General features: G+C 67.1%; 47 protein-coding genes (2 of these 47 running past the window's edge). 24 read left to right on the top strand and 23 right to left on the bottom strand.

Translation table 11 applies throughout. The features are described from left to right. Nucleotides 1–601, top strand: partial view of a glycosyltransferase gene (locus ACAG21_RS18765; RefSeq protein WP_370497756.1) — the 3' portion only. Its footprint begins 314 nt before the window's first position; 601 of the gene's 915 nt are visible here — the last part of the coding sequence; its start codon lies beyond the left edge, outside the window; it ends in the stop codon at nt 599–601. After that, the gene (locus tag ACAG21_RS18760; protein ID WP_342930850.1) at nt 598–1,428 is read left to right on the top strand and encodes an ABC transporter permease; all 831 of its coding nucleotides are present in this window, start codon (nt 598–600) and stop codon (nt 1,426–1,428) included. Before ACAG21_RS18765 ends, ACAG21_RS18760 begins: the two co-directional genes overlap by 4 nt. Here the strand turns inward: ACAG21_RS18760 and ACAG21_RS18755 are convergent. After that, nucleotides 1,425–2,147, bottom strand: a complete 723-nt coding sequence (locus tag ACAG21_RS18755) for a C39 family peptidase (protein WP_370497755.1) — start codon at nt 2,145–2,147, stop codon at nt 1,425–1,427. The genes ACAG21_RS18760 and ACAG21_RS18755 overlap by 4 nt on opposite strands. 303 nt (nt 2,148–2,450) lie before the next feature. Between ACAG21_RS18755 and ACAG21_RS18750 the strand changes: the two genes are divergently transcribed. The 8 genes from ACAG21_RS18750 (at nt 2,451) to ACAG21_RS18715 (ending at nt 12,474) form a co-directional block, all read left to right on the top strand. Further along, complete coding sequence (locus ACAG21_RS18750; protein WP_370497754.1) at nt 2,451–2,675, top strand: hypothetical protein; 225 nt, start codon at nt 2,451–2,453, stop codon at nt 2,673–2,675. A gap of 46 nt (nt 2,676–2,721) precedes the next feature. After that, nucleotides 2,722–3,846 carry an SPFH domain-containing protein gene (locus tag ACAG21_RS18745; RefSeq protein WP_370497753.1) on the top strand — a complete coding sequence of 375 codons (1,125 nt, stop codon included), beginning with the start codon at nt 2,722–2,724 and terminating at the stop codon, nt 3,844–3,846. Between the two features lie 189 nt (nt 3,847–4,035). After that, nucleotides 4,036–4,515: a GreA/GreB family elongation factor gene (locus tag ACAG21_RS18740; RefSeq protein ID WP_370497752.1), complete on the top strand. Its 480-nt coding sequence runs from the start codon at nt 4,036–4,038 to the stop codon at nt 4,513–4,515. 96 nt (nt 4,516–4,611) lie between these two features. Further along, nucleotides 4,612–4,977, top strand: coding sequence for a GtrA family protein (locus tag ACAG21_RS18735; RefSeq protein WP_370497831.1), 366 nt, complete (start codon nt 4,612–4,614; stop codon nt 4,975–4,977). Nucleotides 4,978–5,009: 32 nt separating this feature from the next. Next, entirely contained in the window at nt 5,010–6,401 is a 1,392-nt protein-coding gene (locus tag ACAG21_RS18730) for an FAD-binding protein (RefSeq protein ID WP_370497751.1), read from the top strand. Then, a complete protein-coding gene (locus ACAG21_RS18725; protein WP_370497750.1) occupies nt 6,402–7,166 on the top strand; it encodes a decaprenylphospho-beta-D-erythro-pentofuranosid-2-ulose 2-reductase in 765 nt (254 codons plus the stop codon). Between the two features lie 2 nt (nt 7,167–7,168). Continuing rightward, the gene (locus ACAG21_RS18720; RefSeq protein WP_370497749.1) at nt 7,169–9,199 is read left to right on the top strand and encodes a galactan 5-O-arabinofuranosyltransferase; all 2,031 of its coding nucleotides are present in this window, start codon (nt 7,169–7,171) and stop codon (nt 9,197–9,199) included. Beyond that, entirely contained in the window at nt 9,199–12,474 is a 3,276-nt protein-coding gene (locus tag ACAG21_RS18715) for an arabinosyltransferase domain-containing protein (protein WP_370497748.1), read from the top strand. The genes ACAG21_RS18720 and ACAG21_RS18715 overlap by 1 nt, the downstream gene beginning before the upstream one ends. On the opposite strand, the gene ACAG21_RS18710 is transcribed toward ACAG21_RS18715, so the two are convergent. Both ACAG21_RS18710 and ACAG21_RS18705 read right to left on the bottom strand, forming a co-directional pair. Then, nucleotides 12,475–12,825, bottom strand: a complete 351-nt coding sequence (locus ACAG21_RS18710; RefSeq protein WP_370497747.1) for a hypothetical protein — start codon at nt 12,823–12,825, stop codon at nt 12,475–12,477. Between the two features lie 42 nt (nt 12,826–12,867). Continuing rightward, a complete protein-coding gene (locus ACAG21_RS18705) occupies nt 12,868–13,092 on the bottom strand; it encodes a hypothetical protein (RefSeq protein WP_370497746.1) in 225 nt (74 codons plus the stop codon). 198 nt (nt 13,093–13,290) lie between these two features. On the opposite strand from ACAG21_RS18705, the gene ACAG21_RS18700 reads away from it, so the two are divergent. Genes ACAG21_RS18700 through ACAG21_RS18690 form a run of 3 tightly spaced genes read left to right on the top strand, consistent with a single transcriptional unit; the run spans nt 13,291 to nt 14,719 of the window. Continuing rightward, nucleotides 13,291–13,614: an ArsR/SmtB family transcription factor gene (locus ACAG21_RS18700; protein WP_370497830.1), complete on the top strand. Its 324-nt coding sequence runs from the start codon at nt 13,291–13,293 to the stop codon at nt 13,612–13,614. Then, entirely contained in the window at nt 13,611–14,096 is a 486-nt protein-coding gene (locus ACAG21_RS18695; RefSeq protein ID WP_370497745.1) for an SRPBCC family protein, read from the top strand. The genes ACAG21_RS18700 and ACAG21_RS18695 overlap by 4 nt, the downstream gene beginning before the upstream one ends. Then, nucleotides 14,093–14,719 carry a maleylpyruvate isomerase family mycothiol-dependent enzyme gene (locus ACAG21_RS18690; RefSeq protein ID WP_370497744.1) on the top strand — a complete coding sequence of 209 codons (627 nt, stop codon included), beginning with the start codon at nt 14,093–14,095 and terminating at the stop codon, nt 14,717–14,719. Before ACAG21_RS18695 ends, ACAG21_RS18690 begins: the two co-directional genes overlap by 4 nt. A gap of 3 nt (nt 14,720–14,722) precedes the next feature. On the opposite strand, the gene ACAG21_RS18685 is transcribed toward ACAG21_RS18690, so the two are convergent. Then, entirely contained in the window at nt 14,723–15,856 is a 1,134-nt protein-coding gene (locus ACAG21_RS18685; RefSeq protein ID WP_370497743.1) for a BTAD domain-containing putative transcriptional regulator, read from the bottom strand. A gap of 146 nt (nt 15,857–16,002) precedes the next feature. Between ACAG21_RS18685 and ACAG21_RS18680 the strand changes: the two genes are divergently transcribed. The 3 genes from ACAG21_RS18680 to ACAG21_RS18670 all read left to right on the top strand — a co-directional run bounded on the left by ACAG21_RS18680 (nt 16,003) and on the right by ACAG21_RS18670 (nt 23,246). After that, nucleotides 16,003–19,314, top strand: a complete 3,312-nt coding sequence (locus ACAG21_RS18680; RefSeq protein WP_370497742.1) for an arabinosyltransferase domain-containing protein — start codon at nt 16,003–16,005, stop codon at nt 19,312–19,314. Further along, a complete protein-coding gene (locus tag ACAG21_RS18675) occupies nt 19,311–22,547 on the top strand; it encodes an arabinosyltransferase domain-containing protein (RefSeq protein ID WP_370497741.1) in 3,237 nt (1,078 codons plus the stop codon). Before ACAG21_RS18680 ends, ACAG21_RS18675 begins: the two co-directional genes overlap by 4 nt. Before the next feature lie 192 nt (nt 22,548–22,739). Beyond that, nucleotides 22,740–23,246, top strand: a complete 507-nt coding sequence (locus ACAG21_RS18670; protein ID WP_370497740.1) for a hypothetical protein — start codon at nt 22,740–22,742, stop codon at nt 23,244–23,246. 24 nt (nt 23,247–23,270) lie between these two features. On the opposite strand, the gene ACAG21_RS18665 is transcribed toward ACAG21_RS18670, so the two are convergent. Beyond that, entirely contained in the window at nt 23,271–23,537 is a 267-nt protein-coding gene (locus ACAG21_RS18665; RefSeq protein ID WP_370497739.1) for a DUF1918 domain-containing protein, read from the bottom strand. Nucleotides 23,538–23,717: 180 nt separating this feature from the next. Between ACAG21_RS18665 and ACAG21_RS18660 the strand changes: the two genes are divergently transcribed. From ACAG21_RS18660 to ACAG21_RS18650, 3 genes are all read left to right on the top strand, one after another. Beyond that, nucleotides 23,718–24,185, top strand: coding sequence for a hypothetical protein (locus ACAG21_RS18660; RefSeq protein WP_370497738.1), 468 nt, complete (start codon nt 23,718–23,720; stop codon nt 24,183–24,185). A gap of 60 nt (nt 24,186–24,245) precedes the next feature. Beyond that, nucleotides 24,246–24,644, top strand: a complete 399-nt coding sequence (locus tag ACAG21_RS18655) for an FHA domain-containing protein (protein ID WP_370497829.1) — start codon at nt 24,246–24,248, stop codon at nt 24,642–24,644. 72 nt (nt 24,645–24,716) lie between these two features. Beyond that, the gene (locus tag ACAG21_RS18650) at nt 24,717–26,510 is read left to right on the top strand and encodes an acyl-CoA dehydrogenase family protein (protein ID WP_370497737.1); all 1,794 of its coding nucleotides are present in this window, start codon (nt 24,717–24,719) and stop codon (nt 26,508–26,510) included. Nucleotides 26,511–26,586: 76 nt separating this feature from the next. Here ACAG21_RS18650 and ACAG21_RS18645 read toward each other — a convergent pair whose 3' ends face one another. The 11 genes from ACAG21_RS18645 to glf form a co-directional block, all read right to left on the bottom strand. Next, nucleotides 26,587–28,167, bottom strand: coding sequence for an acyl-CoA carboxylase subunit beta (locus tag ACAG21_RS18645; RefSeq protein WP_370497736.1), 1,581 nt, complete (start codon nt 28,165–28,167; stop codon nt 26,587–26,589). Beyond that, nucleotides 28,167–33,422 carry a polyketide synthase Pks13 gene (gene pks13 / locus ACAG21_RS18640; RefSeq protein ID WP_370497828.1) on the bottom strand — a complete coding sequence of 1,752 codons (5,256 nt, stop codon included), beginning with the start codon at nt 33,420–33,422 and terminating at the stop codon, nt 28,167–28,169. Before pks13 ends, ACAG21_RS18645 begins: the two co-directional genes overlap by 1 nt. 116 nt (nt 33,423–33,538) lie before the next feature. Then, the gene (gene fadD32, locus ACAG21_RS18635; protein WP_370497735.1) at nt 33,539–35,437 is read right to left on the bottom strand and encodes a long-chain-fatty-acid--AMP ligase FadD32; all 1,899 of its coding nucleotides are present in this window, start codon (nt 35,435–35,437) and stop codon (nt 33,539–33,541) included. Between the two features lie 314 nt (nt 35,438–35,751). After that, nucleotides 35,752–36,768: a cutinase family protein gene (locus ACAG21_RS18630; protein ID WP_370497734.1), complete on the bottom strand. Its 1,017-nt coding sequence runs from the start codon at nt 36,766–36,768 to the stop codon at nt 35,752–35,754. A gap of 130 nt (nt 36,769–36,898) precedes the next feature. Next, nucleotides 36,899–37,804, bottom strand: a complete 906-nt coding sequence (locus ACAG21_RS18625; RefSeq protein ID WP_370497733.1) for an esterase family protein — start codon at nt 37,802–37,804, stop codon at nt 36,899–36,901. A 150-nt stretch (nt 37,805–37,954) separates the two neighbouring features. After that, nucleotides 37,955–38,995, bottom strand: a complete 1,041-nt coding sequence (gene ag85A, locus ACAG21_RS18620) for a diacylglycerol acyltransferase/mycolyltransferase Ag85A (protein WP_370497732.1) — start codon at nt 38,993–38,995, stop codon at nt 37,955–37,957. 324 nt (nt 38,996–39,319) lie between these two features. Continuing rightward, on the bottom strand, nt 39,320–41,317 hold the full coding sequence (gene aftB, locus ACAG21_RS18615) for a terminal beta-(1->2)-arabinofuranosyltransferase (RefSeq protein WP_370497731.1): 1,998 nt from the start codon (nt 41,315–41,317) through the stop codon (nt 39,320–39,322). After that, entirely contained in the window at nt 41,304–42,215 is a 912-nt protein-coding gene (locus tag ACAG21_RS18610; protein ID WP_370497827.1) for a decaprenyl-phosphate phosphoribosyltransferase, read from the bottom strand. Before ACAG21_RS18610 ends, aftB begins: the two co-directional genes overlap by 14 nt. Before the next feature lie 26 nt (nt 42,216–42,241). Further along, on the bottom strand, nt 42,242–42,760 hold the full coding sequence (locus ACAG21_RS18605; protein WP_370497730.1) for a phosphatase PAP2 family protein: 519 nt from the start codon (nt 42,758–42,760) through the stop codon (nt 42,242–42,244). Next, nucleotides 42,753–44,639 carry a glycosyltransferase gene (locus ACAG21_RS18600; protein ID WP_370497729.1) on the bottom strand — a complete coding sequence of 629 codons (1,887 nt, stop codon included), beginning with the start codon at nt 44,637–44,639 and terminating at the stop codon, nt 42,753–42,755. The genes ACAG21_RS18605 and ACAG21_RS18600 overlap by 8 nt, the downstream gene beginning before the upstream one ends. Next, a complete protein-coding gene (glf, locus tag ACAG21_RS18595; protein WP_370497728.1) occupies nt 44,636–45,835 on the bottom strand; it encodes a UDP-galactopyranose mutase in 1,200 nt (399 codons plus the stop codon). Before glf ends, ACAG21_RS18600 begins: the two co-directional genes overlap by 4 nt. A gap of 252 nt (nt 45,836–46,087) precedes the next feature. Here glf and ACAG21_RS18590 point away from each other — a divergent pair, with 252 nt between their 5' ends. The 3 genes from ACAG21_RS18590 (at nt 46,088) to ACAG21_RS18580 (ending at nt 50,858) form a co-directional block, all read left to right on the top strand. Further along, nucleotides 46,088–47,095, top strand: a complete 1,008-nt coding sequence (locus tag ACAG21_RS18590; protein ID WP_370497727.1) for a PirG — start codon at nt 46,088–46,090, stop codon at nt 47,093–47,095. Between the two features lie 146 nt (nt 47,096–47,241). Further along, nucleotides 47,242–48,897, top strand: coding sequence for an N-acetylmuramoyl-L-alanine amidase (locus ACAG21_RS18585; protein ID WP_370497826.1), 1,656 nt, complete (start codon nt 47,242–47,244; stop codon nt 48,895–48,897). Between the two features lie 35 nt (nt 48,898–48,932). Beyond that, the gene (locus tag ACAG21_RS18580) at nt 48,933–50,858 is read left to right on the top strand and encodes an alanine racemase (protein ID WP_370497726.1); all 1,926 of its coding nucleotides are present in this window, start codon (nt 48,933–48,935) and stop codon (nt 50,856–50,858) included. A gap of 11 nt (nt 50,859–50,869) precedes the next feature. On the opposite strand, the gene ACAG21_RS18575 is transcribed toward ACAG21_RS18580, so the two are convergent. From ACAG21_RS18575 to ACAG21_RS18545, 7 genes are all read right to left on the bottom strand, one after another. Further along, entirely contained in the window at nt 50,870–51,337 is a 468-nt protein-coding gene (locus ACAG21_RS18575; protein ID WP_370497725.1) for a DUF350 domain-containing protein, read from the bottom strand. A gap of 32 nt (nt 51,338–51,369) precedes the next feature. Next, nucleotides 51,370–52,536 carry a glutathionylspermidine synthase family protein gene (locus tag ACAG21_RS18570; protein WP_370497724.1) on the bottom strand — a complete coding sequence of 389 codons (1,167 nt, stop codon included), beginning with the start codon at nt 52,534–52,536 and terminating at the stop codon, nt 51,370–51,372. Continuing rightward, nucleotides 52,533–53,225 (bottom strand): hypothetical protein, encoded by a 693-nt coding sequence (locus ACAG21_RS18565; RefSeq protein WP_370497723.1) that lies wholly within the window; start codon nt 53,223–53,225, stop codon nt 52,533–52,535. The genes ACAG21_RS18570 and ACAG21_RS18565 overlap by 4 nt, the downstream gene beginning before the upstream one ends. A 100-nt stretch (nt 53,226–53,325) precedes the next feature. Beyond that, entirely contained in the window at nt 53,326–54,153 is an 828-nt protein-coding gene (locus ACAG21_RS18560) for an HAD family hydrolase (protein ID WP_370497722.1), read from the bottom strand. Nucleotides 54,154–54,198: 45 nt separating this feature from the next. Then, on the bottom strand, nt 54,199–54,984 hold the full coding sequence (locus tag ACAG21_RS18555; protein WP_370497721.1) for a lysophospholipid acyltransferase family protein: 786 nt from the start codon (nt 54,982–54,984) through the stop codon (nt 54,199–54,201). A gap of 21 nt (nt 54,985–55,005) precedes the next feature. Continuing rightward, nucleotides 55,006–55,755: a lysophospholipid acyltransferase family protein gene (locus ACAG21_RS18550; protein WP_370497720.1), complete on the bottom strand. Its 750-nt coding sequence runs from the start codon at nt 55,753–55,755 to the stop codon at nt 55,006–55,008. 6 nt (nt 55,756–55,761) lie between these two features. Further along, the gene (locus tag ACAG21_RS18545; RefSeq protein ID WP_342930813.1) at nt 55,762–56,529 is read right to left on the bottom strand and encodes a 1-acyl-sn-glycerol-3-phosphate acyltransferase; all 768 of its coding nucleotides are present in this window, start codon (nt 56,527–56,529) and stop codon (nt 55,762–55,764) included. 60 nt (nt 56,530–56,589) lie between these two features. On the opposite strand from ACAG21_RS18545, the gene ACAG21_RS18540 reads away from it, so the two are divergent. Next, on the top strand, nt 56,590–57,315 hold the full coding sequence (locus ACAG21_RS18540) for a phosphotransferase (protein WP_370497719.1): 726 nt from the start codon (nt 56,590–56,592) through the stop codon (nt 57,313–57,315). A 79-nt stretch (nt 57,316–57,394) separates the two neighbouring features. After that, on the top strand, nt 57,395–57,671 hold the start of the coding sequence (locus ACAG21_RS18535) for a Rieske 2Fe-2S domain-containing protein (RefSeq protein WP_370497718.1). It continues 1,274 nt past the right edge of the window; the window shows 277 of its 1,551 coding nt (coding positions 1–277); the start codon lies at nt 57,395–57,397; its stop codon lies beyond the right edge, outside the window.

The raw sequence follows: 57,671 nt of genomic DNA, 5'->3' as shown, positions 1-57,671 counted from the left end.
CACACTATTGGCCTGCGCCCATAAGCACGGCCTGGCCGAGGTGTCGCCGATGGTGTGCAACGCCGACGACCCGGAGCGGCTGGCGTTCCCGTTGCGCCGCGGCCTGGTATGGCGCAGACGCGCAAGCGAATTGCGTACCGAAGCGGGACAGGACCTGCTGCCGGGGATCGCGTCGCTGTTCAACGGTGCGTTGTTCCGCGCGTCCACCCTGGACGCGGTCGGCGTCCCGGACATGCGGCTGTTCATCCGCGGCGACGAGGTGGAACTGCACCGTCGGCTGGTGCGGTCCGGTCTGGCGTTCGGAACCTGCCTGGACACCATCTATCTGCACCCCTGCGGATCCGACGAGTTCCGGCCGATCCTGGGCGGGCGCATGCACACCCAGTACCCCGACAACCCGATGAAGCGGTTCTACACCTACCGCAACCGCGGCTACCTGATGGCGCAGCCCGGTCTGCGCAAGCTGCTGCTGCAGGAATGGCTGCGTTTCGGCTGGTTCTTCCTGATATCCCGGCGCGATCCCAAGGGGCTGCTGGAGTGGATTCGGTTGCGCCGCTTGGGACGTCGTGAGCAGTTCAGCAGGCCTGGAGGAACCCCGTGACATTCATCGACGCCGCCGCACAGTCGCGGACCTTTACCCGAGCCAGAAACGACCTGGTCGACGGATTTCGCCGTCGTGAGCTGTGGCTGCACCTGGGCTGGCAGGACATCAAGCAGCGTTACCGGCGCTCGGTGCTGGGCCCGTTCTGGATCACGATCGCCACCGGGACGACGGCCGTCGCGATGGGCGGGCTGTATTCGAAGCTGTTCCACCTCGAACTGGCCAAGCATCTGCCGTATGTGACTCTGGGCCTGATCATTTGGAACCTGATCAACGCCGCCATCCTGGAAGGCGCCGACGTGTTCGTCGCCAACGAGGGTCTGATCAAGCAGTTGCCGACGCCGTTGAGCGTGCACGTCTACCGGCTGGTGTGGCGACAGATGATCCTGTTCGGCCACAACATCGTCATCTATGTCGTCGTCGCGATGATCTATCCCAAACCGTGGTCGTGGGCCGACCTGTCGGTGATTCCGGCGCTGGCGCTGATCGTGCTCAATTGCATCTGGGTGTCGCTGTGCTTCGGCATCCTGGCGACGCGCTACCGCGATATCGGTCCGCTGCTGTTTTCGATCGTGCAGCTGCTGTTCTTCATGACCCCGATCATCTGGAACGACGACACCTTGCGACAGCAGGGCGCGGGCAGCTGGGCCAAGATCGTCGAACTCAACCCGCTGCTGCACTATCTCGACATCGTGCGGGCGCCGTTGCTGGGCGCCCACCAGGAGATGCGGCACTGGGCGGTGGTGCTGGTGCTGACCGTCGTCGGCTGGCTGCTGGCGGCGTTCGCGATGCGGCAATACCGCGCCCGGGTGCCGTACTGGGTCTAGTGGGCGGCGTCGGTGACGATCATCTCGTCATCGCTGGTGGCCCAGGCCTTGGTGAAGAGGTCAAGGGACACCGTCTCGTTCGCGCCATCATCGGCACCGCTGTCGTTCATGTGCACCTGGGAGTTGACGACGTCGATCCCGGTGACCACGACCGCGTGGTCGGAGGTGGGCTGGCCGTTGCGGTCCTTGGCATCCACCGGCTGGCCCCAGATCATCTCGCCGTTCACCTCGACGATCACCTTGCGACCGCTGGCCAGGTACTGCTTGAGGGCGGCCATGCCGCTGGCCAGACCCGTCGTGGGCGCGTCGCTGGTGTTGGTCAACTTGGCGGTGACGCCGTAGTGCGCCAGCAGTAATGGAAGGTCTTCCGGGCTGGTGCCCTGGCCGCTGTTCGGGTCGTTGGTGTTCTTCGGCACGGTGTAGATCGACCCCGGGTGGCTCTGGCTCGGCAGCTTCTGGGCCAGCGCGATGATCTCCTGCTCCGAGACCGGATGGCCGGTCACCTCGCCGATCACGTCGGCGGTGGCCATCAACGCGCAGTCGTCGTAGGTCTGCGGCTTCCAGAACGCGGCGGCCGCGATCGGGTCGCCGTACATCCCGCCGGTGCTGACGTCGTCGGCGTGCGCCAACCCCGTCGCGAAGGCGAGGCTCGCAAAGATGGCGAGGATCGCGAGACCGGCGGTCCGAATGGCCTTTCCGGCCAGCTTGGCGGTGGTCATGATGGGCTCCTTTGCTCATCTGCGCCTGGCGATTGAGGTGCGTGAGGAAAGGCTCGGTCGTCGCCCTCTATGAATCCTTGGAACAGGGCGGCGCCAAGGATTCGTTGAGAATCCGCCAAGACCCGCGCCAGACCCTGTGCTGACAGGAAAAGCCCTGGAAAACAGCCGATTTGGCGGGGGCCGGGGCACCGAGAAAGGTCTGGAATGCACTCGAATCGACAGTGCGGTGCCGGCGTCTATCCTTGCGGCAAACGTGGGAGAAACTCGACGCTGGAACCCGTCGATGGAGGAATATATGCGATCGTGAGCGACGCCTTGGCAATCGGTTGCGTGGGAAAGCTGGTCGTGGCCACGCGCGGCGATCGCGGTCCGGGCGAGGTGTTGGTGACCGTGCGGGGGTCGAAGGAGACGTTCCTGGCCTGGTCCGACGATCCACTACCGAAGGGCAGCAGGGTCCTGGTGGTCGAAATCCGGGGCGGGCGGACCGTGGTGGTGGAACCCTGGCATGACGTGGCCGACTCGAACTAAGCGTGAAATCCCTTGCTAGACAACATCAACCGTAAGGAGTTCAAGAATGCTCGGTTATCGGGTGCCCGCGCCGGACGAGGCGATGCTGATCTCGGGCGGCAAAGCCAAGGGCGACGCCCCCTTCAGGGTGGTGACCGGCCACGGTGCCTTCGTCCTTCCGTTCTTCCGCAAGGCACGCTTTCTGACCCTGGCCATGTGTGAGTCCGAAGTCGCCGAAAAGTGTGTCACCCAGCAGGGCATCACCCTCAACGTCCGGGCGGTGATCGCCTTCAAAGTCGGCAACGACACCGAGAGCGTCATCAGCGCCGCGCAGCGATTCCTGTCCGAGCAGGACCAGATGTCGGTGCTCACCGGCCGGATCTTCGCCGGGCACCTGCGCTCGATCATCGGCTCGATGACCGTCGAGCAGATCATCCGCGAGCGTCAGAAGCTGGCCACCGAGGTGCTCGACGGCTCCAAGGAGGAAATGGCCCGCATCGGCCTCACTGTCGACGCGCTGCAAATCCAATCCATCGACGACGACGGCCTGGGCTACATCAACGCAATGTCGGCGCCACACAACGCGGCCATCCAGCAGCAGGCACAGATCGCTCAGGCGCAGGCGAACCAGGCGGCCGCCGAAGCCGAGCAGGAGTCCCAGCGCAAACAGGCGGAGTTTGCCCGCCAAACCGCGATCGTCAAGGCGCAGTACAAGGCCGAGGTCGACAAGGCCCAAGCCGAAGCCGCGCAGGCCGGGCCGCTGGCCGAGGCCGAGGCGCAGCGCGAGGTGCTGCAGATGCGGACCGAACTGGCCCAGCGCGCCGCCGAGTTGCGCCAGCAGGAGCTGGTCGCCGAGGTGGTCAAGCCCGCCGAGGCCGAAGCCGAACGCGTGCGGATCCTGGCCGTCGCCGACGCGGAGAAGATGAAGATCCAGGCCGAGGCGGCGGCATCCAACAACCGCGTCGCGCTGGACCAGGCGCTGATCCAGCAGCTTCCGCAGATCGTCGAGAAGGCAGCGATCGGCCTGTCCAACTCCAACCTCACGGTGCTCAACGGCGCCGACGGCCTCAGCCAGGTGGCCGCCGGGCTGGTGTCACAGGGCATGGCCATCTACGAAGCGCTGCGCGGCGAGGTCGTCGAATATGACGCCAAGGAAAGTTCGCTGGTTCCCAACGGGGAATCGCACGAGTAATACACTCCCGGCGGCGCACGAACGCTGCCCTCCGGCCACGGTGCACGCGTGTATAACCGATGACAACCGCTTGCCGGATATCGGTGGCGGCCGGGTTGGTGTGGTGCAACACTGAAGCACCACAAATTCACCACCAGGCAAATTAGCGCGCCTCGTGACAGAGACGGGCACCGCGGAAGGTCGACGGACGTGAGTAAAAAAGTCCAATCAGTGGCGGATGCGGCGCGGGAGAACCTCGCCGCGGAGCTGGACCGGCTGCGGCAGCGACGCGACGCGCTCGAGGCCGAGGTCAAGGACGACCGCGGGATGATCGGCGATCACGGCGACGCGGCCGAGGCCATCCAGCGAGCCGAGGAACTGGTGGTCCTCGGAGACCGGATCAACGAGCTGGACCGGCGGCTGCGGACCGGGCCGTCGCACTCCGACGAGGACGAGGCGCTGCCCGGCGGCACCGAACTGACCCTGAAGTTCGCCGACGGCGAGGTCGTCACGATGCACGTCATCTCGATCGTCGAGGAGACCCCCGTCGGTCGCGAGGCCGAGACGTTGACGTCGCACAGTCCGTTGGCGCTGGCCCTGGTGGGACACAAGGCGGGCGACAAGGTCACCTACTCCACCCCGCAGGGTGAAAGCCAGGTCGAACTGATCTCGGTGAAGCTACCCAAGTAGCTTCCGCTGGGGCGCGCACGGCCCCGATAAACTCCCCCAATGCTTTCCCCGGAGCCGGGTACCGCGCCGGCGCGCCTGAGTCTGACCACCCAGATCGTGCGCTTCGTGGCGACGGGCGGGCTGGCTGCCGTCGTCGACTTCAGTCTCTACATGCTGCTGTGGAAAGTCCTGGGCCTGCAGGTCGACCTGTCCAAGGCGACCAGCTTCGTGGTCGGCACCATCACCGCCTACCTGATCAATCGCCGGTGGACCTTCCAGGCGGAGCCGAGCACCGCGCGGTTCGTCGCGGTCATGGTTCTCTACGGCGTCACCTTCGCGGTCCAGGTCGGGCTCAACCACCTGTGCCTGGTGTTGATGCACTACAGAGGGTGGGCGGCCGTGGTCGCATTCGTGATCGCGCAGGGTACTGCCACGGTGATCAACTTCATCGTGCAGCGAGTCGTAATCTTCCGCATGCACTGAGCCGTCCCGCGCAAGCGGTACCCTCTTTGACGATGTTGAGCGCCGATTTCCCGACCACCCCCACCCGGCTGATGGGCTTTGGCCGCACCGCGCCGTCGGTGGCGCACGTGCTGTCGACGCCGGATCCGGAGGTGATCGCCAAGGCGGTGGCCCGGGTGGCCGACGCCGGTGGCCTCAACGGGAGGGGCGTGATCGCGCGCGGGCTGGGTCGCTCCTACGGCGACAACGCGCAAAACGGCGGCGGCCTGGTGATCGACATGACGGTGCTCAACCGCATCCACTCGATCAGCGCCGACACCCGATTGGTCGACGTCGACGCCGGCGTCAGCCTGGACCAGCTGATGAAGGCGGCGCTGCCGTTCGGGCTGTGGGTCCCGGTGTTGCCGGGAACCCGTCAAGTCACCATCGGCGGCGCGATCGCGTCGGACATCCACGGCAAGAACCATCACAGCGCGGGCAGCTTCGGCAGCCATGTGCGGTCGATGGACCTGCTGATGGCCGACGGCTCGGTGCACACGATCACCCCCGAGGGCCCCGAGTCCGAATTGTTCTGGGCGACGGTCGGGGGCAACGGCCTGACCGGGATCGTGTTGCGCGCCACGATCGCGATGACCCCGACCGAGACGGCGTACTTCATCGCCGACGGCGTGGCCACCAAGGACCTCGACGAGACGGTCGCCGTGCACGTCGACGGCAGCGAAAGTCGCTATACCTACTCCAGCGCCTGGTTCGATTTGATCAGCCCGCCACCCAAACTCGGCAGGGCCTCAATCAGCCGGGGCAGCCTCGCCAAGCTGGATCAGCTACCGAAGAAGCTTGCCAAGAACCCGCTGAAATTCGATGCACCACAACTGTTGACGGTGCCGAACCTGTTCCCGGTCAGCGCCATGAACAAGCTGTCGTTCATGGCGATCGGCGAGACGTATTACCGCCTGGGCGGTAACTACACCGGCAAGATCCAGAATCTGTCGCAGTTCTACCACATGCTTGACCTGGTCAGCGGCTGGAACAACGCTTACGGGCCAACGGGTTTCGCCCAGCATCAGTTCCTGGTGCCACCGGATGCTCTCGACGAATTCAAAGCCATCATCCGCTGGATCCAGACCCAGGGCCATTACTCGGCGCTCAACGTGTTCAAGCTCTTCGGCCCGGGCAACCGCGCGCCGCTGAGTTTCCCGATGGCCGGCTGGAACGTCGCGATGGACTTCCCCAACAAGCCCGGGATCAACGAGTTCCTCAACGAACTTGACCGCCGGGTACTCGAATTCGGCGGACGGGTCTACACAGCCAAGGACTCGCGCACCACCGCCGAAACCTTCCACGCCATGTATCCGCGCATCGACGAGTGGATCGCCGTACGCCGCAAGGCCGACCCGCTGCGGGTCTTCGCCTCCGACATGGCCCGACGTTTGGAGCTGCTCTAGATGGTGCTTGACGCTGTGGGAAACCCGCAGACAATCCTGTTGCTGGGCGGCACCTCCGAGATCGGCCTCGCGATCTGCGCGCGCTACCTGAAGAACGCGCACGCGCGAATCCTGTTGGCCGCCATGCCCGGTGACCCAGGGCGTGATGACGCCGTCGCGCAGATGAAAGCCGCCGGTGCGCGCTCAGTGGAGCTGATCGACTTCGAGGCCACGGACCCCGAAAGCCACCCCAAGATGATCGACGCGGCGTTTGCCGGCGGCGACGTCGATGTGGCCATCGTCGCGTTCGGCATCCTGGGCGACGCCGAGGAGCTGTGGCAGAACCAGCACAAGGCCGTGCTTGCCGCCGAGATCAATTACACGGCAGCGGTTTCGGTGGGTGTGCTGCTGGGCGAGAAGATGCGCGCTCAGGGCTTCGGTCAGATCATCGCGATGAGTTCGGCCGCCGGCGAGCGGGTGCGGCGCTCCAACTTCGTCTACGGCTCCACCAAGGCCGGCCTGGACGGTTTCTACCTGGGTCTCGGGGAAGCGTTGCGCGAGTACGGAGTTCACGTTCTGGTGATCCGCCCCGGCCAGGTACGTACCCGAATGAGCGCGCACGTCAAGGAAGCGCCGCTGACCGTCGACAAGGAGTACGTCGCCAACCTCGCGGTCACCGCAGCCGCAAAAGGTAAGGAATTGGTTTGGGCGCCAGCAGCATTCAAGTACGTGATGATGGTGTTGCGACATATCCCGCGGCCCATCTTCCGCAAGCTGCCCATCTGATCATGCGCAACGCGCTGGCCAGCCTCGGCCAGATGTTGGCGGCGGTGCTGGTGGCAGCCGCCGTCTCGGTGGTCTCGCTGATCGCCATCGGGCGGGTCCAGTGGCCGGCTTTCCCCTCGTCGAACCAGCTGCACGCGCTGACCACCGTCGGCCAGGTCGGTTGCCTGATCGGATTGCTCGGCGCCGGCTGGCTGTGGCGGCGGGAAGGCCGGTGGCGTTGGGTCGCCCAGCTTTGCGGGCTGGTGTTTGTGTCGGCGTTTTCCGTCGTGACGCTGGGCATGCCGCTGGGGGCGACCAAGCTGTATCTGTTCGGCATCTCCGTCGACCAGCAGTTCCGCACCGAATACCTGACGCGCCTGGCCGATAGCCCCGCCCTGCACGACATGACCTATCTCGGGCTGCCGTCGTTCTACCCGCCGGGCTGGTTCTGGATCGGCGGGCGCGCGGCGGCGCTGACCGGGATGCCGGCGTGGGAGTTGTTCAAGCCGTGGGCGATCACCTCGATCACCATCGCGATCGCTGTCGCGCTGGTGCTGTGGTGGCGGCTGATCCGGTTCGAGTACGCGCTGATCGTCACCACCGCGACCGCGGCGGTCACGCTGGCCTACAGCTCCCCGGAGCCCTACGCGGCGATGATCACCGTGCTGCTGCCGCCGGTGCTGGTGTTGGCGTGGTCGGGCCTGCGCGCCGGTGAGCGCTCTGATGTGGCCGAGCGCCCGGCTGAGGGGGCGCCCGAGGCCGACGGTCACGCCAGCGTGGCGCCCGAGGCCGACGGTCACGCCAGCGTGACGCTCGGCGAGGTAACGGAGCCCAAAGACGCAACCGCTCGCAATGGCTGGGCCGCGGTCGTCGGCGCCGGACTCTTCCTCGGCTTCACCGCGACCTGGTACTCGCTGCTGTTCGGCTACACCGCGTTCACGATGGCGCTGATGACGCTGGTGCTGGCCGTCGCACGCTGGCGCACCGCCGGCTGGAAAGCCGCGCTCGACCCGCTGCGCCGCATTGCCGTCGTTGCGGCCATCGCCGCCGCCATCGCGGCGAGCACCTGGCTGCCGTTCCTGATCAAGGCGGCGAGCAATCCGGTCAGCAACAGCGGCAGCGCATTCCACTACCTCCCGGCCGACGGCGCCGAGCTGACCTTCCCGATGCTGCAGTTCTCGCTGCTGGGAGCGATCTGCATGCTCGGCACGCTGTGGCTGGTCGTGCGCACGCGAGCGTCAACCCGTGCGGGCGCGCTGACGATCGGCGTGCTGGCCATCTACCTGTGGTCGCTGCTGTCGATGCTGACCACACTGGCGCGCACCACGCTGCTGTCATTCCGGTTACAGCCGACGTTGAGCGTGCTGCTGGTCGCCGCCGGAGTGTTCGGCTTCATCGAGGCCACGCTTGCCCTCAAAGAACGCGGCGGGGCCTGGGAAAAAGCAACCGTCCCGGTGGCCGGTGCGATCGGGATGACCGCCGCCATCGCCTTCAGCCAGGACATTCCCGACGTGCTGCGCCCGGACCTGACCATCGCCTACACCGACACCGACGGCCATGGCCAGCGCGGCGACCGGCGCCCGCCGGGCGCCGAGAAGTTCTACTCCACCATCGATGCCGCCATCGTGGGAGTCACCGGCAAGCCGCGGGATCAGACCGTGGTGCTGACCGCCGACTACAGCTTCCTGTCCTACTACCCCTATTGGGGCTTTCAGGGGTTGACGTCGCACTACGCCAATCCTTTGGCGCAATTCGACTTGCGGGCCGCTCAGATCAAGAAGTGGTCCACTCTGAAGAGCCCCGACGAGTTCCTGCACGCGCTGGACACCTCGCCGTGGCCACCGCCGACGGTGTTTCTGATGCGCCGGGGCGCGAACAACACCTACACGTTGCGGCTGGCCGAGGACGTTTACCCCAACCAGCCCAACGTGCGTCGCTACACCGTCGACCTGCGGGCCGCCCTGTTCGACGACCCGCGATTCGCCGTGCAAAGCGTCGGCCCGTTTGTGCTGGCCATCCGCCGGCCGCTGGCCCAACCGGCGGCAGGCCGCTGATGGCGACCGAGACCGCACGCGACTTGGCCGAAGAACTACCATCTAGGTCCGTGAAGGGAGCGGGAGCACGACACCGGACCGCTCGCATCGTGGCCGTCGTCGCCGGTCTGCTCGGAGCACTGCTGGCGATCGCCACACCGCTGCTGCCGGTCAACCAAACCACCGCCCAGCTCAACTGGCCGCAGAACGGCACCTTCCAAAGCGTCGAAGCGCCGCTGATCGGTTATGTCGCCACCGAGCTGAACATCTCCGTCCCGTGCCAGGCCGCCGCCGGGCTGACCGGACCGCAGAGCGCCGGCAAGACCGTGCTGTTGTCGACGGTGCCCAAGCAGGCTCCGAAGGCCATCGACCGCGGGATGCTGATCCAGCGCGCCAACGACGAGCTGGTGCTGATCGTCCGTAACGTCCCGGTCGTCGTCGCGCCGCTGAGTCAGGTCCTCAGCCCGGCCTGCCAGCGCCTGACCTTCACCGCGCACGCCGACCGGGTCACCGCCGAATTCGTCGGCCTGAGCTACGGACCCAACGCCGAACACCCCGGCTCCCCGCTGCGCGGCGAGAAGAGCGGCTACGACTTCCGGCCGCAGATCGTCGGCGTCTTCACCGACCTGTCCGGGCCGGCGCCGCCGGGCCTGAGCTTCTCGGCGACCGTCGACACCCGCTACAGCAGCAGCCCGACGCCGCTGAAGATGGCCGCAATGATCCTGGGCGTCGTGCTGACCGCCGTCGCGCTGATCGCACTGCACGTGCTCGACACCGCCGACGGCACCCGGCACCGCCGTTTCCTGCCGTCGCGGTGGTGGTCGATCGGCGGGCTCGACGCGCTCGTCATCGCCGTGCTGGTGTGGTGGCACTTCGTCGGCGCCAACACCTCCGACGACGGCTACATCCTGACCATGGCCCGGGTGTCCGAGCATGCCGGCTACATGGCCAACTACTACCGCTGGCTGGGCACGCCCGAGGCGCCGTTCGGGTGGTACTACGACCTGCTGGCGATCTGGGCGCACGTCAGCACCAGCAGCATCTGGATGCGGCTGCCCACCCTGGCGATGGCCTTGACTTGTTGGTGGGCGATCAGCCGTGAGGTCATCCCGCGGCTGGGCCACGCCGTGAAGACCAACCGCGCGGCGGCGTGGACGGCCGCGGGGCTGTTCCTGGCGACGTGGTTGCCGCTCGACAACGGACTGCGGCCCGAGCCGATCATCGCCCTGGGCATCCTGCTCACCTGGTGTTCGGTCGAGCGGGCGGTGGCGACCAACCGGCTGCTGCCGGTGGCGGTCGCCTGCATCATCGGCGCGCTGACCCTGTTCTCCGGACCGACCGGCATTGCGTCCATCGGCGCCCTGCTGGTCGCGGTCGGGCCGTTGCGCACCATCATCCACCGCAGATCCCGACAGTTCGGGGTGCTGCCGCTGATGGCGCCCATCGCGGCGGCGGCCACCGTTACGGTGATCCTGATCTTCCGTGACCAGACCCTGGCCGGCGAGCTGCAGGCGACCGCGCTCAAACGTGCGCTCGGGCCGAGCCTGAGCTGGTTCGACGAACACATCCGTTACGAGCGGCTGTTCATGGCCAGCCCCGACGGATCGGTCGCCCGACGCTTCGCGGTGCTCGCGGTGCTGCTCGCGCTGGGCATCACGGTCGCGATGTCGTTGCGCAAGGGCCGAATTCCGGGCACCGCGGCCGGACCGAGCCGCCGCATCGTCGGCATCACGATCATCTCGTTCCTGGCGATGATGTTCACCCCGACCAAGTGGACACACCACTTCGGTGTGTTCGCCGGGCTGGCCGGCTCGCTGGGCGCATTGGCCGCCGTCGCGGTCACCAGTGTGGCGATGCGCTCACGCCGCAACCGCACCGTGTTCTCCGCGACCGTGCTGTTCCTGGTCGCGATGTCGTTCGCCAGCGTCAACGGCTGGTGGTATGTCTCCAATTTCGGTGTGCCATGGTCGAATGCGTTCCCGGCATGGCACTACGCGTTCGCGACCGTCCTGCTCGCGCTGACACTGCTGGTGCTGTTGCTGGCGGCGTGGTTGCACTTCGCGTCTCTCGACGGGCCATCCAGTGGGCCGCCGAAGACCCGTAACAGGGCGCGAATGTCCGCAATCATCCAGTCCCCGTTGGCAATTGCGGCATGGGCACTGGTCACGTTCGAGGTGGTCTCACTGACGCTGGCGATGATCGGGCAATACCCCGCCTGGTCGGTGGGCCGGTCCAATCTGGAGGCACTGACCGGCAAGTCGTGCGGCCTGGCCGAGGACGTCATGGTGGAGCAGGACCCCAACGCCGGCACGCTGTCGCCGATGTCGGGCCCGGTGGGCGACGCGCTGGGCTCCGGACTGTCAGAAGCCTTCACGCCCAACGGTATTCCCGCCGACGTCTCGGCCGACCCGGTGATGGAGCGCCCGGGCGACCGCAGCTTCGTCAACGAAGACGGTAAGACGACCACCAGTGAGGCCGGCACCGAGGGCGGTACCAGCGCCGCCCCCGGAGTCAACGGCTCACGCGCCCAGCTGCCCTACAACCTCGATCCGGCCCACACTCCGGTGTTGGGCAGCTGGCGGCCCGGCATCCAGGTGCCCGCCATGCTGCGCTCCGGGTGGTACCGGTTGCCGCCGCGCGACAAGGCCGGACCGCTGCTGGTGGTCTCGGCGGCCGGTCGGTTCGATCCCCGTGAGGTGCAGGTGCAGTGGGCAACCGACGACCAGGCGGCCAGCGGACACCCGGGCGGGTCGTTTCAGTTCTTCGATGTCGGCGCCTCGCCCGCCTGGCGCAATCTGCGGATGCCGATGTCATGGATTCCCGACAACGCGACCCAGGTCCGCTTGATCGCCAACGACGAAGACCTGGCTCCGCAGCACTGGATCGCGGTCACCCCGCCGCGGATTCCCCAGCTGCACACGCTGCAGCAGGTGGTGGGTTCGGCGGACCCGGTGTTCCTGGACTGGCTGGTGGGTTTGGCGTTCCCGTGCCAGCGGCCGTTCGGCCATCAAAACGGTGTCGACGAGACACCCAAGTGGCGGATTCTGCCGGATCGGTTTGGCGCCGAGGCCAATTCGCCGGTGATGGACAACAACGGCGGTGGTCCATTGGGTGTCACCGAGTTACTGGTGAAGGCGACCACGATTTCCACCTACCTGAAGGACGACTGGTCGCGCGACTGGGGTTCGCTGCAGCGTCTGACGCCGTACTACTCCAATGCCCAGCCCGCCCGTCTGCAGTTGGGCACGGCGACGCGCAGTGGCCTGTGGGATCCGGCTCCGCTTCGCCGGGGCTAGTTACAGCCCCGGCAGGCAGTTGATGAAGGGGATGCACGGCGGCGACGGCGGCCGCGGCGGCGGGAACCCTTCGATGATGGTCGAGTTGGTCACCGGGCTGTTCTTGTCGAAATACCAAGGGTGACACACGTTTCGGTCCCAGTCGGGCATGTTCTTCATGATCGGTGAGCCCGGGCACCATTGATAGGTGCAGCTGTTCGTTGGGGTTGGGACGGTGCCACCGTCCTGACACACCATCGGGGCGGGCTGAGCCTGGCCGATTCCCGCGGCCAAGCCCAACCCGGCGACGGCGAAGCCGCCCGACAGCACCGCCCCGGCGAGTACTCGTTTCATGGTGAAGTTCATGTTCATGTTCGCCAGTGCATCCGGTCAAGACCGCTACCGATCCCACATTCAGCGATGGCCGGGCGCGGGGCCCTCGGCGATTTGGCCGCCGGAAAGCTGGTGGTATTGGTGGCAGACAGTCATGTCCCAGGTGAGCCCTGGGGAAGCGGGCATCGCGTCCCCGGGGCACCAGTAGTGGGGCCCATCGGCGGTCGCGAACACGGCCAAGCCCAACCCCGCAGCCGACACACCGCCCGCCACCACCGCCCCGGCAATAATCCGCGTCCAGCTCATGATCGATTCCTTTGCCCTTCTGTCGCCGTCGGCCTGGGCGACTCTTTCTGGTTTGTGTGCCGACGCCGGTAGTCTCACGCGCCGCGCTTGCGGTGCATTTGCGAGATCCTTGCGAAATTCATGCGCCGCTGACCAGGGCATTCGAGCATCTGTGGGCATTGCCGCCCGACATCGGTAAGCGTAGGCTTACGGTTCGTGATGACTTACCAAGCCAGCGGTGACGCGTGGGTCGCCCTGGCGGACCGCACGCGACGGGCCATCATGGAGCGCCTTTCGCATGGCCCGGCGGCCGTCGGCGAACTCGCCCAGGACCTACCCGTCAGCCGACCGGCGGTCTCACAGCACCTCAAGGTGCTCAAACGCGCCGGGCTGGTGTGCGACCAGGCGGCGGGGACCCGGCGCGTCTACCAGCTCGACCCGACCGGTCTGGAGGCGTTGCGCGCCGAGCTGGACCGGTTCTGGACACAAGCCCTGGCCAACTACGCGGCCAAGTTCACCGAGATCGAAGGAGAAGCGTCATGACGCGGGGGGGAAGTCCGGAAATTCAGCACCAGGTCATCGTCAATGCGCCGATCGAGCGTGCGTTCGCCGTCTTCACCGAGCAGTTCGGTGACTTCAAACCGCGTGAGCACAACCTGCTCGCGGTTCCGATCGCCGAAACGGTATTCGAAACCCACGCGGGCGGCCACATTTACGACCGTGGCGTCGACGGCAGCGAGTGCCGATGGGCGCGGGTGCTGGCCTACGAACCCCCACACCGGTTGTTGTTCACCTGGGACATCAGTGCGTCCTGGCAACCAGAACCCGACAAGTCACGAACCAGCGAAGTCGAGGTGCGCTTCACCGCGGAGTCCGAAACGCGCACGCGTGTCGAGCTGGAGCACCGCCACCTCGACCGGCACGGCCCCGGCTGGCAGTCCGTCGCCGACGGAGTCGACGGCGAGGCCGGGTGGCCGTTGTACCTGCGCCGCTACGTCGGCCTCACCGCCGGAGTACGGGAATGACCGCCAGGTCCATGATGAGCATGGCCCACGACGAGCGGGCCGACCTTGCGGATTTCCTGGCCACGTTGTCGCCGCAGGACTGGGAGACGCCGAGCCTATGCTCCAAGTGGACCGTTAAAGACGTCGTCGCCCACGTGATCAGCTATGAGGAGCTCGGCAAGTTAGGGCTGTTGAAGCGTTTCGCGAAGGGCTGGGTGGTCCGGGCCAATCAGGTTGGGGTCGACGAATTCGCCTCATTGAGCGCCGAGCAATTGCTCACACTTCTGCGCAACCACCTCCAACCACGGGGACTGACAGCGGGTTTCGGCGGCATGATCGCCCTCGTCGACGGCACGATCCATCACCAGGACATCCGCCGGTCGCTGGGTCGGCCGCGCAGCGTGCCGGCCGAACGGCTCGAGCGGGTGCTCGCCGTGGTGCCCGGCAATCCACGCCTGGGCGCCGGCCGCCGGATCAGGGGTCTGCAACTGCGGGCCACCGACGTCGACTGGACACACGGCACCGGGCCGGAAGTCACCGGCCCGGGCGAAGCGCTACTGATGGCGATGACCGGGCGCCGCACCGCGCTGGCCGATCTCAGCGGCCCGGGCTGCTCGACGCTGGCCGCGAGGCTGGGAGAATAGCGGCTATTCCGAACGTATTTCGACCGTGAACTCTCGGCTGCCGATCTTGATGTGATCGCCGTCGCCCAGGACAACGCTGCCGCGGACGCGCTTGCCCTGCACCTCGACGCCGTTGGTGGAGCGCAGATCGGTGATCACGAAACCTGTTCCGCTGTCGGTGATCACGGCGTGATAGCGGCTGACGTCGTCGTCGTCGAGGACGATGTCGTTGTCCATGAAACGTCCGATCCGGGTGGTCGCGTCGTTGAGCCGGTACTGGCTTCCGGCCTTGTCGCGCAACGACACAACGACGGATCCGTCGGCCGGAATCGCGGCTGACTCGACGACGGGCGCGTCGACGCTGACCTTCAGGGTGGTCAGGGCCGCCCGGGTGCGCGGCGGCGGTTCCTGGCGCAGGATGCGCTCATGCAGCTCGGTGACCGTCGGCCCGGGGTCGATGCCGAGCCCCTCGGCCAGCGCCGTCTTCAGTCGCCGATACGCGCCGAGGGCGTCGGATTGCCGCTCGGTCATGTAGTAGGCGGTCATCAATTGCGCCCACAGTGGTTCCCGGTAAGGATGTTCGGCGGTGATCGCCTCGAGCTCACCGATGACGGATTCCGCGCGCCCGCAGGCGATTTCTGCCTGGGCGCGCGCGGTGTGGACGGCGACCTTCTCCTCGATCAGCGCGGTGGCGAACGCGTCGACGAAGGCGAACTCGCGCAAGTCGTCGAGCACTGGCCCGCGCCATTGGCTCAGCGCGGCGGACAGGTGGCTGCTGGCGTCCTCGAACCTGCCCCCGGCGGCGGCCTGGGTGCCCGCCGCCTTTTCGGTGCTGAAGCGGCCGAGGTCGCAGTCGGCGTCGGCGATGCTGAGCTGGTAGCCGGGCGGGACGCTCGCCAGCGTCTGCTCGGCCCCCGCGGTACGCAGCAGCCGCCGCAGGTTGGAGACATGGGATTGGATGCTGATCCGGGCGGCCGGCACCGGGTCCTCGTCCCAGACCGCGCCGATCAGCGAGTCGACGGACACCGGCCGGTTGCGGTTGATCACCAACATCGCCAGGACGGCGCGCTGCTTCGGTGCGCCCAGATTCAGCCGGGTGTCGTTGGCGGTCACTTGCAAGGGACCCAACACACCGAACCGGAGACCTGCGGCCGTCATCGCATCAAATGGTTTCAGACCTGGCCGGAGAAAGGTATGAATCTTCGAACGTGCCCGGCAGGTCGCGGGGCTTCGCGGCGCTACCGGCCCGTCGCGCGGCCCCGCATCCTCAACCGACAAAGGCGCGTCGCTTACCATCGGACCCCGTGCCCCACGACGAGCGACCGCAGCCGATCCTGCGCTTAGTCGCCGTCGCTGCCGGGCTCGCGGGCCTGCTGTTGTGCCTCGTGGTGCCGTTACTCCCGGTCAAGCAGACCACCGCGACCATCCTGTGGCCGCAGGGCACGGTCGACGGACACATCACCCAGGTCACCTCGCCCCTGGTATCGGGCGCGCCGCGGGCCCTCGACATCTCCATTCCCTGCCCGGCGATAGCCACCCTGCCGGCCAGCGGCGGGTTGGTGGTCTCGACATTGCCGACCGGCGGCGTGGACCCGGGCAAGAACGGCCTGTTCGTCCGGGCCGACAAAGACGTAGTCGTCGTCGCGTTCCGCGACACCGTGGCCGCGGTGGCCAAGCGCTCGGCAATCGGCGCCTGCAGCGTGCTGCACGTCTGGACCGACGCGGGCGCGGCGAGGGCGGACTTCGTCGGCATCCCCGGCGCCGCCGGCGTCCTGCCCGCCGAAAAGAAGCCGCAGGTCGGCGGCATCTTCACCGATCTGAAGGTCCCGCCGCAACCGGGGCTGTCAGCCCGGGTCGACATCGACACCCGCTTCATCACGGCGCCGACGGCGCTCAAGAAGCTGGTGATGGCCGCCGGAGTGCTGGCGGTCCTGGTCGCGATCGTCGCGCTGGCGATGCTGGATCGCCACAGCCGCGGCGGCAACCTGGTCAACTGGCGCTCCCCGGTGGCGTGGCTGTCCCGGTACCGCCCACCTGAGCAACGGGCCAATTGGTGGCGGATCGGCTGGGCCACGTGGCTCAGCGACGTGGGCGTGATCGCGACGCTGCTGTTGTGGCACGTCATCGGCGCCACCTCGTCCGACGACGGCTACAACCTGACCATCGCGCGGGTAGCCCCGAAGGCCGGCTACGTGGCCAACTACTACCGCTACTTCGGCACCACCGAGGCGCCGTTCGACTGGTATCTGTCCGTGCTGTCCAAGCTGGCGGCGGTCAGCACCGCCGGGGTGTGGATGCGGCTGCCCGCCACGCTGGCCGGGATCGCCTGCTGGCTGGTGATCAGCCATTGGGGGCTGCGCCGGCTGGGGCCCGGCAAGGGCGGGCTGGGATCCAACACGGTGGCGGTGCTCACCGGCGGCGTGGTGTTCTTGGCCGCGTGGCTGCCGTTCAACAACGGCCTGCGCCCCGAGCCGCTGATCGCGCTCGGCGTGATCGTCACCTGGATGCTGGTGGAGCGTGCGATCGCGCTGCAGCGGCTGGCTCCCGCCGCGGTAGCCATCGTGGTCGCACTGCTCACCGTGACGTTAGCGCCGCAGGGCCTGATCGCCGTCGCGGCGCTGCTGACCGGGGCGCGGGCCATCGCGACGATCATCCGGCGCCGGCGGCCGACCGACGGGCTGCTGGCGCCGCTGGCCGTGCTGGCGGCGTCGCTGTCGTTGATCCTGGTGGTGGTGTTCCGCAGCCAGACGCTGGCGACGGTCGCCGAGTCGGCCCGCATTAAGTACAAGGTCGGCCCGACGATCGCGTGGTACCAGGACTGGCTGCGCTACTACTTCCTCACGGTCGAGTCCAACCCGGACGGGTCGATGGCACGGCGCTTCGCGGTGCTGGTGCTGCTGCTCTGCCTGTTCGGCATGCTGGTGGTGCTGCTGCGTCGCGGCCGGGTCCAGGGGCTGGCCAGCGGGCCGGCCTGGCGGCTGATCGGCACCACCGCGCTGGGCCTGCTGCTGCTGACCTTCACGCCGACCAAGTGGGCGGTGCAGTTCGGCGCGTTCGCCAGTTTGGCCGGCGCGCTCGGGGCGGTCACAGCGTTCGCCTTCTCCCGGATCGGCCTGCACAGCCGCCGCAACCTGACGCTGTACGTGACCGCGCTGCTGTTCCTGCTGGCCTGGGCGACCTCGGGCATCAACGGCTGGTTCTACGTCGGCAACTACGGGGTGCCGTGGTTCGACATCCAGCCAGTCGTCGCCAGCCACCCGGTGACGTCGATGTTCCTGGCGATGTCGATCGCGACCGGACTGCTGGCCGCCTGGCTGCACTTCCGGATGGACTACACAGGGCAGACCGAGATCAAGGAGAGTCGGCGCAACCGCGTGCTGGCCGCCACTCCCCTGTTGATCGTCGCGACGATCATGGTGCTCGGCGAGGTGGGCTCGCTGGCCAAGGGCGCGGTCTTCCGCTACCCGCTCTACACCACCGCCAAGGCCAACCTGGCCGCGCTGCGCTCCGGGCTCTCGAACACCAGCTGCGCGATGGCCGACGACGTGCTGACCGAACCTGACCCCAATGTTGGTCTGCTGCAACCGCTTCCGGGTCAAACGTTCGGACCCGACGGGCCACTCGGCGGCATCAATCCGGTCGGGTTCAAACCCGACGGCGTCGGTGACGACCTGAGGTCGTACCCCGTGGTGACCAAACCGGGCGTGGTGAATTCCGACGCGTCACCCAACAAGCCCAACGCCGCCATGACTGACTCCGCGGGCACCGCCGGCGGGAAGGGGCCCATCGGCATCAACGGGTCCAATGTGGCGCTACCGTTCGGCCTCGACCCCGCCCGCACACCGGTGATGGGCAGCTACGGCGAGAATTCGCTGTCGGCGACCGCCACCTCGTCCTGGTATCAGTTACCGCCGCGCACGCCGGAGCGGCCGCTGGTGGTGGTCTCGGCCGCGGGCGCCATCTGGTCGTACAAAGAGGACGGCACCTTCACCTACGGGCAGTCGCTGAAGCTGCAGTGGGGCCTTACGCGTCCCGACGGAACCACCCAACCGCTGGGTGAGGTGCAGCCGATCGACATCGGACCGGAGCCGGCATGGCGCAATCTGCGGTTCCCGCTGACCTGGGCGCCGCCGGAGGCCAACGTCGCGCGCATCGTCGCCTACGACCCGAACCTCAGTGAGGATCAGTGGTTCGCCTTCACGCCGCCGCGGGTCCCGGTGCTGCAGACCTTGCAGCAGATGATGGGGTCGCAAACCCCGGTGCTGATGGACATCGCCACCGCGGCGAACTTCCCGTGCCAGCGACCGTTCGCCGAACACCTTGGCGTTGCCGAACTTCCGGGGTACCGCATCCTTCCCGACCACAAACAGACGGCGGCGTCGTCGAACGGATGGGAGGCCGGCGAGGCCGGTGGCCCGTTCCTGTTCACCCAGACGATGTTGCGGACGTCGACGATCGCGACCTACCTGCGCGGGGACTGGTATCGCGACTGGGGCTCGGTCGAGCAGTATTACCCACTGGTGCCCAGTGATCTGGCGCCTAACGCCGTCGTCGAACAGGGTGTGATGACCGTGAACGGCTGGAGCCGGCAGGGACCGATTCGGGCACTACCGTGAGCGTCATCGAACATCAGGCACCAGCGGCCGGTCGAACCCGCGACGACGTCCGCGTCACCCGATGGGTGGCCACGATCACCGGACTGATCGGCTTCGTTCTGTCGGTCGCCACACCCCTGCTGCCGGTCGTGCAGACCACCGCGATGCTCAACTGGCCGCAAAACGGTCACCTGAACAGCGTTACGGCTCCGCTCATTTCACTAAGCCCGGTTGACGTGACGGCGACGGTGCCGTGCGGCGCGGTACGCGGCTTGCCGCCCGAGGGCGGCGTGGTGCTGAGCACCGCCCCCAAGAAGGGTAAGGACGCCGCACTCAACGCGCTGTTCGTCGTGGTCAGCGCCAAGCGGGTCGACGTGACCGACCGCAACGTGGTCATCGCGAGCGCGTCGCGCGAGCAGGTCGAAGGCGCACAGTGTCAGCGCATCGAGATAACCTCCACCCGCGCAGGCACTTTCGCTACTTTCGTCGGGTTGAACGACCCGGCGGGTAAGCCGCTCGGCGGTGGTTTCAGCGACCCCAACCTGCGCCCGCAGATCGTCGGAGTGTTCACCGACCTGACCGGTCCCGCGCCGCCGGGACTGAAATTCTCGTCCACCATCGACACCCGGTTCTCCACCACGCCAACGTCATTGAAGCTGCTGGCGATGGTGGGCGCCATCCTGTCCACCATCGTTTCACTGGTCGCGCTGTGGCGGTTGGACCAGCTGGACGGCCGGCGGATGCAGCGGTGGATTCCGACACGCTGGAAGAAGTTCACCCTCGCCGACGCCACGGTGATCTTCGGGTTCGTGCTGTGGCATGTGATCGGCGCGAACTCGTCGGACGACGGCTACATCCTGGGCATGGCCCGCGTCGCCGACCATGCCGGCTACATGTCCAACTATTTCCGCTGGTTCGGCAGCCCGGAAGACCCGTTCGGTTGGTACTACAACTTGCTGGCGCTGATGACCCACGTCAGCGACGACAGTTTGTGGATGCGCCTGCCCGACTTGGTCGCCGGGCTGGTGTGCTGGCTGCTGCTGTCGCGTGAGGTGCTGCCCCGGTTAGGGCCCGCGGTGACGTCGAGCAAGGCGGCGAACTGGGCGGCGGGCCTGGTGTTGCTGACCGCGTGGATGCCGTTCGACAACGGACTGCGGCCCGAGCCGATCATCGCGCTGGGTTCCCTGCTGACCTGGGTGCTGATCGAGCGCTCGATGTGCGCCTCGCGACTCACCCCGGCGGCGCTGGCGGTGGTGACCGCGGCGTTCACCCTGGGCGTGCAGCCGACCGGGCTGATCGCGGTGGCCGCGCTGGTTGCCGGTGGTCGTCCGATCCTGCGGATTCTGGTCAAACGCCATCGCCTGGTCGGGACCTGGCCGCTGGTGGCGCCGATGCTGGCCGCTGGTTTCGTGATCCTCACCGTGGTATTCGCCGACCAGACACTGTCAACGGTGTTGGAAGCCACCAGGATTCGCACCGATATCGGGCCGAGCCAGGCCTGGTACACCGAGAACCTGCGCTACTACTACCTGATCCTGCCGACCGTCGACGGTTCGCTGTCACGCCGGTTCGGCTTCCTGGTCACCGCGCTGTGCTTGTTCACCGCGGTATTCATCATGTTGCGCCGCAAGCGAGTTCCCGGGGTGGCGCGCGGGCCGGCCTGGCGGCTGATGGGTGTCATCTTCGGCACCATGTTCTTCCTGATGTTCACCCCGACCAAGTGGGTGCACCACTTCGGGCTGTTCGCCGCGGTGGGCGCGGCGATGGCCGCCCTGACGACGGTGCTGGTGTCGCCGAAGGTGCTGCGCTGGTCGCGCAACCGCATGGCGTTCCTGGCGGCGTTGCTGTTCGTGTTGGCCCTGTGTTTCGCCACCACCAACGGTTGGTGGTACGTGTCCAGCTATGGCGTGCCGTTCAACAGTTCGATGCCGAAGGTCGGCGGAATCTCGATCAGCACAATCTTTTTCGCACTCTTCGCTATTACCGCCGTATACGCGGCGTGGTTGCACTTCGCCGACCCGAGCCATGGCGAGGGCCGGCTGGCGCGGGCACTGACGGCGGCGCCGATCCCGATCGCGGCCGGCTTCATGGCGCTGGTGTTCATCGCGTCGATGACGGCCGGCATCGTGCGCCAGTACCCCACCTACTCCAATGCCTGGGACAACCTGCGCGAATTCAGCGGCGGCTGCGGGCTGGCCGACGACGTGCTCGTCGAGCCGGACAGCAACGCCGGCTTCATGGCGCCCGTCAAAACCGCGGAGCCCGCTGATTACGGCCCCTTGGGCCCGCTGGGTGGAGTGAACCCAACGGGGTTCAGCCCCAACGGGATACCGGAACGCACCCTGGCCGAAGCGGTGCGGGAGACCGCGGTCCCGCAGCCGGGCACCGACTACGACTGGTACGGGCCGACCAAGCTTACGGCGCCGGGCATCAACGGGTCGCTGCTGCCGTTGCCCTACGGGCTGGACCCCGCGCGAGTGCCGGTGGCCGGCAGCTACACCAGCGGCGCGCAACAGCAAAGCAGGCTCACCTCGGCGTGGTACCAGCTGCCGAAGCCGGACGCTGGGCATCCGCTGGTGGTGGTGACCGCCGCGGGCACGATCGCCGGCAACAGCATCCTGCACCACCACACCGCCGGGCAGACCGTGGAATTGGAATTCGGCGTGCCCGGACCCGGCGGCACCGTGGCGCCGGGCGGCCGGTTGGTGCCGTACGACCTGTACGGGGAGCAGCCGAAGGTGTGGCGCAATCTGCGCTTCGCGCGCTCGGCGATGCCCGCCGACGCCGTCGCGGTGCGGGTGGTGGCCGAGGACCTGTCCCTGACGGCCGACGACTGGATCGCGGTGACCCCGCCGCGGGTGCCGGAACTGCGCTCCTTGCAGGAGTACATCGGCTCGACGCAGCCGGTGCTGATGGACTGGGCGGTCGGGCTGGCGTTCCCGTGCCAGCAACCGATGCTGCATGTCAACGGGGTCACCGAGATCCCGAGGTTCCGCATCACCCCGGACTACAACGCCAAGAAGCAGGACACCGACACCTGGCAGGACGGCGTCAACGGCGGCCTGCTGGGCATCACCGACCTGCTGCTGCGCGCCCACGTGATGTCGACCTACCTGTCCCACGACTGGGGCCGCGACTGGGGGTCGCTGCGCCGGTTCGAGACGATCGCCGACGCCCAGCCCGCGCAGATCGACTTGGGCACCGCGACGCGCACCGGATGGTGGTCGCCCGGCCAGATCCGGATCAAGCCCTAAATAGGCCCGACGAATCCGGCTGCGTCGCAAGGGTTTTACGAAATGGAGAATACATAATTTGTCACTGGTCGAATAATGCCATTTAATTGACGTCTGTGTAATCTCATTAATTGGTTTAAATTCAGCAAATAAAGGTCAATATCTACTCCGCTGTGATTCGGGTTACACAGCAGGGGAGGGATCGAGGACCTTATGGACACACGCATATGCCGCGCCGCATACCGGGCGGCATTCACAGCGGCCATGTCGGCGGTGGCGACGGCGGGGATCGCCACGGCGGGGGCCGAAGCCGGGACAACGGTCGTTTTGGACAGCAAATTGCGGCGTTGCGATTTCAGTCTGGTAAGTACCGTACCCATGGTGCCGCAATCGGCCCTGGGCACCGGGTCGGTCATTGTTCATTCCGCCGGGGGGAAAGCGATTGCCGAGGTGCACTTGTCGGACGCGCCCGAACCGGGAGCCCATTTCGATGTGGGCTTGATTCAGGAACCCCGGCCGGGGTCGGGTGGCTGCGGTCCCGGGGATCCCGGCACCGCGTTTTCCGGGATGGACACCGACGCCGCCGGCGGCGCAACGGTGACCGTTTCCGACACCATCCGGCCGGGCACGACGGGCGTCTGGGTCGTTGTCCAGCGTCCGAATCCGCACTCCCAGAATCCGGCCGAGTTCTACACCTCGGAGTTCGTCGCACCGGTCTGACATCAGCCGGTCGGCGCAACGTCCTCACTCGTAATGGTGATGCGTCAGTTCCGACTGCATTGCGTCGACACGTTCGCGTGCCCGCTCGTCGGACCGTCGCTGCTGCGCGGCGGTCACGACGACGGCATCCGAACCCGGAAACACCGTCGCCTCGTGACCGCTGGCGAGCCATCGCACCACAAACGGTGGTGCGCCGTTCGCGCCGCGCACCTCGATGATCAAGCCGCGCTGATCCGCTACCCCGGTCGTAGTGCCCTTGAGCACAAGCCAGTCACCCACGTCGGCTTTCATCGCCGTCTCCCTCGCTCTGTGACCTCTGGGCCGATCATGCGCCGGGCTCGCGCGCTGGGCGAGGGCCCTAAGTCACCACTGACGAATGCCTCAACCGAACGGGACTTCCGTCCCTACCGCAGCACGGCCATCGAATGCTGCGATGAGTGTGAACAACCAGCACCACACGGAGGCACGGCAATGGACGCTTCACCGCAAGCGCAGGCCAAGACACGCATGTTCGCCCGCGTGCTCGGCCCGTTCCTGGTCATCATCGACGTCACGGCCGTGGCACGCGCGTCGGACATGCAGACGGTCCTTTCAGACTTCGAGGCAAGTCCGCTGTGGTCGTGGGTGGCTGGTGCCTTCATCCTGGCGTTCGGCCTTGTCATCGTGGCGACCCACCAATATTGGCGCGGCGCCGCCGCGATCATCGTGTCGCTGACGGGCTGGCTCATCACGCTGCGCGGCGTGCTTCTCTTCGCCTTTCCCAAAGCCTTTGCGACGGTCGCCAACAGCATGATCGGCGCGCAGGGGTGGTGGATGGCGCTGTGCGTCGCATTCGCGCTGGTGGGTCTGTACCTGACGTACGTGGGCTGGGTCCCAATACCGCATCGGCCGCAGCCACAGACCGTCAGCGCCGATCCGCAGTTACCCCGAGCCGCGTGATCGAGCCACGAGGAAACGATGACCGCGGCAGCAGAACACCTCCCGCAGCGCACCACCCGGATGCCCGCTGCGCTACGCAACGGCGTGCCCAGCGACTTCGACGAATCGGCGGCGATCGCGGAGGCCGCCGTCGAGGATATGCGGACGTTGGGAACCGGGGTCGGCGTCCTGGTGGTGAAGCGCGGTCCCAATGCCGGATCGCAGTTTCGATTGGATCAGCCCGTCGTCACGGTCGGCCGGCATCCCGCCAGCGACGTATTCCTCGATGACATCACGGTCAGCCGCAGGCATGCCGAATTCCGCAGGGAAGACGGCAAATTCCACATCGTCGACCTCGGCAGCCTGAACAAGACCTATCTCAACCGTGAACCTGTCGACTCGGCTGTGCTCAGCGACGGCGATGAGATACAGATCGGCAATTTCCGTCTGCTCTTTCTTGCCGGGCCGCGGAAGAGCTGAACGGTGCGGCGCGTCGAACGCCGTTCGGCGCAGTGTCTTCACCAAGGGTCCGGGCTGTAATACCGTCGCGGAATGAGCGACTACGACGTTGAAGCCGTGGACCGGCTGCCGTTCTGGACCCCGGAGAAGTCGCGGCGCTACCAGACCGACAATTACACCGGGGCGGTGGGCCTGAACTGGTACCGGACCGACCCCACCCTGCAGTTCACGATGGCCTACTATCTGCGACCCGACGAATTAGCCGTCCTAGAGCCACATTTGACCAGTATCGGCGAACTGATGGGCGGCCCGGTCGCCCGCTGGGCTGAGGAGACGGACCGCAACCCGCCGCGGCTGGAGCGCTACGACCGGTGGGGGCACGACGTCAGCCAGGTCGTCATGCCGACGTCGTTCACCCAGTCCAAGCGCGCGGTGCTGGCGGCTCAGCAGGCACTGCGCACCGACGCACGTGCCGCGAAGGTGAGCTCCGGGCTGGCGCTGTTCGCATCCAACTATCTGCTCAACCAGGCCGACATCGGGATGGGCTGCGCGCTGGGCACCGGCGGCGGCATGGTCCAGTCGCTGGTGGCGGCCTACGCGCCGGCCGACGTGGCCGAGTATGTGCAGGCCAAGTTCGCCTCCGGTGAATGGGCCGGCGAGACCGCGCAGCTGCTGACCGAACGCACCGGCGGCTCCGACCTCGGGATGCTGGAGACGACGGCTCGACGTAGCGGTGACTCGTGGTTGCTCAACGGATTCAAGTGGTTTGCGTCCAACTGCGCCGGCGAGGCATTCGTGGTGATGGCCAAACCGGAGGGGGCGCCCGACTCCACCCGCGGCATCGCCAACTTCCTGGTGCTGCGCACCCGCCGCGACGGTTCGCGCAACGGCGTGCGGGTGCGGCGGTTGAAGGACAAGCTCGGCACCCGCTCGGTGGCGTCCGGCGAGGTCGAGTTCGTCGACGCCGAGGCGTTCCTGTTGTCCGGCCAACCGAGTGGCCCCGATACTCAGGCGGGCCCCTCCGACGGCAAGGGCCTGGCCCGGATGATGGAGTTGACCAACGCCGCGCGCCTGGGCATCGCCTTGTTCGGGCTGGGCAATGCGCGCCGCGCCCTGGTCGAATCGCTGTGCTATGCGCGACAGCGGCACGCGTTCGGCGGCGCGCTGATCGACAAGCCGCTGATGCGACGCAAACTGGCCGAGCTGATCGTCGACGTCGAGGCCGCCCAAGCAATGGTTTTCGACGGCACCGGCGCTGCCAACCATCGCCAGCCCCGCAGCGTGCGTCAGCGCATCGCGGTGCCCGTCACCAAGCTCAAGGTGTGCCGGTTGGGGATCACCGCGGCCTCGGACGCGATCGAGATCCACGGCGGCAACGGCTATATCGAGACCTGGCCGGTGGCAAGGCTTTTGCGCGACGCACAAGTGAACACGATTTGGGAAGGGCCCGACAATATCCTGTGTCTCGATGTGCGCCGCGGCATCCAGCAGACCCAGGCGCACGAGGCGTTGTTGGCGCGGTTGCACGATGCGGTGTCGGTCTCCGATGACGACGAGACCACCGGACTGGTGGCGCGCCGCATCGAGGACCTGGATGCCGCGATCACGGCCTGGACCAAACTCGACAGCACCGTCGCCGAGGCGCGTCTGTACCCGCTGGCCCAATTCATGGGTGACGTGTACGCGGGCGCGCTGCTCGTCGAGCAGGCGGCCTGGGAGCGGGAGACCCGCGGCGGTGAGCGCAAGGCGCTGGTGGCCCAGCTTTACGCGCAGCGGTACCTGGCCGATCGCGGGCCGCTGCGCGGTATCGACGCCGAGTCCGAGGAGGCGCTGGATCGCTTCGACGAGTTGGTGAACGGGGCGCTGCGCATGCCGAGCGTGAACTGAGCGACGCTGAAACGGCGTGTCGCGTCGTAAGATTCACACTCGGCCGGGGGGACGGGCGGGCCGGGGTGACTCGCGGCTAGAGCGGAAGCAGGCTGTGCTTGCGACCGACGCGGAACCAGATCTGCTTGTCCCGCAACAGATGTAGCGACTTGCGGATCAGCAGCCGGGTCTGGTGCGGATCGATGACCGCATCGATGAAGCCGCGCTCGGCCGCCGTCCACGGGATCGCCATGTTGAGGTTGTAGCCCTCGATGAAGTCCTTCTTGATCTGCTGCGCCTCGGGCGTCGTCGGGTCCGGGAACCGCTTCATCAGCAGCTGGGCGGCGCCCTCGGCACCGATCACCGCGATGCGCGCGGTGGGCCAGGCGAAGTTGAAGTCGGCGGTCAGCTGCCGGGATCCCATCACGGCATAGGCGCCACCGTAGGACTTGCGAACGGTGATCGTCACCTTGGGTACGTCGGCCTCCACGACCGCGGACAGGAACCGGCCGCCGCGCTTGATGATGCCGTTTTTCTCCTGCTCGGCACCGGGCAGGAAGCCGGGAGTGTCGACGACGAAGATGAGCGGGAGTTCGAAGATGTCGCAGAACCGGATGAAGCGTGTGGCCTTGTCCGAGGCTTCGTTGTCGATCGATCCGGCCAGGAACATGGGCTGGTTGGCGATCACTCCGACCGGACGCCCGTCGACTCGGGCGAACGCGGTGATGATCGCCGGCCCCTGCTGCGAGGCGACTTCGAGAACATCGCCGTCGTCGAAGATCCGCAGCAGGATCTCGTGCATGTCGTACGCCGCGTTGTCGGAGTCCGGGATGATCGCGTCGAGTTCCAGATCCGTCGGAGTGATCTCGGGCTCCAGCCCGGGATTGACGACCGGCGGTTTGTCGAAGACGTTGGACGGCAGAAATGACAAGAAGTCACGGACGTACTGAAACGCCTCGGCCTCGGTGTCGACGACATGGTGAATGTTGCCGTAGCGGGCCTGCACGTCGGCGCCCCCGAGTTCGTCGAGCGTGATCTCCTCGCCGGTGACTTCCTTGATCACGTCGGGCCCGGTGACGAAGAAGTAGCCCTGGTCGCGCACCGCAACGAGGAGATCGTCCTGGATCGGCGAATAGACCGCTCCCCCAGCGCATTTGCCGAAGATGAGAGAGATCTGGGGCACCACTCCGGACAACGCTTCGTGACGGCGGCCCAGCTCGGCGTACCACGCCAGCGAGGTCACCGCGTCCTGGATGCGGGCACCACCCGAGTCCTGGATGCCGATGATCGGGCAGCCGACCATCGCGCACCACTCCATCAGCCGGGCCACCTTGCGGCCGAACATCTCGCCGACGGTGCCCTGGAACACGGTCTGGTCGTGGGAGAACACCCCGACCGGCCGCCCGTCGATCATGGCGTGGCCGGTGATGCAGCCGTCGCCGTAGAGCGCGTTGGGGTCGTTCGGGGTCTTGGCCAGCGCCCCGACCTCCAGAAAAGTGCCCGGGTCGACCAGTGCGTGGATGCGGGACCGGGCGCTGGGGATGCCCTTCGCGTCGCGCTTGGCGGCGGCCTTCTCGCCGCCGGGCTCCTTGGCCAGTTCCAGACGAGCGTTGAGCTCGGCTAACTTCTCGGCCGTGGTGTGGACGACAGGAGCCGGCCCAGGCGCTACATCCGTCACTACTTGCCTACCTCACTTGTCCGGCGGTGCTCTGCCTCGACCTTGTTCAGCGCCTGGGTCATATGCGCACCGACCTTGGCGATGATCGGCTCGTCGATGGCCTGAATGTGCTCGCCACCGATCGGCACGACCTCTAGGTCGGCGACATACTCGCCCCAACCACCATCCGGTTGCCGAACGGCGTAGCGCGGCTCGAACATGATCGCGTCGTCATGGTAGCGATCGGCCATATAGAGGGTCACATGCCCGTCGTAAGGCTGGATCTCGGCGGTGTCGATCGCCCGGTTGTCCAGGTACGACGTGCGCTGGTGCTCGATGATCCCGGCCGGGATCTGCACCCCGCTCTGGCTGACGGCCTCCAGCACGAACCGGATCTGCCCTTCGTCGTCGAGCTCCTCGAGCTGCTCGTACGGGATCGCCGGGATGGTGACCTGGAAGGTCTTCTCGGCGAACCGGGCGTAGCGGTCCCAGCGCGCGCGGACCTCCTCCTTGGTCTGCGGGACCTCTTCGCCGGCGCGCACCGCGTCGATCAGGCCCACCCAGGCGACGTCCTTGCCCATCTTCTTGAGTCCGATCGCGCAGGCGTAGGCCAGCACGCCGCCCAGCGACCAGCCGGCCAGGATGTAGGGCCCGTCGCCCTGCATCTCGATCAGCTTCGGAACGTACTGCGCCGCACGTTCTTCGATCGTGCCCTCGACGCGCTCCAGCCCATACATCGGAGTGTCCGCGGGCAACCGATTGAGCAGCGGCTCGTACACCACCGTCGATCCACCGGCCGGGTGGAAGACGAACACCGGCGGCTTGGTCGAGCCCTCGATCGGCGCCCGCAGCGTGCGGACGAACCCGTCGACTGTGCCGGCCTCCAGGTACTGGCGCACCTTCTCGGCCAGCGCCTCGATGTTCTCCGAGCTCAGCACGTCCTCGGCGGTGATCGGCCCTTCGGCGCGCTCGGAAAGCCGTTCGGCCAGCTTGGCGGCACTGGCGTCGTCCAGCTTGGGCAGCGGGTTGAAGATGCCGCCCGGGGACTTGCCGGTGACGATCGCCCAGGTGGCGAAGGTGACCCGCTCGGCGGCGTCGCGCGGCGGCACATCGGAGTTCAGCGCCTTGGCGACGGCCTCGGAGTTGAGCGCTTCGGCCGCTCCGGCCAGGTTCGGCTTGGCACCGTTGGCGACGCCGTTGCCCGCCGGGCCGGACGGGTCGGTCGGCGGCGGCGGAACCGCCACATCCGACGGCGGCGGAGCCTGCGGATCCGGCGCGGGAGCGGCCAGCGATTCCGGCGTTGCTCCGCTGAGCAACCCGGCCTGCACCCGGGCGATCTCCTCGGCCGTCTGCGTCTTTTGATGCTCGTGCAGCTGCTCCACCTCGTCGCGGTGTTCGATCGCGTACTCGATCAGCTTCTCGACGTTGTAGAGGTTGGCGTCGCGCACCGCCGTCAGTTGGATTGGCGGCAGGTCGAAGTCGTATTCGACGCGGTTCTTGATCCGCACCGCCATCAGCGAGTCCAGCCCCAGCTCGATCAGCGGGACCTCCCACGGCAGGTCCTCGGGTTCGTAACCCATCGCGGCGCCGACGATCGCGCCCAGGCGATCGGCGATCGTCTCACCGGAATCCGGCGACCACTTGACGAAGTCGGACGGCATGTAGCGGTTGGTCAGGCTGTCCGACAACGTTTCGGCGTCCTCGGGCTCATCGACGGGCGCCGCGACCGGTGCTTGCGTCACTCCCGTTTCGGCCACGGGTGCAATCGCGGCACCCGCGCCGACCGCGGTCGGCAGGGCCGTCACTGCCGCACCCGCCCGCGCGACCAGCGCGTCGTAGACCAACGTGAACGACTCGTCGATGCGGGCATGCACCTGCACCGAGGCGCCGCCGGGATGCCGCGTCATCGTCGTCACCAGCCGGGCACCCTCGCCCGGCACCGCGCGCTGCTCGGCCGCCGTCAGCTGCGCGTCCGGAATCACTTGAGCCGCAGCCGCTCTCACCAACGCGGCCAGGTCTGCCGTCTCGCCCCGGGGTGCGAACTCCCAGACGTGGCGGCCATCCGGCAATGCGACGTGCGTGCCGGGCATGATGATCGAGCCGTCGCCGCTGAAGTGCGCGTCCAGCCAGTGCTCTTTGCGCTTGAACCGGGTCGGCGGAATGTTGGCGTAGTCCCACGGCCCCTTGGCGGGGGTGAACATCGTCCGGATGTCCAGGTCGTGTCCGTAGACGTAGAGCTGCGCCAAGGTCGACGTGATCGACTCGACCTCATCCTGCTTACGGGCCAGCGTCGGGATCAGCTGGGCGTCATGCAGGCCGGCGTCCGCGGTGGTCAGGCCCACCTGCATCAGCGCCACCGGGTTGGGCGCCAACTCCAGGAACGTGGTGTGCCCGCTGTCGACTGCGTTGCGGATGCCGTGGGTGAAGTAGACGCTGTGGCGCAGCCCCTTCTTCCAGTAGTCGACGTCGTGGATCGGCTCGGCGCCGGGCTTGACGTAGCTGCCCTCGTGCACGGTCGAGTAGATCCCGCACGTCGGACTCATCGGCTTGATGCCCTGCAGCTCCGCGGCCAGCTCCCCGAGCAGCGGATCCATCTGCGAGGTGTGGCTGGCGCCCTTGGTTTGGAACTTGCGGGCGAACTTGCCCTCGGATTCCGCGCGGGCGATGATCGCGTCCACCTGTTCGGGCGGTCCGCCGATGACGGTCTGCGTCGGCGCGGCGTAGACGCACACCTCCAGGTCCGGGAAGTCGGAGAACACCGTCTTGATTTCGTCGGCGGAGTACTCCACCAGCGCCATCAGCCGGATGAACTCGCCGAACAGCATCGACTCGCCCTCGCCCATCAGGTGCGAGCGCGAGCAGATCGCCCGAGTCGCATCGCGCAGCGACAGGCCGCCGGCGAAGTAGGCCGAGGCGGCCTCACCCAGCGACTGTCCCACTACCGCAGCGGGTTTGGCACCGTGATGCTTGAGCAGCTCACCCAGCGCGATCTGGATCGCGAAGATGGTGACCTGCGTGGTCTCGATGCCGTAGTCCTGCGAGTCGTCCAGGATCAGCTCGAGCACCGAGTAGCCCAGCTCGTCCTGCACCAGGGCGTCGACCTTCTCGATCCACTCGGCGAACACCGGGTTGCGCAGGTACAGGTTCTTGCCCATCTTGCGGTGCTGTGCACCGAATCCGGCGAGCACCCACACCGGGCCGTTGGTCACCGGCCCGTCCACACTGAACACGTTGGGCCGTTGCTTGCCCTCGGCGACCGCGCGCAAGCCCTTGATGGCCTCCTCGTGGTCGTGGGCCAGCACTACCGCCCGTGAGCGGCCGTGGTTGCGCCGCGACAGCGACCGGCCGATCGACTCCAGCGACGACGCCTGGCCCTGCGGGCTTTCCATCCAGTCTGCCAGCTCCGCTGCGGCAGCCTTCTTGCGCGAGGTCAAAAACGCCGACACCGCAAGCGGAATCAGCGGCTTGGTGGGCTCTGACTCCTGTTGTGCCGCAAGCTCTTCCAGCGCGGCGGCTTTGAGCTCCAGCGCCTCGTCGGTGACGCCCGGCAGCTCGGGCTCGAAATCTGGGATCTCGTACTCGTCGGTGATGATGTTGCCGAAGTCGTCGAACCGCAGCGAGTGCGATTCCAGCGTGGGCGCCTCGGTCGGGTCGGCGCCGGGCGCCGCCGGCGCGATGACCTGCGCCGGGGCCTCGGGCTCTTTGAGGTCGCGGGGCAACAGCTCGCGAACCACCACATGCGAGTTGGCGCCACCGAAGCCGAAGCTCGACACCCCGGCCAGCGCGTAGCCGCCGTAGCGCGGCCAATCGGTCGCGCTGTCAACGAATTTCAGGTGGGTGCCCTCGAAGTCGATGTAAGGACTCGGCCCGGCGAAGTTGATCGACGGCGGCAGCTTGTTGTGCTGCAACGACAACACGACCTTGGCCAGACTGGCCGCACCGGCGGCCGACTCCAGGTGTCCCACATTGGTTTTGATCGCACCAAGCAGAGCGGGGCGGTCGGCGGAACGACCGCGGCCGACCACCCGGCCCAGTGCTTCGGCCTCGATCGGGTCACCCAGGACGGTGCCGGTGCCGTGCGCCTCGATGTAGTCGACGTTGCGCGGATCGATCCCGGCGTCCTTGTACGCCCGGCGCAGCACCTCGGCCTGGGCATCCTGGTTGGGGGCGATCAGGCCGTTGGACCGGCCGTCGTGGTTGACCGCGCTGCCGGCGATGACGGCCAGAATCTGGTCGCCGTCACGGCGCGCGTCGGCGACCCGCTTGAGCACGAACATGCCGCCGCCCTCGGAGCGGGTGTATCCGTCGGCGTCGGCGGAGAACGACTTGATCCGGCCATCGGGAGACAACACCGCGCCGATCTCGTCGAAACCAAGCGTCGCCAGCGGGGTGAGCAGTGCGTTGACACCACCGGCCAACGCCACGTCGCATTCGCCGTTGCGCAGCGCCTGCACCGCCTGATGGGTGGCCACCAGCGAACTCGAGCAGGCGGTGTCCAGCGCGACCGACGGGCCGCGGAAGTCGTAGAAGTAGGACACCCGGTTGGCGATGATCGAGTTCGCGGTACCGGTGATCGCGTACGGGTGCGCGACCGTCGGGTCGGACACCGCCAGGAACTGGTAGTCGTGGTTGGAGAAGCCGACATACACGCCGACGGCCTCGCCGCGCAGGCTGGACGCCGGGATGCGGGCATGCTCGAGGGCCTCCCAGGTCAGCTCGAGCGCCAGCCGCTGCTGCGGGTCGATGTTGTCGGCCTCGGTCTTGGCGATGGCGAAGAACTCGGAGTCGAATCCCTTGACGTCCTTGAGGTAACCGCCGCGGGTGCGGGCCTTGGCGACCAGTGCGGCGATACGCGGCTCTTCGGTGAACTCCGACCAGCGGCCCTCGGGCAGATCGGTGATCGCGTCGCGGCCCTCCATCAGGGCCTGCCAGGTTTCGTCGGGGCTGTTCATGTCGCCGGGCAGCCGGGTGGACAGCCCGACGATCGCGATGTCGACGCGTTCGGCCGGACCGGGGCGGGTCCAGTCGACTTCGCCGGCGTCGTCGGGACGTTCGGGTTCGCCCTCGATGATGCGGGTGGCCAGCGACTCGATGGTCGGATGCTGGAAGGCCACCGCGACCGACAGCGTCACACCGGTCATGTCCTCGATGTCGGCGGCCATCGCCACCGCGTCGCGCGACGACAGGCCCAGTTCCACCATCGGGATCGACTCGTCGATCGCGTCGGGTGACTGCCCGACGGCCCGGCCCACCCAGTTGCGCAGCCATTCGCGCATCTCGGGGACGGTTAGATCGGCCCTCTTGGCGGGCGCGCCCGCGCCGGGGTCGGTAGCGGCGCCGGGGTCAGAGGTGTCGGGCAGGTCGGGTTCTGTGTCAGCCATGGTTCCTGATTTCAGTCTGTGGCACTGGCAAAAGCGTCTGGGGACCCGATGCCGCTGCGCAGGCTGCCGTCGAGGTAGGCGGCGCGGCAGGCACGGTGGCCGATCTTGCCGCTGGAGGTGCGGGGAATCGTCCCCGACTGCACCAGCAGCAAGTCACGGACGGTGACCCCGTGCCGGACGGCGATGGCCGCCCGGATGTCGTCGGCGATGGGCTGGTAGTCGAGCTTGTGTGAGCCCGCGGCGCGCTCCGCCACGATCACCAGCTGCTCGGAGGTGTCGTCCGGGTCGTACTTGAGCCCGGTGTGCGGGTTGTCGAACACTTCCTGCGGCAGTTCGTTGGCCGGCACCGAGAAGGCGGCGACGTATCCGGTGCGCAGCGCCTTGCTGGCCTCCTGGGCCGAGTACTCGAGGTCCTGCGGGTAGTGGTTGCGGCCGTCGATGATGACCAGGTCCTTGATGCGGCCCGCTATATAGAGGTGGCCGTTGAAGTAGGTGCCGTAGTCGCCGGTGCGCACCCACAGCCCGTCGTCGTCGGCACCCTCGGCGTGTGACTCGCTGATCCGCGACTTGAGGATGTTGCGGAACACCTCGTTGGTCTCGGCTTCCTTGCCCCAGTAGCCGGTGCCCAGGTTCTTGCCGTGCAGCCAGATCTCGCCGATCTGGCCGTCCGGCAGCTCGCTGGCGGTGTCGGGATCGACGATGACGGCCCACTCGTCGACGCCGATGACGCCGGCCGACACCTGTGCGACGGCGTTCGGCGAGTCCGCCGCCACCTCGACGAAGCGCTGCTTGTTCAGCTCGTCACGGTCGACGTGGATGACGGTGGGCGCCTCGTCCATCGGCGTGGTGGACACGAACAGCGTCGCCTCGGCCAGACCGTAGGACGGTTTGATCGCGGTCTTGCGCAGACCGTAGGGCTCGAACGCCTCGTAGAACTTGCGCATCGACGCCGGGGACACCGGCTCGCTGCCGTTGAGGATGCCCTTGACGTTACTCAGGTCCAGCGGCGGCTCACCGTCCTTGGGGACGCCACGCACGGCGGCGTGCTCGAACGCGAAGTTCGGCGCCACAGTGAAGACCTCGCAGTCCGGCGCGTCGTCGGGCTTGCGCGCCATCTCCCGGATCCAGCGGCCGGGCCGGCGCACGAAAGCGGCCGGGGTCATGAACGTGAAGTGGTGGCCGAGCACCGGTGACAGCAGCGCGGTGATCAGACCCATGTCGTGGAAGAATGGCAGCCAGGACAGGCCGCGGTCGCCGTCCTTGCCTTCCAGGCCGTTGAGCACCTGCAGCACGTTGGTGGGCAGGTTCAGGTGGGTGATCTGCACGCCGGTCGGGGTGCGGGTGGACCCGGAGGTGTACTGCAGGTAGGCGATCGTGTTCTCGTCGGCTTCCGGCTCGACCCAGGTGGCGGCGACCTCGTCGGGCACCGCGTCGACGGCGATGACGCGCGGCCGCTCCTTGGCCGCTCGGGCCCGGATGAACTTGCGGACGCCTTCGGCGGCCTCGGTGGTGGTCAGGATCGTCGAGGGTGTGCAGTCGTCGAGGACAGCGTGCAGCCGGCCGACGTGGCCCGGCTCGCTGGGGTCGAACAACGGCACCGCGATCCGGCCGGCATACAGCGCGCCGAAGAAGGCGATGAGGTAGTTCAGGTTCTGCGGGCACAGGATCGCGATGCGGTCACCGGGCTCGGTGACCTGCTGCAGACGGGCGCCCACGGCGCGGTTGCGGGCGCTGAAGTCGCGCCACACGATGTCGCGGTAGACACCGTCGCGTTCGGTGGAGTAGTCGACGAAGCGGTAGGCCAGCCTGTCGCCGCGCACCTTCGCCCACTTCTCAACATGCTTGACCAAGTTCGTGTTATCCGGGAACTTGATGCGTCCGTTCACAATGAACGGGTTGTGGTACGCCATGCCGCCCTCTCCTGTTACACACTCGCCGGTCGAATACTCCGGCGGTTCTGGTGTCGGCGTTGCCGACAATGTTCTCTGCGCGCGGGCCGGCCTCGTACGCGGCGCAAACTTGCGCCGGTCCGGCCGAGCTTCACCCGGTCGGGAACCACCAAACTCTTATCGCTCTTAGTTTTCTCTTAATGTTAGGCGGCAGCGCGCGGCAGACCAAATCTCAAGGTACCGCCGATTGCCCTCGGCACCGCCTACCTAACTGCTGTGTCCCCTTGCCCAGCTCGCCGGCATTGTCTTGGCGATGTGCAAGGCGCCCGGGGTGGCTACCCGTGCTTGGGGTGTGGCGCGTTTGCGATGAGATTACGCGCCCAGTTCAATGTCCAATCCGTGGAGGTGGCGCCGTCTAGATTCCAGAACTGGGGGGTGGCGTACATCGCGTGGACCGGCTGGCCCGCTCCACCGGCCAGCGTGTTGAGCGTATTCGGCAGGTTCGCGACGTTGAACGCCTCGTCCGGAGCCGCGCAGATCAGGTCGCCGGCCGCGCAGATCTCGTTGGTTTTGCTGTTGAGGTCGCCGAAGCCGCCGGGCCGAGGGCCCGTCATGGTCAGACCCAGCCCGGACAGCACCGGCACCTCGTGCAGGGTGACCTCCGCGCCCTGGCCCGGCGGGTTCGGCCCGATGTCGTTGCCCACCCCCTGCTGGCGACGGCCGTCGGCGATCAACGTCACACCCAACACCAGGTCGTCGTCGACGGGGCCGCGGCCGTTGCCGATATCGCTGGCGATATCGCCGGCGATCACCGCGCCCTGCGAGAAGCCGATCAGTACGTAGCTGGTCAGCGGGCATTTGTTGTTCATATCGGTCAGCGCTTGGATGGTCGCGCGAGTACCTTCGGCCCGGCTGTCGTTGTACGACATCTGCTTGATGCCGCCCAGCGGATTGTTGAATTGAGCCGTGTAGGGGACGGTGAACGTCTGCAACCGCGACGGCGGGAACTGCTGGCCGATCGCCAGGGTGTCCTGGTGCAACAACGCATTGGGGAACTGCATCGGGTTGAGCGGATCGTCGGTCGGCGACGACTCCCAGGTGCCGGGAACGACGATCATTTGCACGTCCGGGCAGGAAGCGTCCTGGGAGGCCGGCCGCGGCTTGTGCGGATGCGTCGTCGTCGAGGAAGGCGGCAGGATGCCCGGCGGAACGGCGCTGGGCGGCGCTTCGGTACTGCGCAGCATCGTCACCACGGCCACGATGACCAACAGCACGACGCCGGCCATGGACAGCGCGGCTACCCAGGCGAGAATTCGGCGGCGCTTGCGCAGCCGCTGGGCATTCGAGGTCATGTTCTCCTGCTAGCAGAGTCGGTAGGTCGCAGCGTGTTACCAGGCAAGCGGCCACCCCGCCCTTAGCTGCTCAATACACGGTACCGGCTCGGCGCGCGGCGCCGTCCGTCCTGCCAGCGGGCCCGCGTGGCTAGCGGATGGCTCCCACGATGTCACCCGACATGGCACCCAGCTGTCCGGCCCACGAGCCCCAGCCGTTGTCGCCACCGCCCGGGAAGTCGAAGTGGCCGTTGTGGCCGCCGACGCTGCGGTACTGCTGGTAGAACATGCGACTGTTACCCATCGCCTCGCCGGCCTGCCCGATCATCGCGGGCGCGTCGCCGCCCATGTTGGTCGGGCTCCAGACCCACACCCGGGTGTTGTTCTGCGCCAGCAGCGCGGCGTGCACGTAAGGGTCGTGCCACTTCCACCGGCCCAGCTGCGGAGCGCCCCACATGCCGTTGCCGTCCACGCCGCCGAATTGCTGCAGGCCGGCCAGGATCGACCCGTTCGTGGTGGTGTTCGACGGGTACAGGAACCCGGACAGCGAGCCGGCGAAGCCGAAACGGTCGGGGTGGAAGGCCGCCAGCGCGAACGCGGCATACCCACCCTGGGATGCGCCCACGGCGGCGTGGCCGCCGGGTGCCAGGCCCTTGTTGGCGGCCAGCCAGTCGGGTAGCTCGGAGGACAGGAAGGTGTCCCACTGCTTGCTGCCGTCCTGCTCCCAGTTGGTGTACATACTCCAGGCGCCGCCGGCAGGTGCGACCACCGAGATCCCCTTGCCGGCCAGGGTGCCCATCGCGTTGCCCGCGGTCACCCAGTTGCTGACGTCGGGCGCAGCGTTGAAGGCGTCCAACAGATACACGGCGTGTGGACCACCACCGAGGAAGGCGACCGGGATATCGCGGCCCATGGCGCCCGACGGCACCATCAGCGTCTCGTAGGGCGCCGCTTTGGCCTTGCCCGTGATCCCTGTCGCCACACCGCCGAATCCGAGTGTCAGCGCGGCAACGCAAAGCACCCGCAGCAACATCGCCAGACCCCGCACGCTACCCATGTCCGCCCTCCGTCGTGTAGTCGCTGTGTTTGCACAGTAACCAGGGCCGAAGTGAGGCCGACCCGCAGGGTAGTGAAACAAGTCACACCGCACAACGACCGACGGCGGAAACCCGAAGGTTCCCGCCGTCAATCGTGTGTTCTACCGGGTTTAGGTGCCCTGGCTCGGCGCGGCCGCAGGCGCGGCCGTGGCCGGACCGGCGCCCGGGGTAGCGCCCAGCACCGACTGCAGGTCAGGCTTCATCGCCTGCAGCTGCGCGCCCCAGTAGGGCCAGTCGTGGGTGCCGTTGGCGTCGAAGTTCCAGACCGCGTTGTGACCGCCGGCCGCGTTGTAGGCCTCCTGGAACTTCAGGTTGGACGTCCGCACGAAGCCCTCCAGGAACTTGGCGGGCAGGTTGTCGCCACCGAGGTCGGACGGCTTGCCGTTACCGCAGTAAACCCAGATCCGGGTGTTGTTCGAGACCAGCCTGGCGACCTGCAGCGACGGGTCGTTGCGCTGCCACGCCGGGTCGCTGGACGGTCCCCACATGTCCTTGGTCTTGTAACCGCCGGCGTCACCCATGGCCAAGCCGATCAGGGTGGGTCCCATGCCCTGGGACGGGTCCAGCAGCGCCGACAGCGAGCCGGCGTAGACGAACTGGTCGGGGTGGTAGGCCGCCAGGATCAGCGCCGACGAACCGGCCATCGACAGACCGACGGCCGCACTGCCGGTCGGCTTGACCTGCTTGTTGGCCGACAGGTACTGCGGCAGCTCGCTGGTCAGGAAGGTCTCCCACTTGTAGGTGGTGCAGCCGGCCTTACCGCAGGCGGGCGCATACCAGTCGGAGTAGAAGCTGGACTGGCCACCAACGGGCATCACGGTCGCGATGCCGGACTGGTTGTACCACTCGAACGCAGGGGTGTTGATGTCCCAGCCGTTGAAGTCGTCCTGAGCGCGCATACCGTCCAGCAGGTACAGCGCGGGCGCGTTGGCTCCGCCGCTCTGGAACTGAACCTTGATGTCGCGGCCCATTGCGGCCGATGGAACCTGCAGGTACTCCACCGGGAGCCCGGGGCGAGAGAACGCCCCAGCGGTCGCCGGGCCCCCCACGACGCCGATCAGACCCGAGAGCAGAGCCGCCCCCGCGGCACCCACCACGAGCCGACGTGGCATCCGAGCCACGGCGCCGCGAAACCTGTCAACAAGCGTCATTCTTGCTTCCTCATCTTTTCGGCGCATCCGTCATCAGGGCGCGTCGGTGATTGGTTCGCACTGCATGCGCAACGGGCGCGGCAGTACTGGCTTAGTGAACCACACGAACCCCCGCGGGCTCTCATCGAGGACGCTGGGCAAACCGTCATTCGAGGACGATTTCTTGGGGTTTTCGCGCGGCATCGGACGGTCGAAATCGGCATTTCCGCATGTGCCGGACGGTGAACGACCACTGGTGACGGTGCAAATGTGAATTTGCTGTGCGTGCACTTCTCCAGAAAATTGTGATGGGTTCGCGATCTGTGAGATTTGTCCACGCAATATTCACTCGCGGGGCGGCGGCGGACTCGGCTCCGGCACCGGCAGGCCACACCTGGCGAGTTCGTAGCGCGGAACCCGGTCGATTCGGTAGGCGGTGAATTCGAAGGAGTGCAAGAAGTTTGAGACAAACCGGTGCAGCGACATCGGGGCGCGCACCGACGCCAGCACCGCCTTGGTCTCCGGGCACTGCAGCGCCGCCACTGCCTGGGCAACCCAATTCGCGTCCAGATAGCCAGGAATGCCCGGATACACCTTCACCCACGGGCCGTCGGCGATCACCCAGTCCGGGAAGAGGTTCTTGTCATGCCCGATCCGGCCGTGCGTCAGGCGCTGGGTGTGCTGAGCGAGCGGGTTCGCCAGCCCGATCTGGTCGATGACCCGGACGTCGAGCCCGACGTTCATGCCCAGCATGCCCAGGTTGGTGAAAAACACTGCATGTTGCGGCTTTTGCGGCGGTTTGCTGTCGGGGGGGCTGCCCGGGGCCGGCGGCGGCTGCTGCGACTGGGGCACGATGTCCCACTGAATGTAGTTGCCCGACGGCAACAACAGCGCCCCGTCCGGGGTGTTGTCCAGGGCCGCCAACACCGCCGCCATCCTCGGGTAATCGAGGTAATCGGCGGCGGTCAGCGGATGCGCGTGCCCGGTCGCCTGGGCGTAGAAGCGGCGCTCGTCGACGATGCCGCTGTAGGTGACGTGGGTGGCGTCGTAACCCATCCCCGGCGAGTTTGCTGCCCACAGCGACCAGCCCGCGATACCCAGCCACAGCAGGCTGGCGGCACCGGCCAGCCAGTAACCCGTTTCGCGTGAATAGTCCTGCCCGTCGGGGATCAGCACGGGGATCACGGCGACCGGGGCCAGCAAACAAAATAGCGGTGCCAGCAGCACTCGCGCGTGCATGAAATCCCCGCCCTGCCGAGTCCAGTAGAGAGCCTGCAGCAGCCCGCTTACGAGGACGAAGGCCACCACCGCCGGTGGGCTTTGCACGGCCCGCGCCACCCGCCCGTAGTTGGGCGCCGGCATCGGGCGCAAGAACGACGGCCGCCGGCGCACCATCATCAGCAGTAGCCCCAGCGGGACCAGCAGCAGCACCGGCAGCCACACGGCGTAGGGCGAGATGAAGTTCGACAGGTAGATCATGCCCTGAGACCACTTGTCACCAGCGGCGTCCTTGGCCAGCGCCGTCCCGGGAACCAGCAAGCCGTAGTAGCCCATCCGGAAGATCTGGTAGGCCACCGGAAGGAAACCGCCGGCGACGACGATCAGCACGCGCCGGCGCCAGGTCCGGGCCGAAATCAGCATCATGACCAGAGCCAGGCCGCCCATCAGCGCCAGCTCCGGACGCACCAGCACACTGAACCCCGCGACGAAGGCCAGCACCCCGAGGAACACGTCGTTATCCGGCCGGTTCCGCACCGGCTGCGCCCAGCGGACCATCAGCCACCACAGCAATCCCAGGTAGGCCAGCGTCAGCCCGCTCTCCAGCCCGGAGGTGGCGAAGTCCCGCGCCGGCGGCAACGCGATGTAGACGAGCGCCCCCGCGGGCAGCATGATCGCCCGGCGTCCCCGCAGGCTGGGGGCGTAAAGCCGGCCGGCGCCCAGCATCAGCAGCACCACGCCCAACACCGACAGCACCAGGGCCAGCGCCAGCGCGACATACTCCATCCGCACCGGTCCGCCGACCCAGCTTCCGATGTACACCAGGTAGGTCCACGCCGTGGAGGTGTTCGCCTCGACCCGCTCACCCTGGTTGAAAACCGGCCCGTTGCCGGCCAGCAGGTTGCGTACCGTGCGCAACACGATCAGTCCGTCGTCGGCGATCCAGCGGCGCTGCCAGGCTCCCCAGCCGAACAGCACAGCCACCACCGCCACGCTCACCCACAGGCTCACCCGAACCGAGGTGTCGTAGGGGAACGGCGGCCGACGACCGATCCTGGGCCGGCGGCGGATCACCGTGCCGTTGAAGCGCTTCAACGCATCAAGACTTGGGCTAGCCGAAGGCAACGGCGGCACCAACTGTTGCGATCCACGCGAGGAACAGCAGCTGCAACACCCGGTCACGCAGCGCAATGTCTTCGGGCTCGCCGGCCAGTCCGCCGTCGACGTCGACCGCATAACGCAGGATCGCGATCGTGAACGGGACCATCGACACCGCGAACCAGGAACCCGAATAGCGGTCCCGCTCGAACGCCCACATCCCGTAACACAACACCACCGACGTCGCGGACAGCGTCCAGACGAATCGCAGGTAGGTGCTGGTGTAGCTTTCCAGCGATTTGCGGATCGCCGCCCCGGTTCGCTCGGCCAACTGCAATTCCGCGTAGCGCTTGCCCGCCACCATGAACAGCGACGCGAACGCCGCCGTCAGCAAGAACCACTGCGACAACGGGATGTCGGTGGCCGCACCCCCGGCGATGGCCCGCAGCAGATACGCCGACGACACGATGCAAATGTCCATTACCGCTTGATGTTTCAGGCCGAAGCAGTACGCCAGTTGCATCGCGAGGTAGATGCCCATCACCACCGCGAGGTTCGGCGTGAGCCACCAGGAAATACCCAGCGAGGCCGCGCCGAGCACCACGGCCAGTGCGTAGGCCAGCCATTCGGGCACTACGCCGGCGGCGATCGGCCGGAATCGCTTGGTGGGGTGCTCGCGGTCTGCCTCGACGTCGCGGACGTCGTTGATCAGATAGATCGCCGAGGCCGCCAGGCAGAACACCACGAACGCCACGCCGACCTTGGACGCCACCTCCGCATAGTCGTAGCGGACGCCGCGGCCCGCCGCGGCCACCGGCGCGGCCGCCACCAACACGTTCTTCACCCATTGCCGCGGGCGCATGGCCTTGATCACTCCAGTGATCAAGTTCGCCGGAGGTCGTCCGGTCACCACGCCTGCGTCCATTTCGGCTTCGCTCATTTCGGCCACACCTATCTCGACTTTCTATCGAGCCAGAGTGCAAGGCGAGCGACCACGGCGCCCAGCGCCACGCCGAAGGCCACGTCGCTGGGATAGTGCACGCCCAGCAGTATCCGCGACACCGCCATCGGCGGAACCAGCACCACCGGCAGCGGCAGTCCGGTGGCTCGGCCCATCAGAATGGCCGCGGTCGTCGTGGAAGTGGCATGAGCGGACGGGAAACTCAGCTGGCTGGGAGTACCGACATTGACCGCGACGGCCGGATGATGCGGACGCTTGCGGCGCACCACCCGCTTGATCAGCACGGCGGCCGCGTGCGCGGCGAACGTGCCGGCCGCCGCCACCAGCCATTCCCGGCGGCGGCGCTCCCACAACAGGGCGCCCAGCAGTTCGACGATCAACCACCCGAGGCTGTGCTCCCCGAAGTGCGACATCCCGCGCGCGGTGGCCAGCACCCCGGGGCGGTAAGCCAGTGCCGACTGAACGGCAACCATCGCGGCCACTTCGCCGCGCGGCGCCGGTTCAGGCATGGCTTGTTTCCGATAGCAGCACGGTTTCCCACTTCTGCTTGCTGGACAACACCGGCAGCGCGTCGCGGTACACCCGGCGCATCTCGTCGAATCGGCTCAGCAGCTGGCGCTGGCGGCGCAGCGATTGCAGCAGCAGGGTGAACATCTTGCGCCGATCGCGCTGGCGGTAGACCACACCGCATCCGTCGGCCGTGGTAACCGTGACACCGTCGACGGTGCACAGCCGGAACCAGCGCGCGTCCTGGGTCGGCACGTTGAACTCCGGGCGGCGGTGGCTTTCCGGATCTGCGGTCTTCAGGTTGTGCGCAATCCCGCGAGCCAGCCGGTAGCTGATCGACACCGGGTTCACCGGCGGCTTCATCGCCTTCGTCTTGTGCTGCGGCGCAGGCAGTTCGCTGGCGGCCGGCAGCACGACCGCGTCCGGATACTCTTTGCGCAGCCGATGAACTTCCGGCAGCCCCGATTCCAGTATCGAGAAGATGTGCTCCGGGCCGGCGAGGAAGTCGTCGATGGCCCGGTTCTGGATCACGACAGTCGAATATTCAAGGCAGGCAAGATGTTTCAGTGTTGCCTTGAGGTGGCTGCGCACCAGGCCGCAGACCTCGCCGTCCCAGTGCAGCGCGGCGACCACCAGGCGGTTGCGCAGATGGAAGTAGGCCTGCCAGTCGATCGCGTCGTCCTTGTCGCTCCAGGCCATGTGCCAGATCGCGGCGCCGGGCAGCGTGACCGTCGGGTAGCCGTGCTCGCCGGCACGTAAGCCGTATTCCGCGTCGTCCCACTTGATGAACAGCGGCAGCGGCTGGCCCAGCTCCTCGGCGACCTGCCGCGGGATCATGCACGTCCACCAGCCGTTGAAGTCGACGTCGATGCGCCGGTGCAGCAGCGCGCTGCGATCGTTCTTGTCGTTCAACGGGAATTCGGCGAAGTTGTGGTCGTACTCGGCGTGCGGCGCGGCGGTCCACATGAAATTCGACTGGTTGACGACCTCGCCCATGATGTGCAGGTGCGACGGCTCCTGCAGGTTGAGCATCTGACCGCCGATCAGCATCGGCGTCTTGGCGAAGCGGTTCATCGCCAGCACCCGCAAGATCGTGTCCGGCTCGATGCGGATGTCGTCGTCCATGAACAGGATCTGTTGGCAGTCGGTATTTTTCAGCGCCTCGTACATCACCCGGCTGTAGCCACCGGACCCGCCGAGGTTGGGCTGGTCGTGGATCGAGAGCCGGTTGCCCAGCCCCGCGGCCGCCGCGGCGAAATCCGGGTGGTCGCGCACCTTGCGGGTGCCCTGGTCCGGGACGATCACCGCACCAATTACCTTGTCCACCAACGGGTCTGCGGTGAGATCGGCGAGCGCGTTGACGCAATCGGCGGGTCGGTTGAACGTCGGGATGCCGACGGCGATGTTGGCCGTGCCCGGAGCGGGCTGGGTCGCATACCAACCGCCGCTGACCAAGTTGACCGCGGTATCGGTGGTGATGTCGAACCAAATCCAGCCGCCGTCCTCGAACGACTTCAGCGGCACCTCGATCTCGACGACGGCCGGCTGCTCATCGGTCCCGACGAATTGGCGGCCCTCCACCGAGATCCGCACCCCGGTGGCCTTGGTGCGGTACACGTCGACGCGTCCGGTTCCGGTCAGCTCGACCCGCAGCACCACCGACGTGCAGATGGACCAGCGGCGCCAGTAGCTCGCCGGGAAGGCGTTGAAATACGTGGCGAAAGAGACCTCGGACTCCTTGCCGATCTCCAGCGAGGTGCGGCTGGTCGCGTGCGCCCGCCGGGCGTTGGTGGTCGACTCCTCGAGGTACAGCTTGCGCACATCGAGCGGTTCCCCCGGGCGCGGCAGGATGATTCGGGACAGCAAGCTCACGGCAGTCACGGGCGCGCGCCTTCCTCTTCGGTCAACGGGGTTCCGTCGCGCAGGTGCGGCGCGAGGGTGTTGTCGTACATGTTCAGTGCGCTGGCAATCGCCATGTGCATATCCAGATACTGATAGGTGCCCAGCCGCCCGCCGAAAAGTACCTTCGACGAGGCCGTCTCGGACTTCGCCCTCCCCCGGTAGGCGGCCAACAGGGCGCGGTCGGCCTCGGTATTAATCGGATAGTAGGGCTCGTCGTCGTCGCCGGCGAACCGGGAGTACTCGCGCATGATGACCGTCTTGTCGGTCGGGTAGTCGCGCTCGACGTGGAAGTGACGGAACTCGTGGATGCGGGTGTACGGGACGTCGGGATCGTTGTAGTTCATCACCGGGGTGCCCTGGAAGTCGCCGACGGGTAGCACCTCGAGCTCGAAGTCCAGGGTGCGCCAGCCGAGCCTCCCCTCGGCGTAGTCGAAGTAGCGGTCCAGCGGGCCGGTGTAGACGACCGGAGCATCGGGGCTCTCGGCGCGCAGCTGGTCGCGGACGTCGAACCAGTCGGTGTTCAACCGGACCTCGATGCGTTCGTCGGCGGCCATGTTCTCCAGCCATGCGGTGTAACCGCCCAGCGGCAGGCCCTCGTAGGTGTCGTTGAAGTAGCGGTTGTCGAAGGTGTAGCGCACCGGCAGCCGGGTGATGTTGGCCGCGGGCAGTTCTCTCGGGTCGGTCTGCCACTGCTTGGCGGTGTAGCCCTTGACGAACGCCTCGTAGAGCGGCCGGCCGATCAGCGAGATCGCCTTTTCCTCGAGGTTCTGCGCATCGGCGGTGTCGATCTCGGCGGCCTGCTCGGCGATCAGCTGTCGGGCCTGCTCGGGAGTGAAGTACTTGCCGAAAAACTGCGACACCAGGCCCAGCCCCATCGGGAACTGATAGGCCTGCCCGTTGTGCATCGCGAACACCCGGTGCTGGTAGTTGGTGAATTCGGTGAACTGGCGCACGTAATCCCACACCCTCTTGTTCGAGGTGTGGAACAGGTGGGCGCCGTACTTGTGGACCTCGATGCCAGTCTGCGGCTCCGCTTCGGAGTAGGCGTTGCCACCGATGTGTGGGCGTCTCTCGACGACGAGCACACGCTTTCCGAGTTGGGTGGCCACACGTTCGGCGATGGTGAGGCCGAAGAATCCGGATCCGACGACGAGGAGGTCAAAACGAGCGGTCATCGGTTGCTTAGGGTATCCGACCCCACGGGCGCTACCCCAGTTGGCGAGGCTGGCGCGGTGGGATTCGAGCACGTGAAGACTGGTTTGCAGTGACCCGAATCGCACGTAACGCCCAGGGTCGCAAATACCTCACGATTCAATATCGCCACTCTAGTAACAGCTTTCTCACTCGTACCATCGAATCTGTGTGGTTCCCACCGGATACGGACCGGCGGGATCTTCCGACACAACCGATGAATTGAGGAGACTTCCGTGCCGAACCGACGCCGTCGCAAGCTCTCGACAGCCATGAGCGCGGTCGCCGCCCTGGCAGTGGCGAGTCCATGCGCTTACTTCCTTGTTTACGAATCGACCGCCAGCGGTAAGCCGGTCGAGCACCACGACTTCAAGCAGGCAGCGGTCATGACCGACCTGCCCGGCGAGTTGGTGGGCGCGCTGACTCAGGGTCTGTCCCAGTTCGGGGTCAACCTGCCGCCGATTCCCGCCCTGGGCGGTGCCGGCACCGGGACGACGGGCCTCGGGACGACGGGGCTGACCAGCCCCGGCCTGGGCACTCCGGGCCTCGGGACCACCGGTCTGACCAGCCCGGGCCTCACCAGCCCTGGTCTCGGCACGCCGGGCCTGACTAGCCCGGGATTGACTAGCCCGGGGTTGACGAGTCCGGGGTTGACCAGCCCCGGCCTGACCAGCCCGGGTCTGACGCCCGGTGCCGCGCCCGGTGCGCTGACGCCGGGTGTGCCCGGCACGCCGACCACTCCCGGTATGCCGACGATGCCTGGTGCCGGGCTGAACCCGGCGCTGGCCAACCCCGGGCTGACCAGCCCGGCCGGGCTGACTCCCGGTGGCCTGGGCGCTCCCAACGAGGTGCCGATCAGCGCGCCAATGGACCCGGGTGCCGACGGCACCTACCCAATCCTCGGTGACCCGTCCACCCTGGGTGGCGGTTCACCGGTCGGCGGTGCCAGCACCGGCAGCAGCGGCGGTGGCGGTCTCGTCAACGACGTGATGCAAGCCGCCAACCAGCTCGGTGCCGGTCAGGCCATCGACCTGCTCAAGGGCCTGGTGATGCCGGCCATCATGCAGGCTCAGGGCGGCGCGGCCGGTGCACTGCCGGGTGCGGCGGGTGCACTGCCGGGTGCGGCGGGTGCCCTCCCCGGTGCCGCTGGTGCCCTGCCGGGTGCGGCTGCGGCGCTGCCGGGTGCCGCGGGTGCCCTGCCGGGCGCGGCTGCGGCGCTGCCGCCGGCGCTGCCTCCCGTCTAGAACTTCGGGGGTCCTGTCACCTGACGGCACCGCAGAGTTACCAATCCTCTGCGGTGCCGTCGAACAGTTTGAGGACCGGTTTGGACACGCGGAAAAACGTGTCGCCTCATAAATAACACCAGAAACACACGTAACATCAGCTGGTGTTGTCTCGTCACCGTCCGCCCACGATGTTGCTGACCGCCATCGCGGCGACGGTTGTCCTGGTCTCGGCGGTCGCGGACCTCACCCGCGACCACAGCGCCCCGCCCGCCGCTCGGCCGACCCACGACACCAAGCTCGCCGAGCAGCCACTGGTCGGGCTCGGCGGCGGCGTCACGGTCCGCGAAGTCACCCAGGAGACGCCGTTTTCTCTGGTCGCGCTCACCGGTGACCTGGCCGGCACTTCGACCCGGGTGCGGGCTAAGCACCCCGACGGTTCGTGGGGGCCCTGGTACCAGACCGAGTACGAGACCGCGGCGCCGGACAACGGCCCACCGTCCGGCGAATCGGCCCCGCCGCCGGGACCGACCGAGGGCCCCCGCAGCACCGATCCGGTGTTCGTCGGCACCACGACGACCGTCCAGATCGCGGTCACCCGCCCGCTCGACGCCGCGGTAACCGTGGCGGCACCATCGGCCGCACCGGTCAACGATCTGGGCTACCGCCCCGCCTCGCGGGAACAGCCGTTCGGGCAGAACATCTCCGCGATCCTCATCTCCCCGCCGCAGGCACCCGCCAAGGCACAGTGGACGCCGCCGGCCGGAGTCGTGATGCCCGGCCAGGCGCCGCCCATCATCAGCCGGGAGGAATGGGGCGCCGACGAATCACTGCGCTGCGGTAGTCCGCAGTACGACAACGGGATTCGCGCGGCCGTCATCCATCACACGGCGGGCAGCAACGACTACTCGCCGCTCGAATCAGCGGGCATCGTCAAGGCCATTTACACCTACCACAGCAAGACGTTGGGCTGGTGCGACATCGCGTACAACGCGCTGGTCGACAAGTACGGCCAGGTGTTCGAAGGCAGCGCCGGCGGTCTCACCAAGGCCGTCGAGGGCTTCCACACCGGCGGCTTCAACCGCAACACCTGGGGTGTCGCGATGATCGGCAACTTCGACGACCTGCCGCCGACGCCACTGCAGCTTCGCTCGGTCGGCCGGCTGCTGGGCTGGCGCCTCGGACTGGACGGCGTCGACCCGAAGGGCACGGTGACATTGGAGTCCGCGGGCAGCCACTACACCACCTACCCGGCCGGCGCCGTTGCGACGCTGCCGACCATCTTCACCCACCGCGACGTCGGCAACACCGACTGCCCCGGCAACGCCGCCTACGCCCTGATGGACGAAATCCGGGATATCGCATCTCATTTCAACGACCCGCCGGAGGAATTGATCAAGGCGCTGCAGGGCGGCGCGATCTACCAGCACTGGCTGGAGCTGGGCGGGATGAACAGCGTGCTGGGCGCGCCCACCTCGCCGGAGGACGACGCCGAGGGCGGTGCCCGCTACTCCACCTTCGCCAGGGGCGCGATGTACTGGTCGCCGGCGACCGGAGCGCAACCCGTCACCGGTGCGATCTATGACGCCTGGGCCGCACAGAGCTACGAACGCGGCCCGCTCGGCTTGCCGACCAGCGCCGAAATCCAAGAGCCGCTGCGGATCACGCAGAACTTCCAGCATGGCACGCTGAACTACAACCGCCTCACCGGCGACATCAACCAGATCCTCGACGGGATCACCACACAGCTGTCAGGACAGGCCCCCAGCGCCCCGGCCGTTCCGCCGGAACACTTCTCGCTGCCGGCACATCCGGACGCCTGACTGCGGGCGCCGACGCGCGTACTAGTCTGCGACCTGTGCCCGAGACGCCGTACCTGAGCATCGATCTTTCTCGGGTGCGCAAGAACTTCCAGGCGATGCGCGCCGCGTTTCCGCAGGCGCAGATCCGTTACGCGGTCAAGGCGAACCCCGCCGAACCGATCCTGCGCCTGCTGGCCGCCCACGGCTGCGCGTTCGATGTCGCATCGGTCGGCGAGATTGACACGTGCGGCTCCGCCGGGATCGACGGCAGCCTGCTCACGTTCGGGAACCCGGTCAAGAAACCCGCCGACGTCGCCCGGGCACATGCGCGCGGGGTGCGGCGGTTCGCGTTCGACACCGAACCAGGACTCGAGGCCATCGCCGAACGCGCGCCGGCCGCAGCGGTGGAATGCCGTATCGCGCCCGACTTTCCGTCATCGGTGACGCCGTTCGGCCACAAGTTCGGCTGCGCCCCGGACGCCGCGGCCGAATTGCTGAACCGGGCCGCGCGGCTGGGACTCCGCCCCGAGGGGGTGTGCTTTCACGTCGGGTCGCAGCAACTTGACCCGGTGGCGTGGGAGGTCGGAATACGGTGTGCTGCAGCTATTTTCGACAGCATGGGCGAAATCGGCACGGTCAACATCGGGGGCGGTTACCCGCTGGCATACGCGAGCGGCGCACCGGACCTCGACGTAATCGCCGAGGCCGTTTACGCGGCACTGGACCGCCACTTCGGCGCGAACCCGCCGCAGCTGGCTATCGAACCCGGCCGGGCGATCGCGGGTTCGGCGGGCACGATCAGCTGCGAGGTGGTGGCGGTGCGCACCGGCACCGACGCAAGGCGCTGGGTGTACCTGGACATCGGCCGCTACGGCGGTCTCGCCGAGACCGAAAACGAGTACATCCGGTACCGCCTGCGCACCGGCCGGGATGGTGATCCTTTCGGCGATGCGGTAATCGCGGGTCCGACCTGCGACGGCGACGATGTGCTCTACCAGAGCTATCCGCTTCCGGTCACCCTGAGTCCCGGTGACCGCGTCGAGATCGCCGACGCCGGCGCGTACACCGCGAGCTATTCCTCGGTGCAATTCAATGGGTTCCCTTGGCTGCCAACATATTTCGACGAGCCTTCGGACAACCGGTGGGAGGTCGCCGAACCGCTGGCGCCGGGGCTGACCCGCATCTGGGAGCTCGCCGAGGTCATCTGCGACGTCGACACCGAATTCCAGAACCTGGTGATCGGCCGCACCCGGCAAGGTGTGTCGTTGTTCAGCGACGGCGAGCGTCAGAGCACCGAGCTCAGTCAGCTCGTCTACCACGAGGCGCTACTGGTACCGGCGCTGCTGCTGGCCGGCCGGATCGAGCGCGTGCTCGTCATCGGCTCGGGCGAGGGCGTGGTCAGCCAGCAAGCCGTGGCGGCGGGCGCCACCCACGTCGATCATGTCGACATCGATCGCGAGGCCGTGCGGATGTGCGCGCGACACCTGCCCTACGGCTACACGGTGGACGAACTACTCAGAGCGGAAACAGGTTCCGGCCCGGTTGCCATGCACTATTGCGACGGTTGGGAATTCGTCGACCGCGTCACCACGCAATACGACGTCGTGGTGATCGATCTTCCCGACGAACGCACCGAAGCGGTCCAGCACAACCGGCTCTACGGCACCGAGTTCCTGCGACGCTGCGCGAGCATCGGCAGGGTGATCGTCGCCCAGGCCGGCTGTCCTACCCTGTGGCGCAACGAATCGCTACACGTGTCGTGGCGACGATTCCGCGAAACCTTCGCAACCGTCGTCTATTTCGGTAGCGACGAACATGAATGGGCGTTTCTCTCCGGGCTGACCGAAGCCTGCGACCATCCCGTCGCAACGATGTCGGCGCGCTTGCCGAAGCTGCCCTACCGACCCAAGACCATCGATGCGGACACCCTCACCGCGTCCACCGTGCCGCCAAAGAGCTTGCGGGACACCGATTTCGGCTAGACGGGCTGCCGTCAGAGGATCGCGACGGCCACCACGATGCCCAGTGCCACCTGCGCGGCGGCCACCATCAGCGCCTCATAGTTGAACTCGTCGGAGTTGAACAACTCGTCCATGTCGATGCCGATCACCATGGTCGCGATCCGCATCATCACCACCTGGGCGACGATGCCCACCAGCCCGAAGACCGCCGATCCCACCAGGCCTTCGGCCAGTTTTCCGGACGACGAGTAGATCGCCAGCACCACGATCAACGCCATGCTGACCATGCCGGCCGCGGACACGATGATCGCGTTCGGCTTTCCGGCGTTGACCATCTTGCGCAGCGGACCCGGCGTGGTGAGGTCGATGGCGTAGAACCCGACCAGCATCAGGATCAGTCCGACGATCGCGTACAAGATGATGGCGCCGGCGCCACGGCCGAGCACCGCCCAATAGCCGTGGTCCCAATAGCCCGAATTCAGCGCCACGATGTTTGTCATCGACGATCAACTCCGTTCAGTTGCTCAGAAGTTCACTTCTGGGGGATCCGGTGTGGGACAAAGGCTGCGCCGTCGTCGGTGATCAGGCCCGCGGTCTCGCGGATGCCGAGGCCCGCGGCCGTATCGCCGACGATCCAGGCGCCCAGCGCGGGCCGCATGTCGTCGAATTCCGGTAGCGGGTCCAGCAATTGATAGACGTATCCCTCTTCGCCGTAGACACCGCCCGTCGCGGTCTGCATGCCGGCGCCGACGACGGTGATATTCGCACCTTCGCGCCCCAGCTTGGGTTTACGCACGTATTCGGTCAGCTCGTGCGGATCGTCGATGTAGGCGGGCAACAAGTTCGGGTGGCCCGGATACATCTCCCACAAGATGCCGAGGATCGCCTTGTTCGACAACAACGTCTTCCACAGCGGTTCGATCCACGCGGTCTGGGGCAGGCTGGACACCACGTTCTTGCCGAACTCGTCGTCGAGCACCCACTCCCACGGGTAGAGCTTGAAGACCGCGTGGATCGGTGACTCTTCGAGGTCGACGAAGCGCTGCAGCGCGGAGTCCCAGCCGATGTCCTCGATCGTCAGGCCGACGGTCGCAAAACCCGCCTCCGCGGCGGTTTCCTGCATGTAGGTGGTCGTGATCTGGTCCTCGCCGGTGGCCTCCATGCCCGACCAGCTCAGGTGGAGCTCGTCGTTGGGCAGCAGATCGCGCAGCTGCTTCCACCGGTCGACCAGCTGTTCGTGCAAGGAGTTCCACTGGTCGTCGCCGGGGAAGCAGTCCTTGAGCCAATACCATTGCAGGATAGCGGCTTCCAGTAGCGTCGTCGGCGTATCGGCGTTGTACTCGAGCAGCACCGCCGGCCGTCGCCCGTCGTAGCGTAAGTCGAAGCGGCCGTAAACATGTGGGTCCGACCGCCGCCACGACTCGGCAATCGGTTGCCAACTCCATTCCGGCAGACCGAATTCCGCGTAGCGCTCCATCAGCACCACCTGCTCGACGGCGTTCAGGCACATCGAGTGCAGCAGCTCGACATCGGCTTCCAGCGCCAGGATCTCGTCCATCTCGAACTCGTAATACACCGATTCGTCCCAGTACGGGCGGTCCCGGCCCCTGGCGTCACGCGCGGGCGTCCCATACACCAAGCCTTGCGATTCGACGATCGTCTGCCAGTTCGGCCGCGGTCGCTGCCGAGCGCGCTTCACGAGCCGCTGCTCTTGCCGGGCGACGAGCCGCCCAGGCCGCCGCGCGAAATGCTGCTCCCCGACTTGGTGGTGATGTTGGCGCCCTTGGGCGCGGTCGTCGACCCGCCGCTGGGTCGCGAGCCCACCGAGCCCGAACTGCCGTAGTAGTAACGGTATTGGTGCCCGCCGTAGAAGAAGAAGCCGTTGAGTCCCTCGGTGTGACCGGTGCAGTAACTGTCCGGCACGATCACCGGCTGACCGCTCGGATCGTCCTGGACGCACTGGGCGGTGACGGTCGCCGGCTCCGACAACATCCAATATCCAAGGCCGGCGACCAGGCCCACCACGCCCACGGCGGCCGCGGCGCCCATCAACACCCGGCGCTGGTGGCGGCGCTTCTCCTCGGCGGCCAACCGAGCCTCTTCCAGCTCCTTCTGCTTCTTTTCGTACTTGGCCCGGGCGCGCTGTTCGGCCGGCGTGGGCGGGCGTGGCTTCGTCGTCGACGCGTCCTGGAACTCCATGCTGCCGCCGGACGGGAATCGTCCGGAGCCGTCCTCGTCAGCGGCTTGCTCGGCCTCGTCGCTGCCGGTGAGCTTTTCCGGCTCCGGCTTGTCGCCGCCCTCCGGCTTACCGCCGGCCTCGGCGTCCACGTCTTCGGCGTTGTCGTCGACGGGCTCACCGCCGTTCGGCGGTTCGGCTTGCGACCCCACTACGACACCTGACGAGGGGTAACGGGCCGGAAGGCGGGCACGCGGGCAGTCTGCCACATTTGCTGATGCTTCGGCAGAGATCAGACCCGGCGCGGCCGGGCTATCCCCACCATCGTTCCAGCACGCGTCCGACGCCGTCGTCGCTGTTGCGCGCGGTGACCTCGTTGGCGGCGGCAAGCACTTCGGGGTGGGCATTGCCCATGGCCACGCCGTGACCGGCCCACCGCAGCATCGGCAGGTCGTTGGGCATGTCACCGAACGCCACCACTTCGTCGCTGACGATCTCCAGCGGCCGGGCGATCTCCTCGATGCCGGTGGCCTTGCTGATTCCCAGCGGCACCACCTCCACCAGGCCGTTATTGGTGGAGTAGGTGATGTCGCCCTCGACGCCGACGTGCTTGGCCAGCTCGGCGGCCATGTCCGCGCTGCGGGCACCGGCCTTGCGGATCAACAGTTTGATGGCCGGCGCGCTGAGCAGGTCTTCGATCGACACCTCGGTGTTGTCCGGATTCAGCCACGCGTGCTCATAGCCCGGCGAGCTGACGAACTGCGGGGTCGCCGTGTCGTGGGCGCTGCGGCCTATCCGCTCCACCGCCAGGCCCGCACCCGGTATCACCCGGGTCGCGAGCTCGGCCAATTCGGCCAGGGTGTCGACGGGCAACGTGCGCGTCGATATCACGCGGTCGGTGGCCGGGTCGTAGATGACGGCGCCGTTGGCGCACACGGCCATCGGCGCGAAGCCCAGCTCGTCGACGATGGGACGAATCCAGCGCGGCGGGCGACCGGTAGCCACAATGAATTTGGCGCCGGCGGCCACGGCGGCGCGCACCGCCGCACGAGTACGCGGGGTGATGGTTTCGTCGTCGTCGAACAGGGTGCCGTCGACGTCGCAGGCAATAAGCGCCGGCCGCGATGTCAGCGCCGTCATTGAGCCGTCACTCAGGCGATCCGCCCGTCGCGCAGGTCGTCCTCGTCAATGCCGTCCGCTTTGCTGCTCGCCCGGCCGGGTAACGCCGTCGGTCCCGTACTTCAGGGCCCGCTGCTGCAGTTCGACCAGCCGGATCTGCTGAGAGTCATCGCGGTTCGGTGCGCCGCCGCCGAGGCGCTGCGGCACCCAGAACTCGCCCGGCGGATGCGGATACTCCTCCTGCACCCGGTAGAGCAACTCGTTCATCGCCCGGCGCAGCGTCGCGTTGAGTTGCTCGACGGAGCCGTGCGGAGCAATCGGGCGCCCGGCCGACACCGTGATCGGAATCTTGTTGCGGAACACCTTCTTTGGATGATCCTTCGGCCAAATGCGGTGTGCGCCCCAGACAATCAGCGGAACGATCGGCACCTGCGCGTCCAACGCCATGCGCGCGGCACCGGACTTGAATTCCCGCAGTTCGAAACTGCGGCTGATGGTGGCCTCGGGGTGCATCCCGATCAGTTCGCCCGCCCGCAATCGCTGCACCGCCGTCGCGAAGGCGTCCTGCCCGTTGCGGCGGTCCACCGGAATGAGCCGGGCGTGCTTGATCACGTAGTCGACGGCCTTCACGTCGGCCATCTCGGCCTTGATCATGAAATACATCCGCCGGCCCCGTTCCCGCGCGGCGAACAACGACGGGAGCCAGTCCAGGTAGCTGGTGTGGTTCTGCGCGATCAGCGCCGGGCCGCGTTGCGGGATGTTCTCCAGACCGTGGAACGTGAACTTGGTCCCGTTCATCGCGACGAGCGGGGGAACGATCAACTCGCCGAACCGGTAAAACCCCTCTGCCATGTCTTCTCCTCCGCAGTAAGGCTACTGGCGCGGCGTGCGGTTCGCCGCACGCGCCGCGGCCTCGTCAGCCTCGATCTGCGCCGCCTCGGCCATCGTCGGCGCCCCGCCGCCCAGGCGGTGCGGGACCCAGAACTCCCCGGCCGGGTGCGGATATTGCTGCTGCGCCTCGTAGAGCAGCGTGGTCATCGCCTCGCGCAGCGCGTCGTCGGTCTGGGCGATGTCGTCGTCGGCGTGCAAGGGCGGTCCGACCCGCACGGTGATCGGCACTTTGTGGCGGCCGATACTGCGGGGATGATCCTTGGTCCAGATCCGGTGTGCGCCCCAGACGATGACGGGAATGATCGGGACGGCGGCTTCGCGGGCCATCCGGGCCGCACCCGTCTTGAACTCCTTGAGTTCGAAACTGCGGCTGATGGTGGCCTCGGGATACACCCCGACCAGCTCCCCCTCGCGGAGCCGCTGCACGGCCACCGTGTAGGCACCCGACCCGGCGTTTCGGTCCACCGGAATGGTTTGGGTGCGCCTGATGAGGAAGTTGACCACCTTCACCTGCTGCATCTCGGCCTTGATCATGAACCGCAACCGACGGCGGCGCCGGCGCATGGCCAGCCCGGCCGGGAGCCAGTCGACGTAGCTGGTGTGGTTGATGGCGACCACCGCACCCCCGCGCTCGGGGATGTTCTCGACCCCGCCGTAGCTGATCCTGGTGCCCGAGGCGAATACTCCCAACTGGGACAGGATCTCCAACGTGCGATAGGTCGGCTCCACCATCGGCCGCTACTCCGGCGCCCCCGCGGCTTGGGCCCGCCGCGCCGCCCGCGCGGCCGCCTCCTCGGCGTCCATCCGAGCGGCTTCAGCCAGGGATGGGGCGCCGCCGCCCAACCGTCGCGGCACCCAGAACTCACCGGCCGGATGCGGTCCGTACTGCTCCTGCGCCCGTTCCAGCAGGTGCTGCATGCGCGAGTGCAGCAGCCCACGCAGCTCCGGCACGCCCAGCGTCGGTTCGATCGGCTCGCCGACCAGCACCGTGATCGGCACCTTCGGGCGAAGGAGCTTCTTCGGGTGGCCCTTGGTCCAGATCCGCTGCGCACCCCAGACGATGTGCGGAACGATCGGTACCCCGGCCTCCACGGCCATTCGCGCGGCACCGCTCTTGCATTCCTTGATCTCGAAACTGCGGCTGATCGTCGCTTCGGGGTAGACGCCGACCAGCTCGCCGTCCTTGAGGTTGCGCACGGCCGCCTCGTAGGACGCGGCGCCATCCTGCCGATCCACCGGAATGTGGCGCAGGCTGCGCATGATGGGACCGGTGATCTTGTCGTCGAACACCTCTTGCTTGGCCATGAACCGCACTTTGCGGCCGAGTCCCTGTTCATACGCCGGCAGCCCAGCGAACGTGAAGTCGAGGTAACCGGTGTGGTTGATCGCGATCACCGCGCCACCACTGGTCGGTAGGTTCTCGACGCCGGAGACCGTGATCTTCAGGCCCTGGAGACGCCAGACCAGGCGAGCAAGCGCAATGACAGTCCCGTATACCGGTTCCACAGGTTGTCAGCCTAGTGCGCCCGACTGTGAGCCGCCTGAAGTGGTGAAAAGAGGTGACGCGTGAGCTTCCCGTCGTCGCCGCCGCCGGTGCCCGCGATCGTCGCTTACCTCGCCGCCGGCCGGCCGGTACGTGCGGTTTGGGTGAACGAAGAAAACGGGGTGACCTTCCGGCTCGGCCGGGCCGATTCCGGCCCGGAATTCGTCAAGACAGCTAACGCGGGCGGCACCGGCTTCGCCGCCGAAGCGCGCCGACTGCGCTGGGCGGCGCGGTACGTGGCGGTGCCGCAGGTGCTCGGATTCGGGGTCGACGACGACCGCGCCTGGCTGCACACCCGCGGGCTGGCGGGACTGTCCGCGGTGCACCCACGGTGGCTGGCGGCCCCGGAGGTGGCGGTGCGCGCGATCGGTGCCGGGCTGCGCGAATTGCACGACCGATTGCCGACGGCCGCATGCCCTTTCGAATGGTCGGCGGACGGTCGGCTGGCCGCCCTGCCCCCGGCCGGTCGCAGGCGCGTCGGCGAACCCCCGCCGGTCGATCGATTGGTGGTCTGCCACGGTGACGCGTGCGCACCCAACACCCTGATCGACGACGGCGGCCGCTGTTGCGGTCACGTCGACATCGGCCACCTCGGGGTGGCGGATCGCTGGGCCGACCTGGCGGTCGCGACGCTCTCACTGGGCTGGAACTATCCCGGCCGGAATTGGGAGTCCGAATTCTTCACCGCCTATGGCGTCGAGCCCGACCCGGCGCGCATCGACTATTACCGGCGGCTGTGGCAGCACTAGACCCAACCTGCGATACCACCTCAGAGCGCACCTCGCGCTAAGCTCGAAGCGATTCGACAGAACCATTCGAAAGGCATTTGTGCAGGTCACGAGCGTCGGCCACGCCGGATTTCTGATCCAAACCCGGGCGGGCAGCATTCTGTGCGATCCCTGGGTCAATCCGGCCTACTTCGCGTCATGGTTCCCGTTCCCGGACAACACCGCACTGGACTGGGACAGCCTCGGCGACTGCGACTACCTGTATGTCTCACACCTGCACAAGGACCACTTCGACGCGAACCTCCTGCGTGATCACGTCAACAAGGACGCGGTGGTGCTGTTGCCCGACTTCCCCGTGCCGGACCTTCGAAATGAAC

This window comes from Mycobacterium sp. pR1184, from assembly GCF_041287235.1.
GTDB lineage: Bacteria > Actinomycetota > Actinomycetes > Mycobacteriales > Mycobacteriaceae > Mycobacterium.
This window is presented reverse-complemented; position numbering and strand designations above follow the sequence as displayed.

What these genes read in the sequence shown, in the direction of transcription:
- ACAG21_RS18755 (WP_370497755.1), bottom strand. Translation starts at nt 2,147, where the DNA reads ATGACCACCGCCAAGCTGGCCGGAAAGGCCATTCGGACCGCCGGTCTC.
- ACAG21_RS18745 (WP_370497753.1), top strand. Translation starts at nt 2,722, where the DNA reads ATGCTCGGTTATCGGGTGCCCGCGCCGGACGAGGCGATGCTGATCTCG.
- ACAG21_RS18730 (WP_370497751.1), top strand. Translation starts at nt 5,010, where the DNA reads ATGTTGAGCGCCGATTTCCCGACCACCCCCACCCGGCTGATGGGCTTT.
- ACAG21_RS18725 (WP_370497750.1), top strand. Translation starts at nt 6,402, where the DNA reads ATGGTGCTTGACGCTGTGGGAAACCCGCAGACAATCCTGTTGCTGGGC.
- ACAG21_RS18720 (WP_370497749.1), top strand. Translation starts at nt 7,169, where the DNA reads ATGCGCAACGCGCTGGCCAGCCTCGGCCAGATGTTGGCGGCGGTGCTG.
- ACAG21_RS18715 (WP_370497748.1), top strand. Translation starts at nt 9,199, where the DNA reads ATGGCGACCGAGACCGCACGCGACTTGGCCGAAGAACTACCATCTAGG.
- ACAG21_RS18710 (WP_370497747.1), bottom strand. Translation starts at nt 12,825, where the DNA reads ATGAACATGAACTTCACCATGAAACGAGTACTCGCCGGGGCGGTGCTG.
- ACAG21_RS18705 (WP_370497746.1), bottom strand. Translation starts at nt 13,092, where the DNA reads ATGAGCTGGACGCGGATTATTGCCGGGGCGGTGGTGGCGGGCGGTGTG.
- ACAG21_RS18700 (WP_370497830.1), top strand. Translation starts at nt 13,291, where the DNA reads ATGACTTACCAAGCCAGCGGTGACGCGTGGGTCGCCCTGGCGGACCGC.
- ACAG21_RS18695 (WP_370497745.1), top strand. Translation starts at nt 13,611, where the DNA reads ATGACGCGGGGGGGAAGTCCGGAAATTCAGCACCAGGTCATCGTCAAT.
- ACAG21_RS18690 (WP_370497744.1), top strand. Translation starts at nt 14,093, where the DNA reads ATGACCGCCAGGTCCATGATGAGCATGGCCCACGACGAGCGGGCCGAC.
- ACAG21_RS18685 (WP_370497743.1), bottom strand. Translation starts at nt 15,856, where the DNA reads ATGACGGCCGCAGGTCTCCGGTTCGGTGTGTTGGGTCCCTTGCAAGTG.
- ACAG21_RS18670 (WP_370497740.1), top strand. Translation starts at nt 22,740, where the DNA reads ATGGACACACGCATATGCCGCGCCGCATACCGGGCGGCATTCACAGCG.
- ACAG21_RS18665 (WP_370497739.1), bottom strand. Translation starts at nt 23,537, where the DNA reads ATGAAAGCCGACGTGGGTGACTGGCTTGTGCTCAAGGGCACTACGACC.
- ACAG21_RS18660 (WP_370497738.1), top strand. Translation starts at nt 23,718, where the DNA reads ATGGACGCTTCACCGCAAGCGCAGGCCAAGACACGCATGTTCGCCCGC.
- ACAG21_RS18655 (WP_370497829.1), top strand. Translation starts at nt 24,246, where the DNA reads ATGCCCGCTGCGCTACGCAACGGCGTGCCCAGCGACTTCGACGAATCG.
- ACAG21_RS18650 (WP_370497737.1), top strand. Translation starts at nt 24,717, where the DNA reads ATGAGCGACTACGACGTTGAAGCCGTGGACCGGCTGCCGTTCTGGACC.
- pks13 (WP_370497828.1), bottom strand. Translation starts at nt 33,422, where the DNA reads ATGCGCGAATGGCTGCGCAACTGGGTGGGCCGGGCCGTCGGGCAGTCA.
- fadD32 (WP_370497735.1), bottom strand. Translation starts at nt 35,437, where the DNA reads ATGGCGTACCACAACCCGTTCATTGTGAACGGACGCATCAAGTTCCCG.
- ACAG21_RS18630 (WP_370497734.1), bottom strand. Translation starts at nt 36,768, where the DNA reads ATGACCTCGAATGCCCAGCGGCTGCGCAAGCGCCGCCGAATTCTCGCC.
- ACAG21_RS18625 (WP_370497733.1), bottom strand. Translation starts at nt 37,804, where the DNA reads ATGGGTAGCGTGCGGGGTCTGGCGATGTTGCTGCGGGTGCTTTGCGTT.
- ag85A (WP_370497732.1), bottom strand. Translation starts at nt 38,995, where the DNA reads ATGACGCTTGTTGACAGGTTTCGCGGCGCCGTGGCTCGGATGCCACGT.
- ACAG21_RS18610 (WP_370497827.1), bottom strand. Translation starts at nt 42,215, where the DNA reads ATGGACGCAGGCGTGGTGACCGGACGACCTCCGGCGAACTTGATCACT.
- ACAG21_RS18605 (WP_370497730.1), bottom strand. Translation starts at nt 42,760, where the DNA reads ATGCCTGAACCGGCGCCGCGCGGCGAAGTGGCCGCGATGGTTGCCGTT.
- glf (WP_370497728.1), bottom strand. Translation starts at nt 45,835, where the DNA reads ATGACCGCTCGTTTTGACCTCCTCGTCGTCGGATCCGGATTCTTCGGC.
- ACAG21_RS18575 (WP_370497725.1), bottom strand. Translation starts at nt 51,337, where the DNA reads ATGACAAACATCGTGGCGCTGAATTCGGGCTATTGGGACCACGGCTAT.
- ACAG21_RS18560 (WP_370497722.1), bottom strand. Translation starts at nt 54,153, where the DNA reads ATGACGGCGCTGACATCGCGGCCGGCGCTTATTGCCTGCGACGTCGAC.
- ACAG21_RS18555 (WP_370497721.1), bottom strand. Translation starts at nt 54,984, where the DNA reads ATGGCAGAGGGGTTTTACCGGTTCGGCGAGTTGATCGTTCCCCCGCTC.
- ACAG21_RS18550 (WP_370497720.1), bottom strand. Translation starts at nt 55,755, where the DNA reads ATGGTGGAGCCGACCTATCGCACGTTGGAGATCCTGTCCCAGTTGGGA.